Here is a 56,151-nt window from a genome sequence, read left to right on the forward strand (position 1 = left end):
GCCGACGACGACCGCGCTGACCGTCTCTTCCCTCAGGGTGCCCATAGAGGGCGAGTACCTGTAAAAGCCCAGCTCAAACGCATACCAGCTCAAATAGGTTAGTCCGAAACCGAAGTTATGGGCCATCCCTGCCGGGTAGCCCGGCCGCTATGTACGGCCCTTCGGACACCGGGCTGCCGCCCAGGCGGGCCTGCCGCCTGGAGCTGCCGACCACTGTCGCGGACAGGAGCGCGGAATGCTACGACTACATGCCGGGGACCCCATGACGGCCCGGCCGGGCCTGGTCGAGGGCGTGCGGAGCATCGCCGTCCTACGGGCCAACGCGATCGGCGACTACCTGGTCGCGTTGCCGGCCATAGAGGCGATCAAGCTGGCCTACCCCGACGCCCGGCTCACCCTGCTCGGCACGCCGTGGCACGCCGAGTTCCTGTCCGGGCGGCCGGGACCGGTGGACGACGTGGTGGCGCTGCCGCCGATCACGGGGGTCTCGACGTCGGAGACCGGCTACCCGGTGCCCGGCGGGGCCCGCGCCGAGCTGCGGGAACGGGCGTTCGACCTGGCGGTGCAGATTCACGGCGGCGGGCGCTTCTCCAACCCGTTCGTGCGCTCGCTCGGGGCGCGGGTGACCGCCGGGCTGCGCTCCCCGGACGCCGAGGAGCTGGACCGGTGGGTGCCCTACACGTACTTCCAGCACGAGACGCTGCGTTTCCTCCAGGTCGCCGAGCTGGTCGGCGGGGTCGCCGAGCGGCTCGAACCGCTGGTGGCCGTCACCGCCCGCGACCGGGCGGAGCTGGCCGAGTCGTTCGGCGAGCCGCCGTCCGGGCTGGTCGCGCTGCATCCGGGGGCGACGGACCCGCGGCGGCGCTGGCCCCCCGAACGTTTCGCCGAGGTGGCCGACCGGCTGGCCCGGCCCGTCGCGGTGACCGGGAGCTGGGCCGAGAAGGACCTGGTGGAGGCGACGGTCGCGGCGATGCGCGGGCGGGCGCACCCGGTGCTCCCCGTCGTCGGGACGCTCACCCTCGGCGGCCTGGCCGCCCTGTACGAGCGCTGCGCCCTGGTGGTCGCCAACGACACCGGCCCGCGCCACCTCGCCGCGGCCGTCGGCACGCCCACGGTCGCCGTCTACTCGTGCGTCAACGTCATCAACGCCGGGCCGCTCAGCAGGACCGCGCACCGGCCGCTGATCTCCTGGACCACCCGGTGCCCGACCTGCGGCGCGAGCGGCGTGGACGCGGAGGCCGAACGCTGCGAGCACGACGGGACGTGGGTCACCGACGTCTCGGTGGACGACGTGACAGAACAGGCCGAAGACCTACTGAAGGGATATCGCGATGACTGACCAGGCCGTACTGGACGAACTGCAGGAAGCCCTGGACGAGGCGTTCCAGGGACGGGACCGGGTGGCGATGCGCGAGGTGTACGCGCGGGTCTCCGCGCACGTGCACATCCCCGCCGACATGCTGGCCCATCTCAACGAGGTGCCCGAGGGCAGCTACTCCAGGGAGGAGATGGCCGAGGCGATCAACGACGTCATCAGGCGGCGCGGCGAGCAGGACAGTCTGGGCCTGCTGAGCATCCCGCGGCAGCGGCCGGTGGAGGAGACCGCCGCCGCCGAGCGGGCCGTCGCCGACGACACGCCGCTCGAATACCTCAACCCGCCCCAGAACCCGCCGGACGACGGCCAGGCCCCGGAGTTCCGCGAACCGTAGAGGCTCTTCGAACTAGACCGTTCGTTCTTGAATGTGGTAGCTTCGCCGCGTGGCACGCAGCAAGGAGTTCGATCCCGAGGTCGCGCTCGACCGGGCGCTCGACCTGTTCTGGGAGCGCGGTTACGAGGCGACCTCGATGGCCGACCTGGTGGAGCGGCTGGGGCTGGCGCGGGCCAGCATCTACGGCACCTTCGGCGGCAAGCGGGAGCTCTACGTCAAGGCGCTGGAGCGCTACCTGGCCCGGCGCAACGTGGTCGAGCCGCTGGCCCAGCCGGGGCCCGCGGTGCCGGCCGTGCGCGCCTTCCTCGACGCCTACGTGGCCGAGATCCTCGCCGACGAGCTGCGGCGCGGCTGCATGGTCGTCAACACGGCCGTGGAGTTCGCCTCGCGCGACGCCGAGCTGGCCCGCCGGGTGACGGCGAGCTGGGCCGAGCTGGAGACCGCGCTCGCCGCCGCGCTGGTGCGCGCCCGCGCCCAGGGGGAGATCCCCGAGTCGAAGGACCCCTACGCGCTGGCCCGGTTCCTGCTCGTGCTGCTCCAGGGCCTGCGCGTGCTCGGGCGGGCCGACCCGGACCCGCGCCGCCTGCGCGACGCGGTCGAACAGGCCATGATTGCCGTGCAAATTTGAGACCGATCGTTCTAGGAGCTTGTCGTGTTCGAAGGAAAAGTCGTGCTTGTCACCGGGGCCACCGGGGTCGTGGGCCGGGCCGCCGCGCTGGCGTACGCCAGGAAGGGCGCGTCCGTGCTGGCCGCCGGGCGGGACACCGCGCGGCTCGGCGCGGTGGTCAAGGAGATCGAGGCGGCGGGCGGCCGGGCCACCGGCTTCACCGCGGACGTCACCGACTCGGCCTCCGTCGCCGCCATGGTGGAGGCCGCCGTCACCCGTTACGGCGGGCTCGACGTGGCGCTGAACGCCGCCGGCGTCTTCGGCATGCTGGCCCCGGTGGCCGACTACGACGAGGACACCTGGGACACCGTGCTCGCGGTGAACCTCAAGGGCGTGTTCCTGTCGATGAAGCACGAGATCGCCTACATGCGCGAGCACGGCGGCGGCGTGATCGTCAACGTGGCCAGCAACCTCGGCGCCCACTGGCGGCTGCCCGGGGCCGCCGCCTACGCCGCCTCGAAGGCCGCGGTGAGCCACCTGACCCGCACCGCCGCCCGCGACCACATCGCCGACGGCGTCCGCGTCAACGCCGTCAGCCCCGGCCCCATCGACTCGCCCATGTCCACGCGTCCCGGCGAGACGCCGGCCGAGCGCGACGAGCGCATGCGGCACGCCCTGCCCATCGGCCGCGTCGCCACCCCGGAGGAGATCGCCGCCGCCGCGCTGTGGCTGTCCTCGCCGGAGTCCAGCTTCGTCGTCGGCCAGGACCACGTGATCGACGGCGGCGCCACGGCCTGACTCAGCCGACGGTCACGGGCGGCCGGGTCTCCTTCATGGCCAGCACCGCCACCAGGCTGATCAGCCCGACCCCCGCCATGTACGCCGACACCGACAACGACGTGCCGGTCGCCTCGTGCAGGGCGGTCGCGACCAGCGGGGCGAACCCGCCGCCGAGCAGCGCGCCGACCGCGTACGAGAAGGAGACCCCGCTGTAGCGGTAGCGGGGCTCGAACATCTCGGCGAACAGCGCCGACTGCGGCCCGTACGTCGCGGCGAGCCCCACGTTGAGCACCACCACGGCGACCACCATCAGCGCCGCCACCCTGGTGTCCACCAGCAGGAAGAACGGCACGGCCCAGACCACGAGGAGCACCGAGCCGGCCAGGTAGACCGGCTTGCGGCCGATCCGGTCGGACCAGATCGCCGTGGCCACGATCCCGGCCAGCCAGGTCAGGCTGCCGACGATCACCACCACGAGCATGAGGTTCCTGCTGACCTTCAGCACCTGGGTGCCGTAGGACAGCAGGTAGGCGAGGAACACGTAGCCGATCGCGGTGTTGGCGACGAAGCTGGCCGAGGCGAGCAGCAGCGCCCGCGGCCGCTCGCGGAAGACGTCGAGGACGGGCCGCCTGCTGCGGGCCTGCTCGGCGGACAGCGCCCGGAACACCGGCGTCTCGGTCACCCGCAGCCTGATGAACAGCCCGACCGCGACCAGCACGATGCTGAACAGGAACGGCAGCCGCCAGCCCCAGCTCGCGAACTGCGCCTCCGACAGCCCGGCCGTCACCGCGACGTACACCAGTTGCGCCAGGATCAGCCCGGCGGGCACGCCCACCTGGGAGTACAGCCCGTAGCGGCCGCGCTTGCCGGGCGGGGCGTGCTCGACGGCGAGCAGCGCCGCGCCGCCCCACTCGCCGCCGGCGCTGAGCCCCTGGAGCAGCCGCAGGACCAGCAGCAGGATCGGGGCCGCCACCCCGATCCGGTCGTAGGTGGGCAGCAGCCCGACGCCGACCGTGGCCGCGCCCATCAGCAAAAGGGACGCGACCAGCATCGCCTTGCGCCCGAGCCGGTCGCCGAAGTGCCCCCACACCAGGCCGCCCACGGGCCGGGCCAGGAACCCGACGCCGAGCGTGGCGAACGCGGCCAGGGTGCCCGACGCGGGCGAGAGCGGGGAGAAGAACTGGGAGCCGAAGACCAGCGCGGCGGCCGTGGAGTAGATGAAGTAGTCGTACCACTCGATCGTGGTGCCGACCGCGCTCGCCATGGCGACGCGACGGAGTTGGGCGGGGTCCGGCTCTGCTGCCTCGTGGGTCATGGCGCCTCCCTCGACGCCAGAGTAGATCTTCCTCCGCCCGCTTCCCAGTGGGCCGGGGCAGGCGTCCCTAGAACGCCACCCCGCACCGCAGGATCACGTTCGCGTACGGCGTGGCCTCTCCGGTGCGGACGGCCAGCCGCACCCCCGCCGACAGCCGCTTCAGCTCCTCGTGCGGCACGTACGCCAGCCCCGGCAGCCGGGCGGCGAGCAGCTCGGCGCAGCCGGGGTTGCCCGCGCGCACCTCCTCGGCCGCCGTGGCCCCCTCGACGACGAGCTCGGCGAGCAGCCCGTCGAGCACGTCGGCGAAGGCCGGGATGCCCGGCAGGAAGGCCAGGTCGACCACCCGCACGCCGGGCGGCACGGGCATCCCGCTGTCACAGACCAGCACCTGGTCGGTGTGGCCGAGCCGGGCCATGGCCCCCGCCAGCTCGGCGTTCAGAATCCCCGCGCGTTTCACTGGAAGTCCGCGACGTTCTCCTTGGTCGCCACCTTGACGGGCACGGCCACCGTCTTGTCGATGGTCTCGCCCTTGGCGGCCTTGACCGCGGCCTGCACCGCCTGCTGGCCGAGCAGCGACGGCTGCTGGGCGACGCTGGCGGCCAGCGTGCCCGCCTGCACCGCCTTCAGGCCGTCGGGGGTGCCGTCGAAGCCGACGACCTTGACCTGCTGGCCCGCCTTGGCGCCCAGGGCCTTGATCGCGCCCAGCGCCATCTCGTCGTTCTCGGCGAAGACGCCGGTGATGCCGGGGTTCGACTGGAGCATGTTGGTCATGACGTCCAGGCCCTTGGTGCGGTCGAAGTCGGCCGGCTGCTTGGCCACGACCTTGATGTTCGGGTACGCGGCGATGCCCTCGGCGAAGCCCTGGCCCCGGTCGCGCGAGGCGGACGTGCCCGCCGTGCCCTGCAGCACGACCACGCTGCCCTTCTCGCCGAGCTGCTTGGCCAGCTCCTGGGCGGCCAGCTTGCCGCCGGCCACGTTGTCGGAGGCCACGGTCTGGGCCACCTCCGCGCCGTTGACGCCGCGGTCGGCCGCGATCACCGGGATCTTGACCCGGTCCGCCGCCTTGACCGCCGGGGCCGCCGCGTCGGAGTCCACCGGGTTGACGATGATCGCCTTCATGTTCTGGCTGGTGAAGTTCTGGACCTGGTTCACCTGCTGGGAGGCGTCGTTCTGGGCGTCGGTGACGGTCAGCGTGACGCCCTCCTTCTTGGCCTCCGCCTCCGCGCCGCTGCGCAGCTGCACGAAGTAGGGGTTGTTCAGGGTCGACACCGACATGCCGATCTTGATGTCCCCGCCCCCCGAGGACGTGCCACCGGAGCCCCCGTCGCCGGAGGAGCCGCAGGCGGCCAGGCCGAGCGTGAGCGCGGCGCCGGCCATGACAATCGCGGGAATCCGCATGATCTTTACTTCCTTTTCCTAGTTCGTTCCCCTGCGCCGCAGGGTGTCGACGAGGACCGCGAGCGCGATCACCACGCCGATCACGACCTGCTGCCAGAACGCCGAGACGGACAGCAGGTTCAGCCCGTTGCGCAGCACGGCGAGGATGAGCGCGCCGACGAAGGTGCCGAGCGCCCTGCCCTTGCCGCCGGACAGGCTCGCGCCGCCGATGACGACGGCCGCGATCGCGTCCAGTTCGTAGCCCGCCGCGGCCTGCGGCTGCGCCGAGGCCAGCCGGCTGGCCAGGACGATGCCGGCCACCGCCGCGAAGACGCCGGACAGCGCGTACGTGATGAGCTTCTGCCGGTTGACCTTGATGCCGGACAGCCGGGCGGCCTCCTCGTTGCCGCCGATGGCGTACATGGCCCGGCCCGGGTACGTGCGGTTGAGCACCACGGCCGCGATCACGCCCATGACCAGCATCACCAGCACCGGGATCGGCAGGTAGTCGCCGAGCGTGTCGCCCAGGTGCGAGACCGAGTCGGGCATCGCGATCGGGCTGCCCTGCGAGATGACCAGCGCCAGACCGCGGGCGATGCCCAGCATGGCCAGCGTGGCGATGAACGGCGGCAGCTTGCCGTACGCGATCAGGGCGGCGTTGACCAGGCCGCACACGACGCCGACGGCCAGCGAGACCACGACGGCGACCGGCCACGGCAGCCCGGCGCTGGTGGCCGTCCAGGCCAGCACGATCGCCGACAGCGCGGCGACCGAGCCGACGGACAGGTCGATGCCGCCGGTGACGATCACGAACGTGGCACCGAAGGCCAGGATCGCGGTGACGGCCGCCTGGACGCCGACGTTGAGCAGGTTCGTCACGCTGAGGAAGTCGGAGGACAACAACGACAGCGCCACGACCAGCACGACGAGCGCGGCGAGCGCGCCGTTCTCGGCGAACCAGGCCGCGGCGGGCGACCGGCGGCCGGTGAGCTTGTTCGGAACGGTGCTACTTGGCACGGGGACCCTCCACATCCGTGACCGCGAGGGCCATGACGTCGTCTTGCGTGGCCCCGGCCGCGGGCAGCTCGCCGACGAGCCTGCCGCGGGCCATGACCAGAATGCGGTCGCTCATGCCGAGCACCTCCGGCAGATCGCTGGAGATCATGAGCACGGCGTGCCCGGAGGCGGTGAGCGCATTGATGAGCTGGTAGATCTCGACCTTGGCCCCGACGTCGATGCCGCGGGTCGGCTCGTCGAGGATGAGCACGCCCGCGTCGGCGACCAGCCACTTGCCGATGACGACCTTCTGCTGGTTGCCGCCGGACAGCGTGCGGACCTCCTGGTCCAGGCCGGTCATCCGGATGCCGAGCTGCTCGGCCACCTTCCCGGCGGCCCTGCGCTGGCCGGCGCGGTCGACGAAGCCGGCGCGGGTGGCGGCGCGCATGGTGACCAGGCCCAGGTTCTCGGCGACGTCCGCGCCGAGCACCAGGCCCTGGCCCTTGCGGTCCTCGGGGACCAGGCCGAGCCCGGCCTCCATGGCGGCGTGCACGTCGCCGGGCGCCAGGCGGGTGCCACGGACGACCACCTCGCCGGTGTCGTAGCGGTCGGCGCCGAAGACGGCCCGCGCGACCTCGGTGCGGCCCGCGCCGACCAGTCCGGCGACCCCGACCACCTCGCCCGCGCGCACCTCGAACGAGACGTCGTCGAAGACGCCCCTGCGGCCGAGGCCGGAGACCTTGAGCAGGGCCTCGCCGCGTTCGGCGGCCTGCCGCGGGAACTGCTGGTCGATCGGGCGGCCCACCATGAGCCTGACCAGCTCGTCCTGGGCGGTGTCGGCGGGGATCTCGGTGACGGACCTGCCGTCGCGCAGCACGGTCACCCGGTCGCCGATCTCGGCGATCTCCTCCAGGTGGTGGGTGATGAACACGATCGAGACGCCCTCGTCGCGGAGCTGGCGGACGATCGTGAACAACTTGGCGACCTCGCCGGAGGTGAGCACGGCGGTGGGCTCGTCCATGATGAGCACGCGGGCGTCGAGCGCGAGCGCCTTGGCGATCTCCACCATCTGCATGCGGGCGATGCCGAGCCGGGAGATCGGCGTCGCCGGGTCGACGTCCACGCCGACGCGGTCGAGCAGTGCCTTGGCCTGCCGTTCCATGCGCTTCTTGTCCACCAGCCCGAAGCGGCGCGGCGGGCGGCCGAGCGCCAGGTTCTCCGCGACGGTGAGCTGGGGGACCAGGTTGAACTCCTGGTAGATGGTGGCGATGCCGAGCCGCTGGGCGTCGCCCGCCGACCGGATGTCCACCGGCTGCCCGTCGACGGTGACGTGCCCGCCGTCCGGCCGGTACGCGCCCGACAGGATCTTGATCAGCGTGCTCTTGCCCGCGCCGTTCTCGCCGAGCAGGACGTGCACCTCACCGGCGCGCAGGCTCAGATCGACGCCGTCGAGTGCCACGACGCCGGGGAAGACCTTGCGCAGGCCCTCGGCCTTGAGTATCTCCGCGGTCACTCCATGATCCCTTTCCGCTCGCATGATCGGCGAATCACCAGGCGCGCCGGCAGGACGTGCGAGTCGGCCGCCTGCCCGCTCTGGATCCGGCCGATCACGAGCCGCACGGCCAGGCGCCCCATCTCGGCCGTCGGCTGGGCGATGGCGGTGATCGGCGGGGCGGTGTGCTTGAACCAGGTCACGTCGTCGAAGGAGGCGACGGCCACGTCGGCGGGGATGCGCAGGCCCCTGGCCTGGATCTCCTCCAGACCGCCGAGCGTCATCAGGTTGTCGCCGAAGAAGATCGCCTCGGGCGGCTCGGGCAGGTCGAGCAGCTCGGCGGTGATGCGCCGGCCGCTGCCCTCGCGGAAGTCGCCGGGGCGCACGTACTCGGGGCGCACCTCCAGGCCCTCGGCGGCCATCGCGGCGGCGAAGGCGGCCGTGCGCTCGCGGCCGGTGGACAGGGTGGCCGGGCCGGAGGCCAGGGCGATCCGCCGGTGGCCCTGCTCGCGCAGGTGGCGGACCAGCTCGGCGATGGCGGCGGCGCCGTCGGAACGCACGGAGGGCACGTCGAGGCCGGAGATCGTGCGGTCGAGGAACACCACCGGGCGGCCGGCCTCGGCCAGCTGCTGCACCAGCGGGGTGACCTCGGCGGTCGGGCAGATCAGCAGCCCGTCGACGCGCTGCTCCAGCAGCGTGCGGACGTAGTGGTCCTGCTGGTCGGCGCGCTCGTCGGCGTTGCCCATGACGACCGTGAAGCCCTCGCGCCTGGCCTCGTCCTCGACGCTCCTGGCCAGCTCGGTGAAGAACGGGTTCAGGACGTCGCCGATGATCAGGCCGATCGTCCTGGTCGCGGTGGTGCGCAGGGAGCGGGCGACGGCGTTCGGCACGTAGTTGAGCGCGCTCATCGCGTCGTAAACTCGGCGCCGGGTCTCCTCGTTGACCGAGGGGTTGTCGTTGAGCACGCGGGAGACCGTGGCGACGGAGACACCGGCCTGCGCGGCGACGTCCTTGATCCTTGCCATCGTTCCTCCGTGTAATCGATTACACGCCAGCTTATGAAATCGATTACATGATTGGCAAAGTGAAATGGCTCACACCCCTGGGGGAGAGGGTGTGAGCCGGCTTTCGATGGCTCGGGCCTTTCCGGACCTGCCCGGACCGCGCCCGGACCGCCGGGTCCGGGCCCGGGCCCGTCAGACCTTGCTGATGCGGACCGCGTCGGCGATGACGAGGCCCGTGCCGGCCGTCCACCGGCTGACGCCGACGACGTTGTAGGTGCCGGCGTTCAGCGAGAAGGTGCCGATGCTGCGCCAGCCTCCGCCGCCGGAGCGCTGGTCCACGTAGACGGTCTGGTTGCCGCCCGAGGCCGCCACGATGTACGGCGCCGAGCTGTTGTAACCGGGATCGGACGGGTACCAGACCTCCACCTTGTACGTGCCCGCGCTGGGGATCGCGGCCTGGTACCAGGCGGGGTCGCTGGCGGCGACCGGGTCGGAGAAGCGGTAGTCGGCGCCGTACCGCTGGCTGGAGTAGGCGGAGGTGCCCCAGTTGCCGCTGGCGGTGAACTGGCCGGAGGTGGCGTTGTCCACCGTGGTGGACCACGAGGGCGTGCCGCCGCCGGTCACGTAGTTCATGTACGTGGTCCAGTTCCAGTACGGCCCCGGATCGGTGTGGTCGGCCCCGGGGACCTCGTTGTGCCCGATGATGTGGGCGCGGTCCTTCGGGATGCCGTACTTGTCGCAGATGGCCTTGGTCAGGGCCGCCGACGCGCGGTACATGGCGTCGGTGAACCACGAGGACTCGCTGACGTAGCCCTCGTGCTCGATGCCGATCGACCTGGTGTTGTACGTCCAGTTGCCGGCGTGCCAGGCGATGTCCTTCTCGCGCACCATCTGGGTGATGGCGCCGTTGGACGACTTCACGACGTAGTGCGCCGAGACCTGCGCGGCCGAGTTCTGGAACCAGGAGATCGTCCCGGCGTACGAGCCCTGCGTCACGTGGATGACCACGCGGTCGATCGCGTAGCTCGACGGCCGGCTGGAGGCGGTGTAGTTGCTGGAGCTGGCCGGGACCCAGGCGGCCGGGCCGTAGTCGGTGCTGAGCACGCCGACGTCGCCTTGGGCGCTCAGGTCGCGGGCCTTGGCGTAGTCGCCGCGGTCGGCGGTGACCTCCTGGGGCTTGACCGTCACGCCCCGGGCCGTGATGCCGAGGCCGAGCTGCTCGTAGACCGAGTCGGCGTACAGCCGGGCGATCTCCGGAGAGGAGGCGTTGCCGTACTTGGCGACGGCCTGGTACCAGCGGCCGGCGTCCTTGCGGCCGGCGTCGTCGAGGCCGAGCTCGTCGGCGTAGGAGCGGAGCAGGGCGGCGCCGCCGAGGATGTTGGCGGCGTTGTCGGAGCGCAGTTTCTCGACCGGCAGGCCGGCGAGCTGGGCGGCCTTCTCCAGCGCGTGGGTCGTGGGGTTGCTGACCAGGTGCATCAGGCCGTAGCCGCCGCTGGCGCTGGGCTTGCCCTGGTGGTCGTCGAGGTGGGTCTCGGCGTAGGCGAGCGCGACCAGCAGATCGCGGGGTACGTCGCTGGCCGAGGCGGCCTTGGCGAACGCGGCCGGCAGCGCGGGCTCCCGGGCGGCCTGGGCGGCGGGCTGGCCCGCGGTGATCAGGGCGACGGTCAGGGCAGACGTGGCGAGGGCAGCTAATCGCGTGCGGGCGAGAATCATGGGGATGCTCCTCGTTGGGGGGTGACGGGTGGAACGCGGGCGCGGGTCCGCGGCCCGCGTTTGGCCGCCGAATGCGGCCCAACGTATGTCACCTCTGACACAATGTCGATAATTGACATTACAGACGTGTTAGGTGAAACTTTCCGCCCGCCGACCGGAGGGCAGCCGGAAAGTTGGGCCCCTGAAAACTATTGCGCTCCGCGATCAGGGGACTGAAACTTCCTTTCGTGACCGCGCTCCTGCGTACCGTCCTGGCGGCGCTCACCGCCGCCGTCGTCACCGCTGTCGTCGCCGCCGTGGCTCCCGTCCCCGCCTCCGCAGCCCCCACCTCCTCTTCCGCAGCGGCCGCCTGCGCGACCGATCCCGCGACGCCCAAGCGGCAGCTCCGGGCGATGTGGATCTCCTCGGTCGCCAACATCGACTGGCCGAGCCGTACCGGGCTCAGCGTCTCCGCCCAGCAGGCCGAGTTCCGGGCCTGGCTCGACCTGGCCGTCGCCAAGCGCATGAACGCCGTGATCGTGCAGGTCAGGCCGACGGCGGACGCGTTCTGGCCGTCGCCGTACGAGCCGTGGTCGCAATGGCTGACCGGCGCCCAGGGGACGAACCCCGGCTACGACCCGCTGGCGTTCATGGTCGGCGAGGCCCACGCGCGGAACCTGGAGTTCCACGCCTGGTTCAACCCGTACCGGGTGGCCAACAACGACGACCCGACCAAGCTGATCTCCACGCACCCCGCGCGGCAGCACCCCGACTGGCGCTTCGCCTACGGCGGGAAGCTCTACTACAACCCGGGCATCCCGGCGGTCCGCGACTTCATCGAGGACGCGATCATGGACGCCGTCACCCGCTACGACGTGGACGGCGTGCACCTCGACGACTACTTCTACCCCTATCCCGTCAGCGGCCAGGCCATCCCGGACTCGGCCGCCTACGCCCAGTACGGCGGCGCGTTCCCGAACATCGCCGACTGGCGGCGGGACAACGTCAACCTGCTCGTCCGCGAGCTCGGCCAGCGCATCCACACCGCCAAGTCGTGGGTGTCGTTCGGGATCAGCCCGTTCGGGATCTGGCGCAACTCCTCGACCGACCCGCTCGGCTCGCGCACCTCCGGCCTCCAGTCCTACGACGCGATCTACGCCGACAGCCGGCAGTGGGTCAAGCAGGGCTGGATCGACTACCTGGCGCCGCAGATCTACTGGCACATCGGGTTCTCGACGGCCGCCTACGAGGTGCTCACCGCGTGGTGGTCGGACGTCGTGCGCGGCACCGGCGTGCAACTCGTCGTGGGGCAGGCCGCGTACCGGGCCGGCGCCTCGGGCCAGGAGGCCGCCTGGCAGGACCCGGCCGAGCTGAGCGACCACCTGTACGACAACAGGAAACATCCCGAGATCGCCGGTGACGTGTACTTCAGCGCCAAGGACGTCAAGGCCGACCGGATCGGGGCGATCACCAAGCTGGTCGCCGACCACTACGCCAAGCCCGCCCTGCTGCCCGCCCGGGGCTCGGGGGCCGCGCCCGCCGCGCCCGCGATCACCGCGGCCACCGCCGGCTCGAACGGCGTCCAGCTCACCTGGACCGGCTCCGGCACGGCGTACGCGGTCTACCGCGTGGCCGGCACCCCGCCCTCGGCCGATCCGTGCTTCTTCGCCGACGCCCGCAACCTGATCGGCACGACCCGGCAGAAGTCCTACACCGACCCGGGCGGCGGGGCGTCCACCTACTACGTGACCGCGCTGAGCAGGACCCACCAGGAGAGCGCGCCGAGCGAGGGCCGGTCGGCGGGCGGCACGGGCGGCTTCAGCGTCGTGATCGACAACGCCGACGCCGGTTTCACGGCCTCCTCCTCCTGGGGCACCTCCAGCTACTCCACCCAGGCCAACGGTGCCGACTACCGCTTCGCCGACCCGGTCGCGGCCAGCGACCCGGCCTGGTTCCGGGCGGCGATCCCGAGCGCGGGCAGCTATCGGGTGGAGGTCTGGTACCCGGCCAACGCGGGCTACAACGGCTCCGCGCCGCACATCGTGGCGGCCTCGGGCGGCAACCAGACGGTCAACGTCGACCAGCGCGCCGGCGGCGGGGCGTGGCGGGTGCTGGGGACGTACACGCTGGCGGCCGGGACGTACAACGTGGTCGGGGTGAGCCGGTGGACCTCGGCGACCGGCTACGTGATCGCCGACGCCGTGCGCATCACCAAGGTCTGACCCTTCAGGAGCGGGCCTTCGCCCAGGCGGGGCTGTCGATGAAGTGGTTGTCGAAGCGGTCCTGCGAGGCCAGCAGCTCTTCGAGCGTGGCCTCGCCGGTCTTGAGCCGGGCCAGCAGGCGGAAGTACTCGAACCGCTCGACGCCCGGCGTGATGACGATCAGCAGGTCGGCCTCGGCGCCCGGGGCCGCGGCGAAGGCGTGGGCCACGTGGGGCGGGACGACGGCGACGTCGCCCTGCTCCAGGGTGATCACCTCATCGCCGGCCAGCACCTGCGCCCGGCCGTCGAGGACGTAGAACATCTCGGAGGCGGTGGTGTGGGTGTGCGGCACGGCGCCGTCGGCGCCCGCGCCGAGCGTGATGCGCACGGTGCTCAGGGCGCCGCCGGTGGCGCTGGAGTCGAGCAGCATGCGGCCGGTGCTGGGCGGGCCGCCGATGGCCTCGGCGTCGACGGAGCGGATGACGGCGGTGCTGCGGGGGTCGATGAGCGACATGGTGTTATCCGTTCTCGGAGAGGGCGCCGCGGAGTGCTGTCTCCACGAGGCGTTCGGCGTAGGCGCGGCCGACGGGCAGGCCGGTGATCAGGACGCGGTAGTACAGGGCCCCGGCAAGCTGGTCGAACAGGGCCTCCACGTCGAGGTCGGCGCGTAGCTGGCCGCGGTCCCTGGCCCGTTCGAGCAGGGCGCGGGCCAGGGTGTTGCGGCGGGCGTACATCTGCCGCTCCAGCTCGCCGACGTCGGCGTGGCGGGCGGCGGCGGCCACGAGCTCGGCCACCGTGCCCGCCGACCCGTCGTCGTCGCCGGGCGCGCGGCCGGCCGCGCGCATCCGGTTGAGCCCGGCCGCGATCTTCTCCAGGTACGCGGGCAGGTCGCGGCGGATGTCGCCGGTGTCGGTGATCTCGTCGTGGTCCTGGAGCCGGTTGACGACGGCCAGGGCCAGGTGGTCCTTGGTCGGCCAGCGGCGGTAGAGCGTGGTCTTGGCGATGCCGGCCCGCTCGGCGACCTCGTCGGGGGACAGGCCGGCGTAGCCGCGCGCGAGCAGCAGCTCGGTGGCGGCCCTGAGCACACCCTCGTCGACGTCACTCCTGCGCGGCCGTCCCACCATGCCCTGCCTCCTTTTCGCTACCTGGGTAGCGTAATCCCGGAGGACGGCATTTCGCAACCCAAGTATCGAAACTCCGCTACCGGCGCAGCAACGCCCACACGACCCGCTCCCCGGCCCTGTCCTGGTAGGTCCCCCACAGTCCGGTGGTCAGCTCGTGCACCAGCCGGAGTCCGCGTCCCGACTCGTCCGCGTCCGCCGGCACGCGGGGACGCGGAACCAGGCCGTTCCGGCCCGGATCGGTCACGGCCAGCCGCCAGAACCCCGCCTCCGGGGCGAGGGACAGCCGGACCCACTGCGCCGCCGCGTGCTGCACCGCGTTCGTGACCAGCTCCGAGGCGATCAGCCGCAGGTCGTCCAGGGCTTGGTGGTCCGCCCCCAGCCATGCCGCCAGTTCGGTGCGCGCCAGCCGGGGCAGCATCGCCGGGTCGTCGAGCTCGCCGACCGTCCACACCTTGACGCCCGCGTGCAGGGAACTGGGGCGTGGGCCGAGTACGCCAGACGCCTGCGTGCCTTCCGTACGGACCAGGGCTTGAGCCAGGAGCGTCTGGCGGACCGGCTGGCCTACAGCGAGAGCGCGGTCGGGCACGTGGAACGTCTCCTGCGCAAGCCGAGCGAGGACTTCACCCGCGAAGTGGAGAAGGCCCTCGGCCTCAAGGGCCAGTTGACGGAGCTGCTGCCGCAGATCCACGGCGCGCTGGGCCCGCGCTGGTTCCGCGAATGGCCCAAGGTGGAGGCGGCGGCCCACACCATCAGGACGTCCGAGCCCCTGCTGATCCCCGGCCTGCTCCAGACGGAGAGCTACGCCAGACATGTCTTCCTGGGAGAGCCGGGGGCCGTGCAGCGGGAGGCCGAGGAGGCCGTGCGGTTCCGGCTGCACCGGCAATCCGTGTTCGGTCGCGAAACCCCGCCGATCTACTCCGCTCTCGTGGACGAGAGCGTCCTCCACCGGCCTGTCGGCGGACCGGAGGTGATGAGAGAACAGCTCGCCAAGCTGCTCGGCGTGCTCAACCCGCCCTACGTCACGCTGCGGGTCGTCCCGTTGAAGGCGGGGCTCACCGTCGGATGCCTCGGCGCCTTCGAGGTGGCCACACTCCTGGACGGTGGGCCTGATCACGCCTATCTGGAGAGTGCCGAGGAAGGCCGGGTGGCCAATCGCGCCAGCACCGTGCAAGCGCTTATCGTGCGATGGGAGGCCCTGTCCGGCATGGCGTATCCCGTGGACAGGAGCCGCGAGATCATCCGTGAGGCGATGGAGAGCTATGAGTGAGGCGAGTGGTCTCCGTGCGGGCGTTTGGGTCAAGGCGACGGCGTCGGGGGGAAACGGCGGGAGCTGTGTCGAGGTGATGCGGCGGGCGGATGACGGCGTGCTCGTCCGGGACACCAAGGACCGGGGTGAAGGCCCGATCCTGGCCTTCACCCGGGACGAATGGCTGGCCTTTCTCGACGGGGCCGCCAAGGGGGAGTTCGACCTGCCCTGTCAGGAGGCGTAGATCACCGAGAGGAAGCGGAGGAGCAGGGCTTCCCGGGTCTCGGCGGGCAGGGCGTCCAGGACGGCGTTGACCGTGGCCATCCCCGGCTGGCCCGCGCCCGGACGCAGGTCCACGCCCACCGAGGCGGCCAGTTCGGCGAAGGTCGCGTCGTCCAGGGCGTCCAGGTCCAGGTCGGCGATCAGTTCGACCAGGCCGTCCGGCACCACGGCCGGGCCGCGCAGCCGGGCCGCCTCCGCCGCGTCGGCGATCACCCCGAGCATCGCCTCCACGCCGTTCAGCGTCACGCCGGTGACCGTGACGTGCAGGTTCGCGGGGATCCCTGCGTAGGAGAGCTGTGGTTGCAGGAACCAGCCGCGCTCGCGGGCCGCGTCGGCCAGCACGAACACGTCGAGGTCGTCCCCGGCGAAGGCCACCAGCGACGACTCGGGCGCGCCCAGGACCCGCAGGCCGGGGATCGCGGCGATGCCCTCCCTGAGCCGGGCCGCCGCCTTGAGGGTGGCGCGGCCGAGCTCCACGTACCCCTCCCGGCCGAGCGCCTGGAGCGTGGCCCACGCGCCGCCGAGCGGCCCGGCCGACCTGGAGCTCTGCACGGTGGCGTTGATGATCGTGTAGCCGGGCCAGGCGGCCGAGGCGAAGTACGCCTTGCGCCGCGTCGCCGGGTCGGCGAACAGCACCACCGAGGCGCCCTTCGGCGCGTAGCCGAACTTGTGCAGGTCGCAGGAGAGCGAGGTGACCCCCGGCACCGACAGGTCGAACGGCGGCACGTCGGCCCCCGCCTCCCGCAGCCAGGGCAGCAGCCAGCCGCCCACGCACGCGTCCACGTGGCAGGCCACGCCCGCCTCGGCGGCCACGGCGGCGACCTCCGCGACCGGGTCGATCACGCCCTGCGGGTACGACGGCGCCGAGACCACCACCAGGACCGTGTCCTCGTCGATCGCCGCCGCGACGTCCGCCACCCGCACCTTGTACGTCTCCAGGTCCACCGGCACGGCCTTGACCCGCAGGCCCAGGTAGTGGGCCGCCTTGTGGAAGGCCGGATGGGCGGTCACCGGCAGCACGAGGTTGGCGCCGGGACGCCCGGCCGCGTCCCGCGCCGCCTTGACCGCCAGCATGATCGACTCGGTGCCGCCGCTGGTGAAGACGCCGTGGCCGCCGCCGAGCAGGTCGGCGACCGCGCCCACGACCTGCTTCTCCATCTCGACGATGCTCGGGAACGCCGTCGGGTCCAGGCAGTTGACCTCCAGCATCTCGGCGTACGCGCGGGCCGCCGCCTCGTGCACCTCGGGCCGGCCGGTGTCGTAGACGTACGCGGTCACCTGCCCGCCCCGCACCGGCAGGTCGTGCTGCTTCATCCTGGCCACCTCGGACAGCAGGTCCTCGGCGGTTCTTCCGGACAGGGGGAGGGTCACACGTTCTCCTTGGCGGGGACGACGGCGGGGTCGAGGGCGAGCCGGCCGTAGCGGACGACGAACGGCAGGCTGATCAGCATGAGCAGGGCGGGCAGCGCGGTGAAGCCGAGCAGCAGCCCGGTCAGCGCGCCGGCCGGCTGGGCGACGGGCGACTCCACGGGCGCGGAGACGAACCCCGACAGCGCCAGGACCAGCGCGAACAGGCCGGGGCCGAGCGCGAGCCCGGCGGTCTCGCCGGCCGTCCACAGGCCGGTGAACGCGCCGGCCTGGGCGTGGCCGGTACGGGCGGCGTCGGCGTGCACGGTGTCGGGCAGCAGCGACAGCGGCAGCAGTTGCAGCGCGGCGTAGCAGACCCCGGCCAGCGCGGTCAGCGCCAGCGTGGCGGCCAGGCTGCCCGCCGCGATGGCGGGGACCAGGGCGAGCGCCACGACGGCGAACCCGGCCGAGGCGGCCAGGTAGCAGCGCACGGTCCCGTACGCGCGGGCCAGCCGGGCCCACGCCGGCACGGCGAGCATGCTCGGGCCGACCAGGCACACGAACATCACCGAGGTCAGCCCGTAGTCGCCCAGCCGGTACGAGGCCACGTACGGGGCGCCCGCCAGCATCACCGCCACCCCGAGCGCCTGCGTGACGAACGCCGCCAGCAGCGCGAAGAACGGCCGGTTGCCCCGGGCCAGCCGGAAGGCCGCCGCCGGGCCGAGCTGCCGGGGCCCCGGACGCGACGACACCCACCGCGTGGCCAGCGTGGCGGCCACCAGGGCGGCGGCCATGACCAGCCCGATCGCGACGCCCATGACCGCGTACCCCGGCCGGCCGCCGCCCGCCAGGTCGACCACGGCGGGGGCCAGGCCGCCCGCGACCAGGATGCCGACGGTCAGGCAGACCACCCGCCACGACATGATCCTGGTCCGCTCGGCCGGGCTCGCCGACATCTCGGCCGGCAGCGCCACGTACGGCACCTGGAAACTCGCGAAGGCGGTCGCGGCCAGCAGGAACGCCACCCCGGACCACGCGGCCCCGCCGACGCCGCCCGTGACGCCGCCGGGCACGGCGAACATCAGCGCGAACGCCACCGGCAGCGTGGCCGCGCCCACCGCCAGCAGCCGCGTCCGGCGGCCGGTGCGCACGGCCTCGCGGTCGCTGGCGGCGCCGACGAGCGGGTTGAGCAGCACGTCCCAGATCTTCGGCGCGACCAGGACGGCGCCCGCGACGGCGGCGGGCACGCCGAGCATGTCGGTCAGGTAGTAGAGCAGCAGCAGGCCGGGGACGGCGGAGAACACGCCGGTGCCGACCGAGCCGACGCCGTAGCCGAGCAGCCGTCCGTGACCGAGCCGGCCGATGTCCGCCGCGGTCATCGCGGGTCGCCGGGCAGGGGGTTTCCGGAGGCGCCAGGCAGAGGGCTTTCGGGGGTGTCGGGCAGGAGGGTTCGGGGGTCGCCGGGGAGGGCGAGGGTGCGGTGGAGGGTGAGGTGGAGGTGGGCGCGGAAGCGGCGCAGCGCGGCCCGGTCGCCCGCGCCCCTGCGGCGGCCGTCGGCGTCGAGCACGCCGCCCTTGGCGAAGCCGTGGATCGACCAGATGACCGTCCACATGGCGTACTCCAGGTCGACCGTGCCGTCGATCACGCCGGCCTCGACCGCCGGGCGCAGCGCGCCGGTGACGGCGGAGACCAGGGGCTGGACGTACTGGCGTTCCAGCTCGGTGATGTCGCTGGCGTCGGAGAGCCAGCGGTGCATCCACAGCGCGGGGATCTCCGGGTTGTCGGCGCAGAAGTCGAGGTAGTCGTCCACCAGGCGGTGGATGGAGGCGACCGGGTCGTCACCGGGCAGATGGGCGAGCGCCTTGTCCAGCGCCGCCTTCTCCGCCCGGTGCGCACGTTCCATGACGGCCAGGTACAGCTCCCGCTTGCCGCCCACGTGGTAGTTGACGGTGGCGATGTTCATCCCCGCGGCGTCGGCGATCTGGCGCGTCGAGGTGCCGTCGTAGCCGAGCGCGGCGAAGAGCTGGGTGGCCGCCTTGAGGATCACGGCCGGCTGTCCGCTGTCGGCAGGTCTCATACGACCGACCGTAGTTCCGTCCCGCCCCCTTGGTCAATCGCTTGATGGAGAGGGTTACGGTCAGTCCGGAGCCCAGTACTTGACGAGGACCTTGTCCAGGTGCGCCACCACCGGCTTCCACGTGCGGGGCAGCGTGTACCGCGTGGCGTGGTGGCCCTTGTGGGTCAGCGTGTACTTGAGGAAGTCCGCGCCCTGCGGCGGGCGTTCGGACCGGCCGATCCGCAGCTCCTTCAGATAGCCGCGCAGCTGACGGTGTTCCCTGGCCGTGAGGCACTTGGTCACCACCGGGCCGGTGCGGCGGCTGAGCCGGAAGCAGCCGTCGGTGTAGACCGTCACGCGGTTCAGCAGCCCCGCGAAGCCGCCCTCCTCGCGCAGGTCGACCAGCACCTTCCGCTGCGTGGTCACCGCCTCGGCGGGCAGCGCGGAGGCCGTGACGGCCAGCGCGAGCGCCGGCAGAAGCACGATTCGCCAGATCTTCATACCTCTATGACGTACGGGAGCCCCGAACGGCTCACTTCCCGAGCCCCGCGTCGCGGGCGCGGACGATGGCCTCGGCGCGGTCGGCGACGTGCAGCTTGGCGAAGATGTTGGAGACGTTGTTGCGCACGGTCTTCGGCGACAGGAACAGGGCCGAGGCGATCTGCGCGTTCGAGCGGCCGGCCGCCACCAGCGACAGGATCTCCCGCTCGCGCGGCGTGAGCTGCGGGAAGACCGGGTCGCCGGAGGCCGCGGCGGCCCCCTGGAAGAACTCGGCGACGCGCAGCGCCACCGCCGGGCCGAAGATCGCCTCGCCGTGCGCGACCGCGGTGATCGCCCGGACGATCTCGCCCTGGCCCGCGCCCTTGAGCAGGTAGCCGCGGGCCCCCGCGCGCATCGCGGCGAACAGCGTGGCGTCCTCCTCCGACATGGTCAGCACGACGACGGCGACGTGCGGGCTGTCGGCCACGATCCGCCTGGTGGCCTCGATGCCGTCGAGCCCCGGCATGCGGACGTCCATCACCACGACGTCCGGCTGGAGGTCGGCGGCGCGCTCGACCGCCTCGGGGCCGTCGGCGGCGGTGCCGGCCACCTCGATGCCCGGGATCGAGCCGAGCAGCAGCGCGAGCCCGTCGCGGTAGACGGGATGGTCGTCGGCCAGCAGAACCCTGATCGGCTCCTGGTCAGACATCGGCGGCCTCCACCCGCATCGGCTCCCGGCTAGACATCGGCGGCCTCCACCCGCATCGGCAGCCGGGCCAGGACCAGGGTGCCGCCGCCGGGCGGGCAGCTCACCCGGCAGTCGCCGCCCAGCTCGGCGGCGCGCTCGCGCAGCGAGAGCATGCCCACGCCCGCCGCCACGTCGGGGCCGATGCCCGAGCCGTCGTCGCGTACCGCCACCTCAAGCGCCCCCTCCCGCGCGGTGAGCGTGATGTCGCAGCGGGCCGCGCCCGCGTGCCTGGCCACGTTGGCCAGCGCTTCGGACACGATACGGTAGGCCGCCACCTCCACCGCCGCGGGCAGCGCGCCCTGCGCTCCCAGCGGGCCGTCGCCGGTGACGCGGACGTCCAGGGCCGCGGTGCGGAACCGGCCGGCCTGCTGCTCGATCGCGCGCAGCAGGCCCAGCTCGTCGAGCGCGGGCGGGCGCAGGTCGTGGACCAGCCTGCGCACGTCCGCCAGCACCCCGCCGACCTCGGCGGCCGTCTGCTCCAGGATGCGGTCGGCCTGCTCGGGCGCGCCGGCGGCCAGGTTGCGGGCCGCCTCGATGCGCAGCGCCACCGCGCCCAGGCTCGGGCCGAGCCCGTCGTGCAGGTCGCGCCGGAGCCTGCGGCGCTCCTCCTCGCGGGCCAGCACCAGCCGGGCGCGGATGCGCTGCAGGTCGGTGCTCAGCTCGACGGCCCGCGCCGCGGCGGCGGCCTGGCGGACCAGGTCGCCGAGCAGCCGCTGGTCCCGCTCGGTCAGATCGGTGCGGCACAGCACCAGCCGCCCCACGGTCTCGCCCCGGTAGGCAACGGGCAGCGACACCGACGGCCCGCGCGGCGACCCGTGCTCCACCACGGACCGTTCGCCGCCCGGCCGCTCGATCTCCACCCGCACGTAGGCCAGCCGGAACGCCTCCGCCAGCGTCGTGGCCACCGCGAGCAGCTGCTCGTCCGGGTCCGTGGCCAGCTCCAGCCGCTCGGCCAGCGTCGAGACCGCGGCGTACGGGTCGTCCCTGGAGCCGCGCACCAGCCGGCGCACCGCCCGCCAGAGCCAGGTGCGCAGCGGGGCGTACAGGACGGCGACGATCGCGATGGCGGCCAGGGCCGAGTCCCGTTCCCCGAGGACGCTGCCCACCAGCGTGAACACCACCACGTCCATGAGCACCACGAGCGCGGCGAGCAGGCCGTAGGCCACGGTGGCCGACAGCAGCCGGTCGATGTCGTACAGGCGGTACTTGGTCACCGCCACCACCACGGCCGCGGCGGTGAACGCGATGGCCAGCGTCAGCAGCGCCGCCGGGATCTGCGGGGACAACGACAGCGGCAGCAGGAGCACGATCATGTCCACCAGCGCGGCCCACATCAGCCAGCGGATCTGGGCCCGCCGCTCGGCGTCGGCGACCACGTACCTGCGCACCATCGACGCGAACGGCACCACCAGGCTCACCAGGACGGACGCGTACGCCAGCGCCAGCGCCGGCTCCCAGAACCCGTACGGCAGGTCCACGGACAGGAAGTCGAGGCCCAGCCGCGCGATCTCCGGCGGCATCGCCCGGTCGTGGTAGCGCTCCATCACCGCCGTCGGCGCGGTCACCAGCAGGGCCGTGAGCAGCCCGGTCAGCACGAGGCTCGTCACCGACAACGCCCGCCACACCCGCCCCGGCGGCAGCCGGCCGTCCGGGAACAGCAGGATCAGCAGCGGCAGCCCGAGCAGCAGCGACGCCCCGAACCGCGAGTAGGACCAGTACGCCGCCGCGGCCCCCGGCAGGCCGGGCGAGACGTAGGCGGCGTACGTCGCCCAGCTTCCCGTGAGCCCGTCCAGCAACCACAGCAGCCCGAACACCGCCAGGACCCAGGCCACCGGATGCCGCGGCAGCCGGCGCAGCAGCAGCGCGCCCGGGACGAGCTGCGCGAGCCCGGTCAGCGCGGCCGGCCACCCGGGCTCCAGCTCCGACGTCGGCGGCAACCGCACGTCCCCGGCGGCGACGTCCAGCGCCACGGTGGCGACCGCGATCCCGGCCCCGGCCACGGCCACCCCGACGGCCCACCAGCCGCGCGCCGCGGCGGAGGACGTCGCTGCCGCCGGAAGGACGGAAGGTCCGGTTTGTGTCACGGGACGTATTACACCCGACGCCGTGTCCTCATGTCCCGGGACAGGAGTCCCGTCGGAGGCGGGACCGGCGGCTCTGCCGGCCCGGGGCGGCCCGCCGGAAGCCTGGAGGCACGACATCCCCGCAAGATCACCGCAAGGAGAAAGGACCTCCCGTGGACGGCAAGATCACCACCACCCCGGCCAGGGCCCGCACCGACGTGCCCGCCACCCCGCCCCCATCCGCAGGCCCCGCCATCGCCCCGGCCGCCGTCCGCAGGCTCGGCCTCGCCCTCAGCGCCGGCACGCTCGCCTGGACCGCCAGCATCTTCGTCTACGGCACGCAGGCCCAGGGGTTCGGCGAGCGGGTCGGCGACCTGACCGGGCTGCTCTTCCAGCTCGGCCTCTTCGCCCTGCTCGCCGTGCAGATCCGGACCCGCGCGACGGGCACGTCCGGCTTCGCCAGGATGATGCTCAAGGTCGAGCTGGTGCTGCTCGGGGTGGCGAGTGTCTGGTCCCTGCTGCACGGCGTCCTGCCCGACGACCTCCAGGACGGGCCGGTGATGCAGGTGCTCGACGTGTTCTGGCCGGTGTCCATGCTGGGCATGATGGCCATCGGCATCAAGATCGCCTTCGCCGGGCGCTGGCGCGGGGCGCTGCGGTGGTGGCCGCTCGTCGCCGAGAGCTGGGCCGTGGTGACGGTGCCGGCGTACGTGGTGTTCGGCGAGTCGATCTCGAACTGGATCGGCGGCTTCCACCTGATCGTCGGGTACGCCACCCTCGGCGCGCTGCTCGCGCTGCGTCCGAGCCTGACCTCCTAGGCCGGCGGCGTGAGCGGCAGGACGGCGGTCACCTCGGTGCCGCCGCCCGCCCGGGGGCCGATCGCGCAGGTGCCGCCGATCTCGGCCGCCCGCTCGCGCATCGACGTCAGGCCCACGCCCGGCGACGGCTCGTCGGGCAGGCCGGTGCCGTCGTCGGCGACCGACACCCGCAGCTCCCCGGCCTCCCGCCGTAACGTGACCAGCACCGACGTGGCCTGGGCGTGGCGGCGCACGTTCGTCAGCGCCTCCTGGGCGATCCGGTACGCGGCCGTCTCCACCGCCGCCGGCAACCCGTCGAGCAGCCCTTCGGAACCGTCGGCGGCCGGAGGCACCGTGACCTCGACCCGGGGGCCCGGGGCCTGGCCGAAGGCGCGCAGGGCGCCGGCCAGGCCCAGCTCGTCCAGCACCGGCGGGCGCAGGCCGTCCACCAGCTCGCGCACCGACATCAGCGTGCCGGTCATCTCCTCGCGCACCCGGACCAGCAGCTCCTCCACCGACTCGGGGTCGCGCTCCAGCCGCCGCCGCGCCTCGTCCAGGGTCATCGTCACGCTGGTCAGCGTGGGGCCGAGCCCGTCGTGCAGCTCCCTGCCCAGCCGGCGCCGCTCCTCGTCGCGGGTGGCGCTGATCCGCTCGTGGGAGTCCCGCAGGTCGGTGCTCAGCCGTACGGCGTGCGCCAGCTCGGCCAGGTGCTTGGCCATGACGTCCAGCGGCTCGCGGCCCGGCCGCGCCCCGGCGATCCGCAGCCGCCCGACCGGCTCGCCGTGCCAGGTCAGCTCGACGGACCGCGATCGGGCGCCCAGCTCGCCGTCCACGAACGACAGCGCGGGCTCGCCCGGCACCTCCACGCCCACCCCCCGGGCGACCAGCGACGTGCGCACGACGGAGATCGCCTCGGCCAGCGCCCCCGCCGGGTCCCCGGCCCGCTGCACGGTACGGCTGAGCAGGTCGGCCGCCCGGTACGGGTCGCGTTCCACGTTGAACAGCCGGTCCACCGAGCGCTGGAGGCGCAGGCGCACGGGATGGAAGGCCGCGCCGGTGACCATCGCGGAGGCGAGCCCCGCCGCCGCGCCGTAGCCGTCCGCCAGGCTGTTGGACGCCCAGATGAGCGCCGAGTACGTGAGGCCGGCCCCGACCGCGAGCGTGCCGTACACCAGCGTGCGGTTGAGGATGAGCCGGATGCCGTAGAGCTGGTGGCGCAGCACGGCGGCGATGATCGCGATGGGGATGCCCGCGGCCAGGAAGACCCGTACGGCGATGATGAAGGTGTCCTGGTTGCCCGCGCTGGCGATCCAGTAGACGACGAAGATCACCATGGCGTGGAAGTACCAGGTGATCTGGCGGCGCACCTCGGGCGTCGCCGCCCGGTACCTGAAGCCCAGCGAGACCACGCCGAGCAGGCACAGCAGGATCATCGGGGGCCCGATCCACGACTCCACGACCTCGGGGACCCTGCCCAGCGCCGCCACCCCGAACGGGTTGCCCACCGGCACCCCGAGCTCGAACGACGGGTCGGGGGACAGGCCGAGCAGCAGCGAGTGCCCGGCCATGAGCACCAGGTTGCCGTAGAGCACCGGCCGCCAGCGCCTCGACGGCAGCCGTCCGTCCGGGAAGAGCAGCGGCATGATGCCCGTGAACGTGGGCACCGGCAGCAGCCACAGCCAGATGGCCGGCCAGGCGACGTAGGGCAGGAGCGGGCCGGGCGCGTGGAAGTACATCCAGCCGGTCAGCGCGAACAGCAGCGAGTACGCCGACCAGACGACGCCCGTCGCCCACATGAGCCAGGGGACCAGCAGCCGGGGCCGCCGGCTGATCAGGAACGCGCCGGCGAGCGGGAACATCAGCCCGATCGGGTCGAGCCCCTGCGTCTCGGCCAGCCCGCCGAGCTGCGCCGCCAGCACCGCCGCCGTCACCACGGCCGCGAGCGAGGCCCCGGCAGCCGTCCACACCACCGCCAGCACGAGCCGCCGCCGCACCCGCGTGCGGCCGGGCCCGTCCGCGCCGGGACCGGGATCGTCGTGGTCGTCAGGGGTCATCGTGGCTCCTTGACCGGCAGTTCCGCGACGACCTCGGTGCCGCCGCCGGGGCGGACGTCCAGCCGGCAGACGCCGCCCACCTCCTCGGCCCGCCCGCGCATCAGGGCGGCCCCCTGGCGGCGCTGCTCGGGCAGCCCGATCCCGTCGTCGGACACCGTCAGCCGGAGCCCGTCGCGCCGCTCCACCCTGATCAGGGCGGTGGTGGCGCGGGCGTGCCGGCGCACGTTCGCCACCGCCTCATGCGCGATCTTGTACGCCGCCACCTCCACCGCGGCCGGCAGGTCGGCCAGCGAGCCCGAGACCACCACGTCCACCCTCGGGCCGGGCGCGTCGGCGAGCAGCCGTAAGGCGCCCTCCAGGCCGAGCTCGTCCAGCCCGGCGCCGTCGAGCGCGGGCGGGCGCAGGCCGTACACCAGGTCGCGGACGTCCACGATGGCCTCGGTCATCTGCCTGCGTGCCGTGCTGAGCAGGGGCTCGACCGAGCCGGGGTCGCTGGCCAGGCTGAGCCGGGCCTGGTCGACGCTCATCGCCAGGTTCGTCAGCGCCGGTCCGAGGCCGTCGTGCAGGTTGCGGCGGAGTTCGCGGCGTTCCTCCTCGCGGGTGACCATCATGCGCTCGCGCGAGCGTTGCAGGTCGGCGCTGAGCCGTACGGCGTGGGCCACCTCGGCGAGCTGCCTGGCCAGCATGTCCAGCAGCGCCCGGTCGCGCGGCTCGCCGCTGACCGACAGCCAGCCCATCGACTTGCCGTGCCAGACCAGGCGTTCGACCGAAGGGGCCGGGCCCATCTCGCCCGCGACGACGCTGCGCACCCGTCCGCCGGGCAGGACGACCTCCACCGCGACGCCGGGCGCACCCAGGGCCAGCCGGACGGCGTGGGCCGCCGACGCCAGGGCCTCGGCCGGCCCCCTGGCCTCCTGCACGCTCCGGCTCACCCGGTCGGCCAGCCGGTACGGGTCGCGCTCCCACCGGAACAGCCGGTCCGCCGCGCTCTGCAGGCGCACCCGTACGGGCTGGAACAGCGCGCCCGCGGCCAGCGCGGCGATCAGGTCGGACCATGAGCCGAGCAGGGCGTCGAGCGCGCCGACCCCGAAGTAGACGGCGCCGACCACGGCGGTCAGCGCGAGGTAGACCAGGGCGCGGTTGAGCAGGAGGAGGGTCCGCTCGCGTCCGCGCAGCCCGGACAGGACCGCTGCCTTGACGAGCAGCGGTCTGACCGCTCTGAGCAGCACCCGCCGGGCTTTTTTCGCCATATGTCGGGCACATCATAAGTGGCGGAACCGCTATCGCAGAGAGTCCACCGGCTGCATCTTCGCCGCCCGCAGCGCCGGATAGAGCCCGGCCAGCAACCCCACCACCGCCCCGGCCACCGGCGCGGCCAGCGCGAGCCGCGCGTCGAGGAGCGGCGTCCACTCCCTGGCGGCCGAGACGGCGACCACGGCGACCACGCCGAGGCTCGTGCCGATCACGCCGCCGGCCAGCCCGACCAGCGTCGACTCCAGCAGGAACTGCGCGGCCACGTGCCGCCGCGCCGCGCCGAGCGCCCGGCGCAGCCCGATCTCGGGCACCCGTTCCAGCACCGTGACGAGCGTGACGTTGGCGATGCCGACCGCGCCCACGACGAGCGAGACCAGGCCGAGGATCAGGAACAGCGCGTTGACGTCGTCCTGGGCGGCGTCGCGGGCCCGGGTGGGGCCGGGCGGCGCGACCACCTGGAGCAGGTCCTCGTTGCCGGGGCTGAGCGCGACCGGCGTCTGGCCCGCGACCAGCGCGGTGGCGCCCAGGCCGGTGTTGACCAGCACCCTGGTGACCGTCCGCAGCCCGAACCGGGCCCCGGCGGTCGGCGGCACGAACACGGCCGCGCCCAGGTCGCGCTCCCGGCGCAGCCCGCCGAGCACGCCGATCACCGTGTACGCGTGGCTGCCGATGAAGACCGCGGGCGCCCCGTCGAGCCGGGTGATCCCGAGCAGCCTGGCCGCCTGGTCGCCGAGCACCGCCACCCGGTCGCCGCGCCGGACGTGCCCGGCGTCGTAGAACCTGCCGCGCAGCATCGTGCCGCGCAGGGCTCCGGGAAGGCCGGTGGTCGCGGCGACCACGGGCAGCGACTGCGTGGTGATGCGCGCCGGATCGACGATGTCGTTGGAGCGCACGGACAGGTTCGCGGTGTCCTCGCTCTCCGACAGCGCGGCGGCCGACTCCACGCCGCGCAGCCTGGTCAGCCGGTCGACCGCGTCCCAGGTCACCAGGGGGGCGCCCGGCGTGCCGGGCACCTCGACGGTGATGGCCGTGGCCACCAGCGCGTCGAAGTGGCCCACGACCTGGTTGCCCGCGGTGGCGGCCACGCCGAGCGTCACGACGAGGGTGGTGATGCCGAGCACGGTGCCGAGCGTGGTGAGCGCCGTGCGCAGCGGCCGGGCCAGCAGGCCGGCGACGGCCTCGCCGGCCAGGTCGCGCAGGTCCATCACTCCTCCACCAGGACGCCGTCGGTGATCCGCACCCGCCGCTCGGCGCGCGCGCCGACCTCCTGCTCGTGCGTGATGACCACGATGGTCAGGCCCTGCCGCCGCAGCTCGTCGAACAGGTCGAGCACCGCCTCGGTGTTGCGGCTGTCGAGGTTGCCCGTCGGCTCGTCGCACAGCAGCAGCGACGGGGAGCCCATGAGGGCCCTGGCGATGGCCGTGCGCTGACGTTCGCCCCCGGACAGCCGGCCGGGCGCGAACGCCGTGCGGTGTCCGAGGCCGACGCGGTCGAGCGCCGCCAGGGCCCGCTCCCGCCTGCCCTTGCGCGGCCGCCGGGTGTAGAGCTCGGCGAGCATCACGTTCTCCACCACAGTGCGGTGGGCGAGCAGGTGGAAGGACTGGAAGACGAAGCCGATCCGGTCGCCGCGCAACCTGGTCCTGACGCCGTCGGGGAGCGTGGTGGTCTCGACGCCGTCGAGGCGGTAGCTGCCGGAGTCCGGCCGGTCGAGCAGGCCGAGCACGTTGAGCAGCGTGGACTTCCCGGACCCGGACGGGCCCATGACGGCCACGTGGTCGCCGCGGCCCACCCGCAGCGAGACGCCGTCGAGCGCGCGGACCGGCGGCTGCGCGGCGTACAGCCGGCACACGCCCGTCAGCTCGATGACCGGCTCGGCCCGCCGCTCAGGCATCGCCGACCACCACCCGGTCCCCTTCCTTGAGATCGCCGGTGACCTCGACGTTCCCGTCGGCCGACAGGCCGGTGCGGACCTCGACGTCCCTCGTCCGGTCGGTGGTGTACTCGACCCGGACCCGGGCCCTGCCGTCGGCCGAGGTGATCACGGCCGCCACGGGCACCACCAGCACCGGGTCCTTCGTCGCCCCCACGGTGATCCGCGCCGTCACCGCGGTCCCGGCCTTGAGCCTCTTGGCCGGGCCCGGCGTGATCAGGACGGGCTGCGCCCCGCCTTCGGCCGTCGCGGAGCCCGGCACCCTCGCCTTGTCGCCCACGGCGGTCAGCCGGGCCGGGTACGACCGGCCGGTGTCCAGCTCGACGGTCGCGGGCATGCCCGCCCGCAGCAGCTCCGACTCCGCCGCCTCGACCGACGCCGTGACCGCGAACGACGAACTCGTCACGGTGGCGACCTCGCCCTCGACGCGCTGCCCCGCCTTCACCGACACCTTGCGCACGCGGGCCGGCAGCTTCGGCAGGAACACCACCTCGCCGGGCGGGATCGAGACCCCGTACGTGCGGGAGTACTCGGTGAGCATCTCCTCGGCCGCCGCCACGTCCGCGCGGGCGCCGGTCACCTTGAGCCGGGCGGGGGAGAGCTGCCTGGCCTGGCGCAGCGCCTGCTCGGCGGTCGCCAGCGTCTCCTGGGCGGTGCGCACGGCCGCGCGCAGCTGCTCGACCCGGGCCGCGCGGGCCTGCTCGGCCTCCTTGACGATCAGGTCGCGGGCCTCCTGGGCGGCCGACAGGTCGGCGCGGGCGTTGGCCACCCGCAGCTCCAGCAGCCGCGTGTCGGCGGGCGAGGCCGTGGGCTGGGGAGCGGGCGTGCCGGTGGGGGCCGCAGTGGGGGCAGCGGTGGCGGCATCGGTGGCGGCATCGGTGGCGGCATCGGTGGCGGCCGCCGTGGGCGCGCTCGTGGGGCGGGTGCGGGCGGCGGCGAGGGCCTGCTCGGCCTCCAGCAGCCGCTCCTCGGCCGCCCGCACCGCCGAGTCGGCGGCCGACAGCCGGGCCTCGTCGGCCGGCGGCAGCTCCTGGGACCGGGCCTCGGCCAGGGCGCGGCGGGCCGCCGTGAGCCCGGTCCTGGCGTTCTTCAGCCTGAGCTTGAGCGGCAGCACGTCACGTCCCCGGTCGAGCGCCTGCTGCTCGGCCGCCAGGGTCTCCTTGGCGGTCCGTACGGCCTTGCGCAGGGTCTCGTAGGTCTGCCGGTCGGCGAGGGCGGGCCGCTGGGCCTGGTACCCCTTGGCCGCGTAGAGCCGGGTGAGCGCGGCGACCGTGGCCCGGTCGAAGACGCCGGTGGACGGCGCGCGGTGCCCCAGCCTGCGCAGCGCCCGCTGCAACTGGGTGACGTCGTCGCCCTCGCTGCCCGGCGTGATCGTGCGGTGCATCGGCACCGAGCCGCGCAGGACGAACACCGGCCGGCCGTTGACCTCCATCAGCACCCCGCCCTCGGCGATCCGGCCGGGACGCGGCGCCCTGGTGGCCCGCTGCAGCTCGGACGCGCCGCCGACGGCCCCGGCCAGGCCGACCGGCAGCGGCGAGCCGTATTCGAGGGTGCCGTTGACCACCACGGTGCTGACCAGCCTGCGCCGCTCGACGGCGGCGGTGACCAGGGACGGTGTGGGCGCGGCGCGCCTGCTCGCCTCGTCGGCCGGCGAGCGCAGCCGGGTGCTCACCGCCCACCCGGCCAGGGCGACGAGCACGACCCCGGCGAGCACGACGGCCGCAAGCCTGCGTGGGGATCTCATGAGGACGTCAGAACGCGAACCGGTCGTTGATCTTCCGCTGGACGGCGGTCTCCTTCGGCGTGTAGGCCGCGTAGAAGTCCTTGCCGCACTCCAGGTCGTCCAGCGCCGCCTTGACCTCCTGGACGAGGTACGGCTTGGCGGCGTCGGGGGTCAGGTCCGGCATGTGGAACTGCTCGGTGTCCTTGGTCATCTTCGGCGGGTCGGGCATGCTCTTCTGCTGCTGACGGCCCAGCTTGTCCTGCCGGCGCATGAACTCCCGCTCCCCGCGCTGGTTGAGCGCCGACGGCTTGGCGTCGGTCACCGAGTAGCCCTTGCCCTTGAGGCAGGTGGCCATGGGGCCGGCCAGCTCGACCAGCTCGGGGTCACCGTCCAGTTCGGTGGCCTTCGCGCGCCTGTGGGCGATGGCCATCTGGGAGAAGTAGTCGATGTTCGACTTCAGGGTGAGGCCGAGGACCTGCTTGGCGGCCGTGACGACGCAGGCGTCCTTGGCCTTGTGGTAGGCGGTGAGCTGGGCGGTGGAGAGGTCTGCCTGGATCTTCATGTTGGGGTCCGGGTCGTTCTTGCCGCCGGGGCCTTCCAGCTCCCCGGGGTAGGCCTGTAGGGCGAAAACGCCGAATCCGTATTTGGCGCGATATTTCTTCATCGCCTGGTAGTCGCCGGAGGCGCGCTTGCGCTCGTCCTCGCTCTTGGCCTCGGGCTTCACGTACGGCATGTACGTGAAGCCCTTCTGCTTCATGCAGTCGGCCTTGGCCGCCTCGAACTGGTGCTTCTTGTCCTTGGCGGCGGCGGCCTGCGACGGCTGGGCGGTCTCGGCGCCGCCGGTCGGCTCGGCGGCGCCCCCGCAGCCGCAGAGCACGGCCGCCGAGAGCGACATGGCGATGGCCAGGCGGGATCTCTTGAGCATGGCGGAGACCATACTCCGTTCAACGGAGTATGGTCAATCCAGGCAATGCCGCCGCTGGCGGAAGGGCGCGAAGGCGGCCCCCACGACCAGCAGCGCGAGCACCCCCCAATACGCCAGGTGCTGCCGGGTCAGGGCGTCGGAGTGCAGCACCGGCTCGCCCGACGCCGTCGCCAGGTAGATCGCCGCCGCCAGCGTCCACCGGTGGTCGCGGGCCAGGTAGGCGCTCCCCGCCGCCAGCCCGAACGCCGCCGCCTCCACGACCAGCCTGCTCAGGCTGAGCGGGAACCTCGTGGAGTCCTCCATCCACTCGGGGCCCGCCCAGCTCGCCGCGACGACCGCCGCCCACCACCACCACGACCTCGTGCGCGGCGCCCGCCGCAGCACGAGCAGGCCGGCCAGCGCCACCGCGTAGGCGCCCGCCACCAGGTAGGGGTCGCTGTCCATGAACAACGGCCGGACCTGGAGGAACGTCGGATAGACCGGCAACAGCGTCGTGTCGAACAGTTGCCACCCGCCGGCCAGCGCCACCGCCTTGGCCCCGGTGAGCAGCGTCAGCGCCGCCGCCGTGCGCAGCCGTCCGCGAGCGGTCGCCAGCAGCGTGAGCGCCGACAGCAGCGTCCAGAGCGGCAGCGTGCCGGCGTAGGGCAGCAGGGCGGCCAGGTTCGCCGCCGCGATGGCGGTGACGGCGAGGTGCACGCCGTCCTGCCAGGGGCTGCCGCTCGCCAGGTGGACGATCCGGCTGCGCACCCCGCCCCTGAGCAGCCCCCACGCCTCGCGCGGCACCGGGACGCGCCGCCCCGGCGCGGCCGATTCGAGCAGCACGTCGAGCAGCTCGTCACCGTGGGCCGCGCGGTACGTCCTGGGATAGGCGAGCAGGAGCCTGCGGTAACGCCGTTCGAGCGCGGACGCGGCTCGCGCGGACCCGACGGCCGTCATCCGGCCGACGGCCGCAGGACGAGCGAGGCGGCCGCCTGCATGCGTCTCGCCTCCGCCTCCACCAGCGCCTGGCCCTCGTCGGTGATCCGGAAGTAGCGCCGGTTGCGCCCGTTGACCGTCTCCTCACGGTCGACGGTGATGACGCCCCGCTCGTTGAGGCGTTCCAGGATGCCGTAGAGCGTGCCGACGGAGGGCTGGACCCGGCCGCCGGACAGCTCCTTGACCGACTTGCTGATCGCGTGGCCGTGCAGCGGGCCGGCGCGCAGCGCGGCGAGCACGAAGTACATCGGCTCGCTGACTTCTGAGGTTCCCCTGGGCATGGGGGAGACAGTATTCCGTTCAACGGAGTGTGGGCAACGCGGGCGGACCCCGGAAGGGCCGCCCGCGTCGCGCGTCATCGGCAGCGGTCACCGTCGAGGCGGAAGACCTCCGGAGCCGGGTTGGGGCCCGAGTCGTGCGTGCCGACGAAACCGAACGTCACGGATTCGCCGGGCCTGATCCGGCCGTTGTAGCCGAGGCTCCGCGCCGTCACCGCCGCTCCGGACTGGGCGAGCTCGGCCCCCCAGCCCTCCTTGATCCGCTGGCCGCCGGGGAACGACCAGCTCAGGGTCCAGCCGTTCACGCTCTCCCGGCCGGTGTTCTCGATCACGATCTGGCTGGTGAAGCCGCCGGGCCATGAGCCGTGCGCCGAGTAGCGCACCCGGCAGGCGGACCGCCCGCCCTTGTCCGCCAGGAACGCCGAGACCCACGCCAGCGGCGAGTTCCAGTTGATGGTCAGCTCGTTGGTGGACCAGGACTCGATGTCGTCGACGTAGCAGAACTGCGGCTTGCAGCCGCGCAGCAGCCGCTGGGCGACCGGGTCCTGGATGGCGGAGTTGGGGCCGCCGGCCAGCGAGCCGCGCGGCGGGTGGGGCAGCGCGTGGTCGAGCTGGTGGGCGTACCAGCGGCTGTGCTGGTTCTGGGCGGAGACCTCGCCGTAGCCGGTGACGTAGGAGATGTTGAGCGCGTTGCGGCCGAGCAGGTAGTCCATGCCCTCCCGTACGGCGGCCCGGTACTTCTCCTCGCCGGTCAGGTCGTAGGCGGTGGCCAGGACGACCAGGTTGTTGAGGACCAGGTTGTTGGAGCCCCAGTCGAAGTCCGCCGGCGCGTACGGCAGCCCGTACGGGTGCGCCCGCTGCACCGCCAGGTACTTGTCGGCCCCCTCGACGACCGACTGCCGCACCTTGTCCCGGCCCGGCAGCGCGTTGGGCACGGTCGCCAGGCCCAGCCGGCCGAGCTGGGCGGTGTTGCCCCAGTCGAAGCCGCGCTCGCGCCAGATGTCGCCGGTGTGGTGCGGCGAGGCCAGCACGAAGTCCGCGAACTCCTTCTCGCCCGTCGTGAGGTAGAGCTCGGCCGCCGCCCAGTAGAACTCGTCGGTCACGTCGGCGTCGTCGTAGGCGCCGCCGCCCACGCCGTCGGCGGGGCTGGCGTACCGGGCCGGGTTCGCCTTCGCGGCCGTCCACGCCTTGCGCGCCGCCTTGAGGTTCCGCGCCGCGAACGCCGCGTCGTAGGGCGCGAACAGCCGGGCCGCCTGCGCCGCCGTCGCGGCCAGGTTGAGCGTCGCGGCCGTGGACGGCGGGTGCAGCTCGCGCTTCTGCGGGTCGAGGTGCGGCAGCAGCGGCAGGCCGGTCCAGTTCTGGTCGTGCACCTTGTGGTGGGCCATTCCCGCGTCCGGCTGGCCGTCCGGCACCTGCATGCTCAGGATGAACTCCTGCTCCCAGCGGGCCTCGTCCAGCACGTCGGGCACGCCGTTGCCGCTCTCGGGGATCTTGAGCTGGCCGTCGGTGAAGGCGGCCCGGTCGCGCTCGTAGGCCGCCATCAGCTGGTGGACCGCGATGCCGCCGTTGACGACGTACTTGCCGTGGTCGCCGGCGTCGTACCAGCCGCCCTTGACGTTCAGGGTGTAGTCGCAGCCGCCCGCCTGGCAGGGCACGTCCGTGTCGCCCTGGTTGGGGGACGTGCCCGCGTGGCCGGCCGGGCGTCCGTAGCCGGGGCGCAGGCTGTCGAGGATCTCGATGCCGCTGCGCTGGGTGTAGTAGAACTTCAGCGCGTCCGTGGGGAGGGAGTCGTACACGTCCGCGCCGATGTCGAACGGCCTGCTGGTCTCGCCGTCGGCGGTCAGCGTGTAGCCCTGGCCGGGCTTGGCGTAGGAGCCGAAGTCGATGGTGTGCACGTTCTGGCCGGAGCTGGCGTCCATGCCCTTGGGGACGGTACGTCCGTTCGCGACCCTTTCCTGCGCGGCGTTCCGCAGCTCCCAGTCCAGGGGCGTGGTGGCCTCGGTGACCAGGGTGGCCTTCTTCGGGCCCGAGGGCAGGTAGCCGACCATGTTCACGCGGACGCGCGGGCCCGTGTCCGGCTCGTAGACCTCGGGTTCGGCGCCGCCCTTCAGCGACACGTCGTCCATGCAGAACCTCCAGGGCTCGGCGCTGCCGCCCAGCTGGAACGCCACCTGGGCGTTCGGCAGCGAGACCGGGGCGGTGAAGGTGTAGGAGTAGTCGTTGCCCGAGACGCTCAGCTCCGGGGCGGCCGACAGGTACTGCGTCCACGGGTCCACGGGGAGCTGGATCAGGGCCTTGCCGACCTTGGCGGGGGTGGCGGAGGCCGAGAACCTGTAGGCGTAGGTGTCGCCGGCGACCAGGGGGACGCCGTCCTGGCCGATGATGACGTCCCAGGGGTTGGCGGTGCCGCCGGGGACGTCGGCGCACAGCCTGCCGCCGTCGATGGTCAGGGTGGTGTTGCCGGTGCTCCACCAGGGGGCGGTGCCGGCGTCGAAGGTGCCGTTCACGATCTGCTCGGGTCCCTCGTCGGCGGCGCGGGCGGACGCGGCGGGGGACAGGGCGACCATGGTGAGGAGGGCCAGCAGCGCGGCCCGGCATCGGGTCATGGAGGTCCTTCGGGAAGGTTGGGAGCGCTCCCAATGGAGCGAACCCGATCCTCCTTGCCCACCGCTGCCCCGTCAACGGCTGCACCCGATCGGCCCCGAAGACCCTGAAACTTTCACGGCCGGGGCCGCTGCACCTGCCGGGGGATCGGGGCAGCTCTGCCAGCTACGGGCCGGGGGATCGTGGCGGCCTCGCCTGTCACGGGGCGGGGATCGTGACAGCCCTGCCTCACGGGCCGGGATCGTGACAACCCCGCCTGTCACGAGCCGGGGGAGCGTGACAGGCCGGATGTCAGGTGGTGGAGGAGGTCGGTGGCCCTGCGGTGGTCGTAGGCGGCGGCCAGGCGGTCGGCGGCGGCCACTGCCTGTTCGGCGGCCCGGACGGCGGCCCGTCTCCTGCCCGCGGCGGCCAGCGCCAGGGCGCGCGCCCACCCGATCCTGGCCGCCGCGCCGGGGTTGCGGGCCAGGTAGCGGGTCAGGTGGGCGTGGAGGCGGCGGGCGGTCGCGCGGTCCACGTGGTCGCGTACGTGCCACAGCAGCTCCGCCAGCCCCGACCAGCACTCCAGCATGCCGGGCTGCGCCGACGGCAACCCGTCCGCCAGCGCGAGCGCCCGACCCAGCGCCTCCCGCACCTCAGCGACGGCAACCGCCACCATAACCTCCGGGGTCGCCGCCCCCTCCGGGACGTGCGCTGTCGCCGCCCCTTCCGGGACCTTCGGGGCCGTCGCACCTTCCGGGGGCGTCGCGCTCACCGGGGCCGCTGCGCTCGGCGCGGCCGGGGACGCGAGGGTGGCGGGGGTGGCGGGGGTGGCGGGGGTGGCACAAGTCGTCGCAGGCCGGTGGGGAGGGGTGGTCAGGCGGGTGGTGGCGGTCAGGAGGCGTAGGGACTGGATGGTGTGCAGGGACGGGCTGTCATGGAGGCCGAGCCGGGCGGCGAGGGCGCGCCGCCGTTCCACGGACGCGCGGGCCGCCGCCAGCACCTCGCCGATCCGCTCGGCGGGCACGTCGTCGAGCCGCAGCAGCGCCTCCGCGCGGCCCGCCAGGCACCAGTGGCGGCCGATGTCGTCCCCGCCGACGCGTCCGACCGACAGCTCCTCGGTCTCGGCGAACAGCTCCGCCGCCTCGGCGAACTTCCCCTCCCACAGGGCGGTCTCGGCCAGCATGCCCGCGCAGTTCTCCGCCATCCGGGGGTCCAGCGTCCGGGCCCGTCCCTCGGCGAACGACCGGCGGGCCGCCCCGAAGGCGCCCGAGTGGAGCTGGTCCAGCCCGCGCGCCAGCCGTGCCCGGCTGGCCGCCTCCGTCGGGTGGGGGACGCCGTGCAGCGCCCGGTCGGCGAGTCGGCCGTAGCGGGCGGCGAGTCCATGGCGGCCCGCGATCCGGGCGATCGTCGCGAAGTTCGCGTACGCCTCGGCCCGCAGAGCGGGGTCCGGCGCGCGTTCGGCGGCGTTGAGCTGGCGAAGCGAGGCCACCAGCATCGTCGGCAGGTCCTGCTGGTGGTAGGCGAGCCGGGCCAGCAACGTGAGCGCCTGGGCGGCCTCCGCGCCGGCTGCGTCCGTCCGCCGCGGCGGCACCAGGCGATGGACGACCTGCCGCACAGCGGCGCCCAGCACACCCACGACAGGCCCGGCCCGCCGGACGGCGGCCGGCGTGCTCACGACGGTCCAGGTCGGGCCGGTGGGGAGTGGGTCGCCGAGGGTGGTCAGTGCGGCTCTGGCCAGGTGGGCCGCCTCCCCCTCCCGGGCCAGCTGGTACGCGCTGACCCCCGCCATCCGCAACCACCGCGCCCGCAGGCACGGCACGTCCACGCCGCTCTCCAGCCGCCGCCCCACGACGGCCGCCGACTCCTCGTACAGGCGTAACCGCAGGCACAACGTCCAGTAGTGGTCGAGGAAGGCGGGGGCGCCCGAGGCGGCCCAGGCTGTCCTGATGTTGTCCAGGTCGGCGCCGAGCACCCGGACGGCCTCGGTGTCCGACGCGTCCTGGAGCGCCGCGGCGTGCCGGTCGAGCAGGCGGGCGAAGCAGACGGCGTGCCGCCTCCGCACCGCGTCGCGGGTGGCCGGGTCCTCGGCCAGGCGGGCGGCGGCGAACTGCTGGACGAGCGGGTGGACCGCGTACCGTCCGGCCGGGGTGAGGTGCAGCATGCTCTGGTCGACCAGGCGGACCAGCACCCGCGCGGTCGTGTCGGCGACCTCCAGCGCGTGCGGCAGCGTGCAGCCGCCGCCGAACACCGACAGCGCCGCCAGCGCCGCCCGCTCCGGCGGCCCGAGCAGGCTCCAGGACGTCTCGAAGACCGTCCTCATGCACGCGTGCCGCGGACGGACGGCGGGACCGCCGGCCGTGAGGAGCTCCAGGTCCACGCCGAGCCGCCGGGCCAGCTCCGCGCACGGGACGGCGCGCAGCAGCCCGGCCGCCAGCTCGATGGCCAGAGGGAAGCCGCAGGTGGCGGCGCAGATCGCGGCCACCATGGCGGCTTCGGCGTCGGGGTCGAAGGACGGCTGCGCCTGCACCGCCCTGGCCGCGAACAGCGCCTCGGCGGCCGGCCCCGGCAGCCCCGCCACCTCGACGGCCACCTGGCCGGGCAGGTCGGGACGCCGCCGGCTGGTCGCCAGGACCCGTACGCCGGGCGCGGCGCGCAGGATCTCGCCCACGACCGCGTCGAAGCCGGGAAGGTGCTCCAGGTTGTCCAGGACGAGGAGGAGCCGGCGTCCGGCGAGGGCGGACAGCAGGAGGTCGAGGGCGGGACGCGGCGGCGAGAGGTCCACGCCGAGGCGGCGGGCCAGCGTGGTGACGGCGGCCTCGGGACGTACGCCCACGAACGAGACGAACGCCACCTCCCGGCCGTCGCGAACGGCGGCGGCCGCGACGGCCAACCGGGTCTTGCCGACCCCTCCGGGCCCGACCAGCGTCACCAGCCGCCGCCCCGCCACCAGCGCGCGCACCCGCCGGACCTCCTCCGCGCGCCCGACCAGCGCGGAACCGGGAACGGGCAGGGCCGCCCGCCCCGCCCCGGCCGTCGCGGCGGTGGTGCGGGGCAGGGCCGCCCGCCCGGCCCCGGCCGTCGCGGCGGCGGTGCGGCGGGGGAGCAGGTCGCGGCGCAGGGCCTGGGTCTCCGGGGCGGGGGCGACGCCCAGTTCGGCGGCCAGGCGGTGGCGCAGGTCGTCGTAGCAGGCCAGCGCCGCCGCCCGGTTCCCCGCCCCGGCCAGGGACGCCATCAGCAGCCGATGCGCCTCCTCGTCGAACGGGTCCAGCGCCGCCACGATCCGCGCCAGCCGCACCACCTGCGCGGAACCGTCGGCCCCGGCCTGGGTGAGCAGGCCGCGCAGCAGCGTGCGCACCCGGCCGCGCTCCTCCGCGAGCCAGCCCGCGAAGGCGGGGGCGTCGACGCAGACGCCGTCCAGGAACTCCCCGCGCCACAGGCGCAGCGCCTGCTGGACCGTCGAGGCCGCCATGAGCTGCCGGTGGTCCACGAAGCAGCCGTCCTGGTCGCCGAGGAAGCGCACGTGGTCGCGGGTGATGTCGAGCCAGCCGCCCACCTCCCTGCGCAGCTCCGACAGGGCCAGCCGCAGGCTGCCGCGCGCGTTGGCGTCCGGGCGCTCGCCCCACAGCAGCGCGGCCAGCTCCGGCCGCGACCGCGGCCCGGTCGTGGTGGCGAGGTAGCACAGCAGCGCCCTGGACTTGGCCGCACGCAGGGCCACCGGCGCGCCCCCGACGGCCAGGTCGGGCGGCCCGAGCAGCAGCAGGGTCAGCGACTCTCCCATGGCGGACGACAGTAGGCGCGCCCGCCCGGACAGACCGCGCCAAAAGCCACAGACAGCGCGTGTTCCGCGCCACTGACCTGTGCTCTCACGATGTGCTCACGACGCCGTCCGCACTCTGGGACCGGCTTCGCGAGAGCCGCGAGGCACGGACCGAAGGACACGACAGCATGCACGCTCACCGACTGATCGCCACGCTCGCCCTGGCCGCCGGCGTCGCCGCCCCCACGGCCCTGACCGCGGTCCCGGCCGCCGCCACGACCGCCGCCACGACCGCCGCCACGACCGCCGCCACGACCGCTTCCTGCGTCATCACCCTGTACGACATCGACGCCAACAACGTGGCCGAACGCGACGGCAAGGACGAGCTCCGCTTCAAGGTCGACGGGAACCTGTTCCCCAAGTTCAGCGCGAACTACTTCTCGATGAAGACCGGCGGCGACGGCGACCCGGCCGACTTCGAGTACCCGTCCACGCTCCTGGTGGGCAGCGAGGACGTCAAGTTCGACCTGCGCGAGGTCACCCCGCCGATCGTGGGCGAGGGCGACAGCCTGGGCAAGGCCACCGCGCACGGCTCGGTCTGCGCGGGCCTGGCCGTCGGCGCGGACACGACCGAGACGACCATCGTCGAGGGCACCGACGAGACGGACTACACCTACACCGTCCGGCTCAAGCTGACCAGGCAGTGACCCAGGTGGCCTGACCTGCGCAGGGCCCCGCCGCACGCCGGCGGGGCCTTCACTGACGACGGATGTTCTGGGAGGGTTTCGAACGTGGTCCCTGCCCTCACCCTGGCCGGGTGCGTCGCGCACGAGTTGCTCGAACGCCAGACCGCCAAGCTGGCCAGGCAGCTCGTCCGCGGCTTCGCCGAGGAGATCCCGCTCTACCGGCGGCTGCCGAGGGAGGAGCTCGACGGCGAGATCACCGTCATCACCGAGCACAACCTGCGGCTGATCGCCCGCATGTTCCGCGACCGCCGCCCGCCCACCAGGGCCGAGCTGGCCCCGCTGCGCTCGTCGGCGGCCCGCCGGGCCCAGGAGGGCGTGCCGCTGGAGGCCCTGCTGGCCGCCTACCACCTGGGCGCGCGCAAGGTGTGGGAGCACCTGTTCGCCGCGGCCACGCCCGCCGACTTCGAGGACGTGCTGGCGGCCAACCGCCTGATCCTGCTCTACACGGAGTCGGTGACGGCCGCCGTGTGCACCGCGTACCTGGAGGAGCGCGAGGGGATGCTCAGCCACGAGCAGCACGCGCTGCACGCCGCCGTGTCCGCGCTGCTCGGCGGCGACCGGGCGGCCCTGGCCGGGGTCCGGCTGGCCCCGCGCTACCTGGTGCTGGCGCTCGCCGTGGGCCGGCATCCCGACGAGGAGAGCGACGAGCCGGGCGGGTCGATCGCGGGCCGCCGCAAGCTCCACCGGATCAGGACGGCGCTCCAGCGGGGCGCGGCCGAGCCGGTGCTGTCGGTGCTGGACACGACGGGCGGCCTGGTGTTCGTGCCGATCATCGGCGAGGACCCCGACTGGTACGAGGTCGGCGAGACGGCCGCCGCGATGGCCAAGGCGGCCGGGGTGCCGGTGTGGGCGGCGGCCGAGATCGCCGCGCCGCCCGGGGTGCCGGAGGCGGTCAAGCTGGCCGAGGAGGTCCTGGAGGTGGTGCGGGTCTTCGAGCAGCCGCCGGGCGCCTACCGGCTGGCCGACGTGCTGCTGGAGTACCAGCTCACCCGGCCGAGCCAGGCCACCGCCGTGCTCGCCGGGCTGCTCGACCCGCTGCTCGACAACCCCGACCTGCTCAGGACGCTCACGGTCTACCTGGACACCGGCCTCGACCGCCGCCGTACGGCCGAGCTGCTGCACGTGCACCCCAACACGGTCGACTACCGCCTGCGCAGGGCCGTCAGCCTGACCGGCCTCGACCCCGTGGACCCGGCCCACCTGCAACGCATCGGCGCCGCGCTGGCCGCCAGGCGCCAGCACCGCAAGTGAACGGGAGCCGCCCCCGGGCGGGGACGGCTCCCGTCGCGCGATTCGGAGCGTTCAGACCCCGGACACCGCGGCGGTCACCACGGTGGCGAAGTTTCGCATCCCGAGACCGTTGGGGTGGAACGGGGCGGCGGGCGAGGCCGGCACGTACGGCTCGATCCAGCGCACGCCGGGAGCCTTGCACGGGTCGTGGCCCACGCTCGGCGTCTGCAGGTCGACGAACGACACGCCAGCGGCGGCGGCCTGCTCGGCCAGCATCTGGTTGAAGTACTGGAGCGTGGCGCGGATGTAGTTGGCGTCGGCCTTGATGATCGGGACGGTCGGGTAGCAGCCGTTCGGCGGGGCGTAGGTGGCGTAGCCGACCATGAAGATCCGGGCACGCGGGGCGCGGGCGCGGATGTCGGTCACCAGTGTGGTCAGCTTGGGCCGCAGCGCGTCGGTCTTGACCCGCCAGGAGTCCTGGCCGTTGACGACGTAGTCGTCGTTGCAGGCGTCGCCGATGGGCGGCGGCAGCAGGTTGAGGCAGTCCTCGATGAAGCCGGTCAGGCCGACGTCGTTGGCGCCGATCTGCACCGTGACCAGGGTGGTGTCCGAGCTGAGCGCGTCGAGCTGGGGCGCGACGCTGCCGAGGTCGGTGCCCTGGGAGTTGTACATGTCGCGGGTCTTGGCGCCGGAGCAGGTGACGTCCCTGAAGGTGGCGGCGCCGATTGCCTGGGCGGTCAGATGGGCGTAGTTGTGGTCGGAACGCCAGCACCCGAGGTCGGGCACGACCTGGTTGGGCACCAGGGGACCCGACGCGGCGGAGTCGCCGAGCGCCACGTACACCTCGCCCTGGGCGGCGTGTGCGGGCGGCACGACGCCGAGCGCCAGGGCGGTCGCGGAGAGCAGGACGAGCAACCGTCGGACCATGGAGGACTCCTTCGGCGGAGGTGGGGGGTGCGATGGCCGTGCCGGTCAGCGACTCCGGTGACGGAGGCCGGGCCGGTCAGCGGCCCCGGTGGGGTGAAGCCGTGCTGGTCAGCGGCGGAAGGGCCCGGTCACCTCGTACGTGATCCCCCCGGTCCCGGCGGTCTCGCCGCTGGTGCCGCGCTGGGAGGAGAAGTAGAGCCGGGTGCCGTCGGGGGAGAACGCGGGGCCGGTGATCTCCGACTTGGCCTGGCCGTCCAGGCGCATGACGGGGGCGACCACGCCGTCGGGGGTGATGATGTTGATCTCCATGTTGCCGCCGTCCTCGGCCACGTACAGGTCGCCGGACGGGCGGCCGGTGATGTTGTCGACGCCGTCGAGGGTGCCGCCGCCCTCGTAGACGGCGGTGACCGTCTGCCGGGCGGTGTCGTAGGCCCAGACCTTGCGGTCGCCCTTGGCGGTGAAGTAGCAGATCCCGGCGGCGTAGTGGCAGCCCTCGCCGCCGCTGAAGTGCCGGGCCGCGGAGACCTGGTGCCTGGTCTGGGTGTCGAAGACGCCGGGCGTCGCGTCGGGCACGGGCCGCCACTCGACGCTGTCGCCGCCGATCCCGCAGAGCACGTCGAGCCGGCCGCTGGACAGGTCGCCCCAGGTGGTGGGGGTGAAGCGGTAGAAGCAGCCGTCGCCCTCGTCCTCGGTCAGGTAGACGACCTTGTGGTCGGGGTCGCAGGCCGCGGCCTCGTGCTTGAACTTGCCCATCGCGGGGCGCTGCTGGGCGGAGCGGTTGCCGTACGGGTCGGTCTCGTAGACCTTGCCGCGGAAGATCTCCTCGCAGGACAGCCAGGTGCCCCACGGGGTCGCGCCGCCCGCGCAGTTGAGGTTCGTGCCGCTCAGGATCCGGTACGCCCGGTCGATCGAGCCGTCGGCCCTGAACCTGATCGCCGAGGTCCCGCCCACGAGCGGCACCTCGGAGTTGGACACGTAGATCCAGCCGGAGCCGTCGGCGAAGCACGCGCCGCCGTCAGGAGCGGGGTGCCACAGCGTGCCGCCGACGACCCGGCCCGACCTGGCCACCACCCGGCCGGTGAAACCGGCGGGCAGCGCCATGCCGTTGGCGTCCGGGGCGCCGAGCGGCCCGTACGGGCTCACGCCCGCGCCCGCCGCGGAGGCGACGGCGTCGTGCCACATCGCCCCGGAGAACGCGACCGCCGCGGAGACGGTCCTGATGAACGTACGACGGCGCATCATCACTCCACGTGGCTCGCGTCGTTCGAGGTCGTTTGAATTCGCAGACATGACGATGAGCCCTGCTCGTCCTTCTGTGAACTGGACAGGGCGGTAAATCCGGACGGTCAAATCTGTGACGCCTCACAAATCTGGGCGGCATTCCGCGAAGCCGATTGACGGCGGCCCCGGCGCGATCCACCATGGCCCGGACCCCCGGCCTCGATCAGCCCCCGAGGTGCCCGTGCGCGTGCTTCCCCGTCTCCTCACCGTCCTCGCCCTGGCCTGCGCGTCGCTCGCGGCCCCGACGGCGTCACCGGCCTCGGCGGTCCCCGAACCGTCCGGCTGCGACCCGATCGATCCGGCGGCCTGCCTGCTGCCGTTCCCGAACGACTGGTTCACCGTCGCCGACCGGGGCACCGACACGGGCAGCCGGGTGGCCTTCGCGGCCGGGTCCATGCCGGTCTCGGTCGCCGGCGTGCCGATCGCGCCCGCCGAGTGGAACAGGAACGACGGCTTCTCGCCGGGCTCGATGCTGCTGGCCAGGGTGCCGGGGCTCGACCTGGCCAGGACGGGCGCCGCGCCCATCACCGACATCGGCAGGTCGCTGGACCGGGACGCGCCCGTCGTGCTGCTGGACACCGTGACGGGGGAGCGGTGGCCGTACTGGGCCGAGCTCGACGCGAACGCGCCGGCCGACCGCCAGGCCCTGATCGTGCGCCCGGCCCGCAACCTGAGCGAGGGCCACCGGTACGCCGTCGCCCTGCGCGACCTCCGCGACGCCGCCGGCGCCCCGATCCCGCCGAGCCCCGCCTTCACCGCGGTCGCCGGGCGGCCCCTGCCGCCGGACCACGAGCTGCACGACCGTCAGCGCCGCCTCCAGCCCGCGCTGTCCGCGCTGCGCCGCGCCGGTATCGGCACCCGCGGCCTCTACCTGGCCTGGGACTTCACCGTCGCCAGTGCGCGCGGCCTGGCCGGTCCCGCGCTGGCCATGCGCGACGACGCCCTGCGCACGCTGCGCGGCCGCGCGCCCGCCTTCGAGGTCACCTCGGTCACCGACCTCACCCCCGAACAGGACGCCCAGATCGCCCGCCGGGTCGAGGGCACCTTCCGTGTGCCGAGCTACCTCGACCGGCCCGGCGGCCCGCCCGGGTCGGCGCTCAACCGCGGCCCGGACGGCCTGCCGGCCCGCCTGCCCGGCAACGAGCAGGTGGCGCCCTTCCGCTGCGAGATCCCCCGCGTCGCCTTCGACCGCCCCGCCCGGCCCTCCCTGTACGGCCACGGCCTGCTCGGCAGGCACTCCGAGGTGGGCGCGTCGAACGTGAAGACCATGGCGCAGGAGCACGGCTTCCTCTTCTGCGCCACCAAGTGGATCGGCATGGCCGACGAGGACATCCCGAACGTCGTCTCCGTCTTCACCGACATCTCCCGGTTCGGCACGATCCCCGACCGCACGTTGCAGGGCTTCCTCGACTTCATGTTCCTGGGCCGCGCCATGACCGCCCCGGACGGCTTCGCCGCCCACCCCGCCTTCCGCACCGCCGCCGGCCGCCCGCTGATCGACCCGCGCCACGGCCTGGTGTACGACGGCAACAGCCAGGGCGGCATCCTGGGCGGCGCGCTGGTCGCGCTGTCGAAGGACATCGAGCGCGGCGTGCTCGGCGTGACCGGCATGAACTACAGCACCCTGTTCAACCGCAGCGCCGACGCCGCCCCCTTCCAGGCCGCCTTCGACCGGGCCTACCCCGACAAGCTGGACCAGCAGCTCATCCTGGCGCTCATGCAGATGTTGTGGGACCGCGGCGAGGCCGACGGCTACGCCGCCCACCTGACCGACCGCCCCTACCCGGGGACGCCGCGGCACCGGGTGCTCATGCACGTGGCCTTCGGCGACCACCAGGTGGCCACGGTCACCGCCGAGGTCGAGGCCCGCACCGTCGGCGCCCGGCTGCTGACCCCGGCCCTCGCCCCGGGACGCAGCCCGGACGTCGTGCCGTTCTGGGGCATCCCCGGCATCCGCGGCCGGGCCCACCCCGGCTCGGCCCTGGTGATGTGGGACAGCGGCGCCCCCGCGCCGCCGCTCACCAACACCCCGCCCACGCAGGGCGAGGACCCGCACGAGAAGCCGCGCAGGACCGCGGCCGCCCAGCTGCAGAAGTCGGTGTTCCTCAAGACCGGCGTGGTCGCCGACGTCTGCGAGGGGCCCTGCGTCACGCGGTGACGCCGGGCCGCCACTGCGTCATCCGGTGACGCCGGGCCGCCGCTGCGTCATCCGGTGGCGCCGGGCCGCCGCTGCGTCATCCGGTGGCGCCCGGCCGCCACATCGGCCAGAACAGGGCGCCGTCGGGCAGCGCGAACGGCTCCTCGGCCTGGTAGCCGTGCCTGGCGTACAGGTCGCGGCTGCGGGCGCTGCTGGCCTCCAGGTAGGCGGGCGCGCCGTCCAGCAGGGCGTGGTGGCGGCGCAGCAGCGCCGATCCGAGCCCCCGGCCCTGGTGGTCCGGGTGCACGGCCAGGAACGCCAGGTGGTGGTACGGCGGCTCCGGGTGGTGCCGTTCGAACAGCTCGTCCAGCACCCGGAAGCGGTCGGCCCACCTGCCGGTGGCGGCGGCCAGGCGGCGGTCGTAGTCGGGCGGCTCGGGCAGCGGCGCGTCGGCGGTGTGCGTCAGCCAGACCGCGACCGCGCGGCCCTCGTCGAGCAGGTCCACCTCGCCGTGCTCGATGGCGTGCGAGACCAGGATCAGGAAGTCGGCCACCATGATCTCGTGCCGCCCGGCCGGCTCGGGCACCAGGTACGACACCGCGGGCAGCCGCGCGAAGGCGGTCGCGATCAGCTCGGCGACCGCGCCGGCGTCCTCGGCCGTCGCCAGGCGGACGTCGTGCGCCGCCACGTCCTGCGCGCGCCTCAACGGACGGCCTCCGGCGTGGCGGCGGCCTTGGCGCCCATGCCCACCAGCGAGTACACGCTCGGCTGTCCCGTGCGCAGGACCAGCGCCCAGCCCACGCCGACCAGGGCGGCCACCGCGTACACGACCGGCAGGATCCAGGCGAGCGGATCGCCCTCGGGCACCCCGAGCAGCGTCGCGAAGTTGTCCAGCGCGAGCCACACCATCACCGCCAGCGCCAGCGCGGCGGGCACGGGGGCCAGGAACCGCCGCGCGAGGCTCTCGCCGCTCGGCTGCCGGGCGAAGAAGGCGACGATCGCGACCGAGGTCACGAACACCAGCAGCAGCACCCCGAACCCGCCGAACGAGCCGCCGTAGAAGAAGAGCTGCACCAGCGGGTCGAGCCCCAGGACCGCGTAGACCACGATGACGATCAGCCCGAGCACGGTCTGCGCGATCGAGCCCGACCGGGGCGCGCCGCTGCGCGGCCGGGTGCGGCCGAAGAAGGCGGGCAGCACCCGCTCGCGGCCGAGCGCGAAGAAGTACCGGGCGGTGGTGTTGTGGAAGGAGATCATGGCGGCGAACACGCTGGTGACGAAGAGCACCCGGGCGATGTCCACGACCGCGCCGCCGAGGTGCTGGTTCGCGATGACGAAGATCGTCTCGGCCTGGTCGCGGCGCGCGGCGGCGACGATGTCCGCCGGTCCCGTGGCGACCGTCATCGCCCACGACGACAGCGCGTACAGACCCGCGATGATCGCCACCGACGCGTACGTGGCCAGCGGCACGGTACGCCGCGGATCCCGGCTCTCCTCCGAGAACACCACCGACGACTCGAACCCGACGAACCCGAGCGTCGCGATGACCAGCAGCGCCCCCACCCCCGGCACGAACAGCGCCGCGGGCGACAGCGTCTCGGCCGAGAACCCCGACCGCGCCGGGTTGACCAGGTCCGCCAGGTCGAACAGCAGGATGACCGCCACCTCGGCGGTGAGCAGGACGGCCAGCAGCCGCCCGTTGACGTCCACCCGCATCAGCCCGAGTACGCCCACCAGCGCCCAGGCGACCAGCGAGATGGCCCACCAGGGCGGCGCGCCGCCGAACCAGCGTTCGAGCAGCGGGGTGGCCGCCGCGCCGAAGGCGCCGTACAGGCCGACCTGGAGGGCGTTGTAGGCGATCAGCGCCACCCAGGCCGCCGCGATGCCCGCCGGACGGCCGAGGCCCCGGCTGATGTAGGTGTAGAACGCGCCGGCGTTGGCCATGTGGCGGGCCATGGCCACGTACCCGACCGCGAACACCGCCAGCACCGCGCCCACGACCAGGAACGCGATCGGCAGCCCGGTGATGCCGGTGACGGCGTAGCCGGTGGTGATCACACCGGCGACGACGGTGAGCGGCGCGGCGGCCGACAGGACGAAGTAGACGACCGAGGGCGCGCCGAGCCGGTCGGCGGCCAGGGCGCCGGCGATCGGGTCGGGCGCGGCGCCGGATCTCGCGGAGGGCATCGCGTTCCTTTCTGGGGGGTTCAGGGGCGGTGTGGTCGGGTCGGCGGTCCGGGGCTCACGTCCGATAGGTCAGGACGGCGTCGCCGACGGCCGCGCTCACCTGGCGGCCGAGGTCGCTGAGCGGCTGGGGCATCGCGGCCAGCACCGTGGTCAGGTACTGGTGGGCGCCGCGCCGGTCGGCCGGGTCCTCGACGACGACGTCGGTCAGGTCGCAGGCCTCGGCCAGCGCCGCCAGCGCCATGTCGTGCGGGGTCAGCGGCTGCCACTTCACCAGCGCGAGCCGTAGCCGGGCGGAGGGCCACATGGCCCGGTTGAAGTCCGTGGAGAAATAGCGGAATTGTTTACGCTTGAGCAGCCGTGGGGATTCGCGGTCGAGCAGACCATTACCCATCAACCGGCTGGTTACTTCGGTGACCGAGCGTTGCGCGAGGTAGGCCAGCCAGGTCCGCACATCGGTGTGCTGCGGGGAATTACCTATTTCGGTCAGCACCTTTCCGGTCAGCTCGTCCGGGACCCGGCGCCGGTCGACCACCCGCAGCCGGACCCCCTCGACGGTGATCCGCTGCTCCAGCACCAGCTCCGCGAGCAGCGCCCCGGCCAGGCCGAGCGCCACGCCCGGGACGTGCAGCCGAGGCTTGCCCGAGCCCGTCGCGTCCCAGCAGACGAAGAAGAAATCATCGGCAAGCAAAAATCGGCCCGCTCACTATAGGAATTGGTGGATGACCGGTTCAGGAAGCAGCGTGTAGCCGCCAGCGGCAATTTGTACCAAAAACCCGCATCTCCGGGCTAGACCCTATTTATCGGGAAATAAAAAACACCGGCTTCATGGAGAAGCCGGTGCCGCCCGATCGGGCCCGTCAACCGATGGTCGCCGGGGTTTCGGATCGTCAGTTCGCGCAGTCCTGCTTGTCGAGGGCCAGGCCCATCTCGTAGATCTTGCCGCCGCGGAGCAGGAAGTAGTAGTGCGCCTTGGCGTTGCCCGGCACGGCGACGTACGGGAAGCCGCTCGCGGCCGTCCGCAGCTTGTTCGCGTACGCGCGCTTGAGCTGGGCGTTGGTCGAGCCGATGCCGATGCCCTGCGGCGTCTTGGCGCCCTTCGGGGCGAAGATGATCGCCACGCCCTGCTTCTTGGAGATGAAGAGGCCGACCGCGTCGCGGCCGGTCCGCTGGGCCTTGAGGTCCCAGCCGGAGCAGGTGGGGGAGTCGAGGCCGGGCTTGTGGACGATCTTCCCGGTGGCCTGGGCGGCCTTGGCGCTCATGCCCAGCGTGACCCCGCCGTATCCCTGGGGGCCGAAGACGGGGGCGGCGAGCGCGGGGGAGGCGATCCCGGCCAGCGCGACGCCCGCCGCGAGGGTCGCCGCCGCGATGATGTGCTTCGTCGTCATGCAGGGTTTGACTGCGCGCCCGGCGCACAAGTTCGCCCGGTTCGCGGGCGGCTGCGGGCTGACGTGTCCGTTACGCGGTTGAGGGATGGTCTTGTCCCGGGCCCGGGTACTGGTGCCGGTGATCACAGCCCAGGAGGCACCAGAGATGACGGATGTTCCTATCGTTGTCGGCATAAATCGTACTCAGGATGGTTCTGTTGCTGTCGCTGTGGGCGAGTCGGGCATGTACAGCCTGCAGAAGGAGCGCATCACCCGGCGCAGGCACCACTGGGGTCGTCTGGGCGACCTGCCGGACCTGTACCTGCCCGAGATGCCGCTGCTCAAGGAGTCCGTGGACCTCGTGGTCGAGGGATACGCCGCCGACACCGAGATCGAGCACAAAGACGCCTACGAGGAGGAGCTGCGCGAGACGCTGAGCCTCAAGGAGGACGCCCGGGTCGTCCTGGTCTCCCACCATCTCAGCCACCTCTACAGCGCGTTCCCGCCCTCGCCGTTCGACCGGGCGGCGGGCCTGGTGATCGGCGCGCAGGGCAGCCGGGTCAGGGACTTCACCGAGCCGGTCCGGCTGCCGAAGGGCACCCGCGACGACATGCTGGAGGTCGCCTCGTTCTACCGCTGCGAGCGCGGCGGCCCGGTCGAGTGCCTGGCCAAGCAGCTCTGGGACGGCGACTGGGCCCGGCCGACCGGCCTCGGCTGCTTCTACACCCTGCTGACCAGGCTGCTGTGGCCCGAGGGCGAGGGCAACGAGGCCAAGGTCATGGGCCTTGCCCCGTTCGGCGACGCGTACGTGTACGGCCTGCCCGACCTCGACGTACGCGGCCACGAGGTGTTCATCCCCGAGGAGTGGATCGAGACGTTCGCCCAGCGGGACGCCTACGTCTACGAGCCCGGCGGCGAACGCTTCTCCCGCGCGGCGGACCTGGCCGCGGCCGGCCAGCGGGTCTTCGAGAACGCCCTGGCCCAGGTGGTCGCCTGGCTGCACGGGCAGACCGGCCTGGACCAACTGGTCTACGCCGGCGGCACCGCGCTCAACGCCACGGCCAACGGCCGGATCGTCCGCGAGTCGCCGTTCCGCGAGGTGTTCATCCCGCCGAGCCCGCACGACGGCGGCACCGCCGTGGGCTGCGCCCTGTACGGGCTCATCGAATGCCTCGGCGTCGAGAGCAGCTTCCGCTGGACCGACGACTTCCTCGGCCCCGACCCGGACGAGACCGAGATCGCCGCCGCGGTGCGGAGCCTGCCGGACGGCCTGGTGGCCGAGCAGCCGGCGGACCTCGTCGGCGCGACCGTGTCGCTGCTGGAGAGCGGCCGGGTCGTGGGCCTGCACCAGGGCCGCAGCGAGTCGGGCCCGAGCGCGCTCGGCAACCGCAGCGTGCTCGCCGACCCGGCCAGGCCGGACGTGCAGGACTACGTCAACTTCGAGGTCAAGGGCCGCGAGTGGTTCCGCCCGCTCGCCGCGCTGGTGCTGGCCGAGCACGCCGAGCGCCTCTTCGGCGTCGACCGCCCGGCCCCGTTCCTGCAGTGCGTCGTGGACGTGCGCCCCGAGCACCGCGCGAGCCTGCCGGGCGTGACCCACGTGGACGGCACGGCGCGGATCCAGACCGTGGAGGAGCAGGCCACGCCGTTCCTGCACGCCCTGCTGACCGGGTGGCACGCGGCCACGGGCTCCCCGGTGCTGGTCAACGCCTCGCTCAACGGCCCCGGCGAGCCGCTGACCGAGACGCCCGAGCAGTCGATCGGCACCCTGCTCTCGACGAACCTGCACGCCCTGGTCATGCCGCCGTACCTGATCCGCAAGCGCGAGGAGCCGCCGGTGCCCGGCCTGAACTGGGACCGCGACTAGCATGCGCGTTCACCCAGCCGTCCCCGTGCTGCTGACCGCCCTGGCCGCGCTGTCGGCGGCCTGCGGCGGCGGCCCCGTGCGCACCACCCAGGGGGTGGTCGTGACCTCCGGCTCGCCGTCGCAGAGCACGCGGAACGCGCTGGCCGGGAAGGTCGTCGTGCTCGACCCCGGGCACAACGGCGGCAACGCCTCCCATCCCAAGGAGATCAGCCGCCCGGTCGACATCATCACCGGACGCAAACCCTGCAACACCACCGGCACCCAGACCGCCGCCGGCTACACCGAGCACGCCTTCACCTGGGACGTCGCGAACCGCCTGAAGCCGCTGCTCGAAGACATGGGCGCCAAGGTGGTGCTGACCAGGCCGGACGACACCGGCGTCGGCCCCTGCATCAACGAGCGGGCGGCCATCGGCAACAAGGCGCGGGCGGACGCCGTCCTGTCCATCCACGCCGACGGCGCGCCGCCGGCGGGCCACGGCTTCCACGTGATCCTGCCGGGCCTGGTGGCCGGGCACAACGACGCGATCATCCAGCCGTCCAGGAGGCTCGGCGTGGCCGTCCGGAACGCCTTCCGCGACGGCACCGGCCTGCCGTACGCCACCTACACCGGCGAGCAGGGCCTGCAGACGCGCACCGACCTGGGCGGGCTCAACCTGTCCACCCGCCCGGCGGTGTTCATCGAGTGCGGCAACATGGCCAACCCGGGCGACGCCGCCAAGATGTCCGACGGGGAGTTCCGCGGGGAGATGGCCGGCTCGCTGGCCGCCGGGCTCAAGCAGTTCCTGACCGGTTAGGCCCCGTAGGCGCGCAGGAAGACCTCGACGGCGGCGTCGGCGAGCCGGTCGAGCTCGGCCTCGGTGTGGTGCTCGCCGCCGCCCGCGAACATGACCCTGTTCACCGGGACCCACAGCAGCAGGCCGACGAAGTGGTCGGCGGCCAGCCGCGGGTCGTCCATGGGACGCAGGCCGTGCCCGGCCAGGCGGCCGAAGGCCGTGGACATGCTCTCCAGCGAACGCTCGAAGCCCTGCTCGTACCAGGTGCGGCCGAGGTCGGGGAAGCGGTCGGCCTCGGCGATGATCAGCCGTCGCAGCCGCAGCACGTCGGGCTGCATGATCGAGGCCAGGAACTCGTGGGCCAGCTTGCGCAGCCCCTTCTCCAGGTCGTCGTTGCCCTCCAGCGACTCGGTGATCAGCTTGGCCAGGCCCTCGATCTGCGCCGTGGTGTCGAGGATGATCGTGGTGAAGAGCTGTTCCTTGTCGCTGAAGTGCTTGTACACGGTCTGTTTCGAGACCGCGGCGATCGAGGCGACCTCGTCCATGCTCGCGCCCACGTAGCCGTTGCGCAGGAACACCGCGCGCGCCGCGTCCAGGATCTGCCTGCGCTTGCGGGCCGTCCGGCCGTCCTCGTCGGTCACCGTCGCGCCACCTTTTCGATCATGAGTTCGCATAGTACTGGACAGTTCCGTACTCATTTGAGTACTGTACCGTCCAGTTCCCGAAACGAACAGGAGTGACGACCTCATGAGCGACCTTCAGCAGCAGGTGCAGCAGACCGCCGACAAGCTGGTCGAGTCAGGCACCGAGCGCGGGTTGCAGGTGGCCGTCTACCGCGACGGCGTGCAGATCGTGGACGTGGTGGCGGGCGTGGCCGACCCGGAGACCGGCCGGCCGGTCACCTCCGACACCCCGTTCTACAACTTCTCCATCGGCAAGGGCGCGACCTCCACGGTCGCCCACATGCTGGCCGAGCGCGGCCTGTACGACTACGACACCCCGGTCGCCGACCTGTGGCCGGAGTTCGCCAGGAACGGCAAGGGCGGCGTGACCGTCCGCCACGTGCTGACCCACACGGCCGGCGTGCCCGGCGTGCCGCTCGACACGACGCCCGAGGACGTCTGCGACTGGGACAAGATGGTCGCCGCCCTGGAGAACGCCGAGCTGTGGTGGGAGCCGGGCACGAAGATGGGCTACCACGCCTACACCTTCGGCTTCCTCGTCGGCGAGATCGTCCGCAGGGCCACCGGCAAGCGCATCTCGCAGGTGCTGCTGGAGGAGGTCTCCGGCCCGCTGGGCGTGGCCCGCGAGCTCTACTTCGGCATGCCGCCGGCGGAGCAGCACCGCCTGGCCCGCCTGGAGGACGAGCCGATGGACCCGTCGGCGTTCGGGGACATGCCGGCCGACCTGCCGATGTTCAGGGCCGGGCCGATGGAGCTGATGCCCAATGCCGCCCTCGGCAGCAGGCCCGACTACCTGACCGCCGACATCCCGGCCGGCGGCAAGACCTCGGCCAGGGCGATCGCGCGCATGTACGCCGCCCTGCTCGGCGAGGTGGACGGCGTGCGGCTGATCTCGCCGGATCGGCTGCGTGAGGCGACCACGGTGGCCTACAGCGGCCCGGACGAGGTCTTCGGCATGCCCTCGACGTGGGGTCTCGGCTTCACCATCGGGCTTCCCGGCGGCTCGCCGCAGGAGAGCGCGACGGCGTTCGGCATCGGCGGGGCGGGCGGCAGCTACGCGTGGGCCGACACCGCGACCGGCACCGCCGTCGCCCTCACCAAGAACCGCCTCACCAACGACTTCGCCGCCGTCGGCGAACTGGCCGCCCTGGTCGCCCGGTCCTGACCGCCGGGCGCGGGGGCGTCGCCGCCTCCGCCGGGGCTCAGCCGTCGCGGCACAGGGGGCGGCCGCCGACCACGCAGGCGATGCCGTCGAGGTCGCAGCTCAGCAGGGTGCCGTCCATGCCGAGCACGAGCACGAGATCGCTCCTCGACCGGTGGGCCAGCATGATCCGGCCGACGACACCGTTGTCCAAGACCACGGTCGGGCGGCTCGCAGCGCTGTCCATGTCCTGGCGACTCCTCTCGGGTTCCCAACAGGCCACGCGCGCCGGACCCGTCCCCACCAGGATGCACAGCCGCCGCCTCCGGCGCATCGGTCATCCGGCTCTACTTTCGTACGGATCCTGCGTTGTCGCCCTCCCGCCATGCTCGCAGAGGGCAGGGTGCGAGACTGACAACGGCAGGCGACGTGCAAGGAGGCCGGCGTGCGGACGTGGTTGACCGAGCGGTTCGGGCTGACGGTGCCCCTGGTGGGCGCGCCCATGGCCGGAGTGGGCGCGGGCCGGCTGGCCGCCGCCGTCTCCGCGGCCGGCGCGCTCGGCGTGATCGGGGTGTCCGCCGCCGCCCCCGCCTCCTGGATCGAGGCCGAGGCCGCCGTCGCCGCCGGGAGCGGGCGGCCGTACGGGATCGGGCTCATGGCCTGGGCGCTGCCCGGCAACCCGGCCCAGTTCGAGGCCGTGCTCGCGGCCCGGCCGCGGCTCGTCTCGGTGAGCTTCGGGCCGTACCAGTGGTACGTGGCGGAGCTGCGGCAGGCCGGCATCACGGTCGTCACGCAGGCGGGCACCACCGACGAGGCCCGCGCCGCCGAGCAGGCCGGCGTCGACGCGGTCGTGGCGCGCGGGGCCGAGGCGGGCGGCCACGGCCGGGCCGACGTCGGCACGCTGCCGCTGCTCCAGAGCGTGCTCGACGCCGTCCGCGTCCCGGTGCTGGCGGCGGGCGGCATCGCCACCGCGCGCGGGCTGGCCGCCGTGCTGGCGGCGGGGGCCGAGGGCGCGTGGGCCGGTACGGCGTTCATGGGCTGCGCGGAGACGGCCCTGCCGGAGACGGCGGCGGCCCGCGTGCTGGCCGCGGCCGAGACCGACACCGCCTACGGCCGCGTCTTCGACGTGGCCCAGCGCCTCGACTGGCCGGCCGAGTACGGCGGCCGGGCCCTGCGCAACACGTTCTTCGACCGCTGGGCCGGTCACGAGGAGGAGCTGGCGGCCGACGAGGAGGCCCCGGCGCGGATCGCCGCCGCCCGCCGCGACGGCGACTTCGACACCGCCTGCATCTACGCGGGCCAGGCCGTCGGGATGGTGCGCGAACGGCGCACGGCCGCCGACGTGGTGGCCGGTTTCGCCGAGGCGGACGCCCTGCTGCGCCGCTTCGCCCGGCCCGGCGGATGACGCCGCTTCTGGCCTGATGCATCCTCTTGTGCCATGACACATCAGACGCTCCCCCCAGCGCCCCCGGCACCCGCCGCGCCCTCCGTCGCCACGGCGCCGGAGACCGCGTCCGCCAGGGGCAGTGTGCTGGAGGTGATGGAGAAGATCGGCACGGTCGTCGTGCCGATCGCCGTCGCCGTGTACGCCCTGCTCTACCTGGGCTTCGAGAGCGTCTACGACACCTTCGGCATCACCCCTGAGCAGGCCGGGCTCACCCAGGCGAGCATCTTCGGCCACCTGGTGGCGACGCTCGTGCTGCTCTTCCTGACCCTGCTGCCGCTGCTCGGCCTGGTCGTGGGCGCCTGGTGGCTGCTCGACCGGATCACCCGCGGCGCCGCCGGACGCGTCCTCGACCGGGGGCGGGAACAGCCGTGGCTGGCCGCCGCGGTGGGCGCGGCGCTGTCGGGCGTCGCGTACTGGGGGCTGCTCGGCATCCTCGACGTCACCGGCACGCCGGTGCTGATCACGGTCGCGGTGGTCGGGCTGTTCTGCCTGCTGGTGCCGTACCGGTTGCTGCGGGCGCGGCCCACCGGACGGGCCGCGATGCGCGTGCTGACCGGCGCGCTGGTGGGGGTGGGCCTGGGGTTCGTGCTCGTCGGCTGGATGACGCAGGGGGCCGAGGCGGTGCACGACCGCGGCGAGGCCAACCTCGTGCTCCAGCTCACCGGGTTCTCCAACCAGTGGGCCGAGGTGCGCGACGACTCCGGCAAGCTCCTGTCGAAGGGGCAGCGCTGGCTGGTGCTCGGCCAGGACTCCGGCGCGTACGTGTTCTACGACTGCGCCACGGCCGGCACGATCCGCCGTCCGATCGACGCGACGGTGCTGAGCAGGATCGAGCTCGACCCCGAGTTCGACGACCCCCGCTCCTGCGGTTACGCGGCCAAATAGAACACGTTCCGGTAAGTTACCGATTAGTATGGCCACCGAACAGTGGCAGGCGAGGAAATGGGTCACCATGTCTGAGCTAGAACGTGTTCCGCCCGGCGTGGATCCGAACGTGCCGAGCTCCGCCCGGGTGTACGACTACCTGCTCGGCGGCAAGGACAACGTCGCCGTCGACCGCGCGGTCGCCGAGCGGCTGCTGGCCGTCGCGCCCGACGCCCGAGCCGTCGCCAGGGCCAACCGCCGCTTCCAGATCGAGGCCGTGCGCCACGTCGCCCGCCAGGGCGTGCGCCAGTTCATCGATCTCGGCACCGGCATCCCGACCTCGCCCAGCATCCACGAGACCGTCCGCGAGGTGAGCCCCGCCTGCCGGGTGGTCTACGTGGACCACGACCCGATGGTCCGCCTGCACGCCCAGGTGCTGCTCGCCGACCAGCCCGGCGTCGCCGGCATCCAGGGCGACCTGCGCCGGCCCGCCGACATACTCGCCGACCCGCACGTCACCGGCCTCATCGACTTCGACCAGCCGGTCTGCGTGCTGATGGTCGGCGTGCTGCACTTCGTCATGGACGCCGAGGACCCGCCCGGCATCGTCGCCGCCTTCAGGAAGCCCATGGCGCCCGGCAGCCATCTGGTGCTCTCCCACGCGATGGCCGAGAGCTCTCCCGAGGCCATCGCCCAGCTCCGCCTGGCCA

52 protein-coding genes (2 of these 52 running past the window's edge) are annotated in these 56,151 nt (G+C 73.3%); 17 read left to right on the plus strand and 35 right to left on the minus strand.

Annotation, left to right across the window (positions count from 1 at the left end):
- Nucleotides 1-45: the beginning of a D-glycero-beta-D-manno-heptose 1-phosphate adenylyltransferase gene (gene rfaE2, locus AB0C33_RS24665; protein WP_358291724.1), read on the minus strand. Its footprint begins 1,443 nt before the window's first position; the window shows 45 of its 1,488 coding nt (coding positions 1-45); its start codon is at nucleotides 43-45; the stop codon falls past the left edge of the window.
- A 190-nt stretch (nucleotides 46-235) separates the two neighbouring features.
- On the opposite strand from rfaE2, the gene AB0C33_RS24670 reads away from it, so the two are divergent.
- The 4 genes from AB0C33_RS24670 to AB0C33_RS24685 are packed head-to-tail and all read left to right on the plus strand — an operon-like array spanning nucleotide 236 to nucleotide 3,114.
- A complete protein-coding gene (locus tag AB0C33_RS24670; RefSeq protein ID WP_358291726.1) occupies nucleotides 236-1,339 on the plus strand; it encodes a glycosyltransferase family 9 protein in 1,104 nt (367 codons plus the stop codon).
- Entirely contained in the window at nucleotides 1,332-1,709 is a 378-nt protein-coding gene (locus tag AB0C33_RS24675; RefSeq protein WP_358291728.1) for a hypothetical protein, read from the plus strand. Before AB0C33_RS24670 ends, AB0C33_RS24675 begins: the two co-directional genes overlap by 8 nt.
- Nucleotides 1,710-1,758: 49 nt before the next feature.
- A complete protein-coding gene (locus AB0C33_RS24680; RefSeq protein WP_358291730.1) occupies nucleotides 1,759-2,337 on the plus strand; it encodes a helix-turn-helix domain-containing protein in 579 nt (192 codons plus the stop codon).
- 24 nt (nucleotides 2,338-2,361) lie between these two features.
- Nucleotides 2,362-3,114, plus strand: coding sequence for an SDR family oxidoreductase (locus AB0C33_RS24685; protein ID WP_358291732.1), 753 nt, complete (start codon nucleotides 2,362-2,364; stop codon nucleotides 3,112-3,114).
- 1 nt (nucleotide 3,115) lies between these two features.
- On the opposite strand, the gene AB0C33_RS24690 is transcribed toward AB0C33_RS24685, so the two are convergent.
- The 7 genes from AB0C33_RS24690 to AB0C33_RS24720 form a co-directional block, all read right to left on the minus strand.
- Nucleotides 3,116-4,411 (minus strand): MFS transporter, encoded by a 1,296-nt coding sequence (locus tag AB0C33_RS24690; protein ID WP_358291734.1) that lies wholly within the window; start codon nucleotides 4,409-4,411, stop codon nucleotides 3,116-3,118.
- 67 nt (nucleotides 4,412-4,478) lie between these two features.
- Nucleotides 4,479-4,868, minus strand: coding sequence for a D-ribose pyranase (gene rbsD / locus AB0C33_RS24695; RefSeq protein ID WP_358291736.1), 390 nt, complete (start codon nucleotides 4,866-4,868; stop codon nucleotides 4,479-4,481).
- Nucleotides 4,865-5,809, minus strand: coding sequence for a substrate-binding domain-containing protein (locus tag AB0C33_RS24700; protein ID WP_358291739.1), 945 nt, complete (start codon nucleotides 5,807-5,809; stop codon nucleotides 4,865-4,867). Before AB0C33_RS24700 ends, rbsD begins: the two co-directional genes overlap by 4 nt.
- Nucleotides 5,810-5,827: 18 nt before the next feature.
- Nucleotides 5,828-6,805 (minus strand): ABC transporter permease, encoded by a 978-nt coding sequence (locus AB0C33_RS24705; RefSeq protein WP_352358766.1) that lies wholly within the window; start codon nucleotides 6,803-6,805, stop codon nucleotides 5,828-5,830.
- Entirely contained in the window at nucleotides 6,795-8,297 is a 1,503-nt protein-coding gene (locus tag AB0C33_RS24710) for a sugar ABC transporter ATP-binding protein (RefSeq protein ID WP_358291741.1), read from the minus strand. Before AB0C33_RS24710 ends, AB0C33_RS24705 begins: the two co-directional genes overlap by 11 nt.
- Nucleotides 8,294-9,301 carry a LacI family DNA-binding transcriptional regulator gene (locus AB0C33_RS24715; protein ID WP_352358770.1) on the minus strand — a complete coding sequence of 336 codons (1,008 nt, stop codon included), beginning with the start codon at nucleotides 9,299-9,301 and terminating at the stop codon, nucleotides 8,294-8,296. Before AB0C33_RS24715 ends, AB0C33_RS24710 begins: the two co-directional genes overlap by 4 nt.
- Nucleotides 9,302-9,472: 171 nt before the next feature.
- Complete coding sequence (locus AB0C33_RS24720; protein ID WP_358291743.1) at nucleotides 9,473-10,993, minus strand: N-acetylmuramoyl-L-alanine amidase; 1,521 nt, start codon at nucleotides 10,991-10,993, stop codon at nucleotides 9,473-9,475.
- A 227-nt stretch (nucleotides 10,994-11,220) separates the two neighbouring features.
- On the opposite strand from AB0C33_RS24720, the gene AB0C33_RS24725 reads away from it, so the two are divergent.
- Nucleotides 11,221-13,194, plus strand: a complete 1,974-nt coding sequence (locus AB0C33_RS24725; RefSeq protein WP_358291745.1) for a family 10 glycosylhydrolase — start codon at nucleotides 11,221-11,223, stop codon at nucleotides 13,192-13,194.
- A gap of 4 nt (nucleotides 13,195-13,198) precedes the next feature.
- Here AB0C33_RS24725 and AB0C33_RS24730 read toward each other — a convergent pair whose 3' ends face one another.
- The 3 genes from AB0C33_RS24730 to AB0C33_RS24740 form a co-directional block, all read right to left on the minus strand.
- Entirely contained in the window at nucleotides 13,199-13,687 is a 489-nt protein-coding gene (locus AB0C33_RS24730) for a cupin domain-containing protein (protein ID WP_358291747.1), read from the minus strand.
- A 4-nt stretch (nucleotides 13,688-13,691) separates the two neighbouring features.
- The gene (locus tag AB0C33_RS24735) at nucleotides 13,692-14,297 is read right to left on the minus strand and encodes a TetR/AcrR family transcriptional regulator (RefSeq protein ID WP_358291749.1); all 606 of its coding nucleotides are present in this window, start codon (nucleotides 14,295-14,297) and stop codon (nucleotides 13,692-13,694) included.
- A gap of 76 nt (nucleotides 14,298-14,373) precedes the next feature.
- Nucleotides 14,374-14,748, minus strand: a complete 375-nt coding sequence (locus AB0C33_RS24740; protein WP_358291751.1) for an ATP-binding protein — start codon at nucleotides 14,746-14,748, stop codon at nucleotides 14,374-14,376.
- Between the two features lie 12 nt (nucleotides 14,749-14,760).
- Here AB0C33_RS24740 and AB0C33_RS24745 point away from each other — a divergent pair, with 12 nt between their 5' ends.
- Both AB0C33_RS24745 and AB0C33_RS24750 read left to right on the plus strand, forming a co-directional pair.
- Complete coding sequence (locus AB0C33_RS24745) at nucleotides 14,761-15,564, plus strand: helix-turn-helix transcriptional regulator (protein WP_358291753.1); 804 nt, start codon at nucleotides 14,761-14,763, stop codon at nucleotides 15,562-15,564.
- Nucleotides 15,557-15,787, plus strand: a complete 231-nt coding sequence (locus tag AB0C33_RS24750) for a DUF397 domain-containing protein (RefSeq protein ID WP_358291755.1) — start codon at nucleotides 15,557-15,559, stop codon at nucleotides 15,785-15,787. The genes AB0C33_RS24745 and AB0C33_RS24750 overlap by 8 nt, the downstream gene beginning before the upstream one ends.
- On the opposite strand, the gene AB0C33_RS24755 is transcribed toward AB0C33_RS24750, so the two are convergent.
- The 6 genes from AB0C33_RS24755 to AB0C33_RS24780 are packed head-to-tail and all read right to left on the minus strand — an operon-like array spanning nucleotide 15,775 to nucleotide 22,540.
- Nucleotides 15,775-17,196: an aspartate aminotransferase family protein gene (locus tag AB0C33_RS24755; protein WP_358291757.1), complete on the minus strand. Its 1,422-nt coding sequence runs from the start codon at nucleotides 17,194-17,196 to the stop codon at nucleotides 15,775-15,777. The genes AB0C33_RS24750 and AB0C33_RS24755 overlap by 13 nt on opposite strands.
- Nucleotides 17,193-18,551, minus strand: a complete 1,359-nt coding sequence (locus AB0C33_RS24760; protein ID WP_358291759.1) for an MFS transporter — start codon at nucleotides 18,549-18,551, stop codon at nucleotides 17,193-17,195. The genes AB0C33_RS24755 and AB0C33_RS24760 overlap by 4 nt, the downstream gene beginning before the upstream one ends.
- Nucleotides 18,548-19,249, minus strand: coding sequence for a TetR/AcrR family transcriptional regulator (locus AB0C33_RS24765; protein WP_358291761.1), 702 nt, complete (start codon nucleotides 19,247-19,249; stop codon nucleotides 18,548-18,550). Before AB0C33_RS24765 ends, AB0C33_RS24760 begins: the two co-directional genes overlap by 4 nt.
- Nucleotides 19,250-19,309: 60 nt before the next feature.
- The gene (locus tag AB0C33_RS24770) at nucleotides 19,310-19,729 is read right to left on the minus strand and encodes a hypothetical protein (protein WP_358291763.1); all 420 of its coding nucleotides are present in this window, start codon (nucleotides 19,727-19,729) and stop codon (nucleotides 19,310-19,312) included.
- 31 nt (nucleotides 19,730-19,760) lie between these two features.
- On the minus strand, nucleotides 19,761-20,417 hold the full coding sequence (locus tag AB0C33_RS24775; RefSeq protein WP_352320660.1) for a response regulator transcription factor: 657 nt from the start codon (nucleotides 20,415-20,417) through the stop codon (nucleotides 19,761-19,763).
- A gap of 29 nt (nucleotides 20,418-20,446) precedes the next feature.
- Nucleotides 20,447-22,540 carry a sensor histidine kinase gene (locus AB0C33_RS24780; protein ID WP_358291765.1) on the minus strand — a complete coding sequence of 698 codons (2,094 nt, stop codon included), beginning with the start codon at nucleotides 22,538-22,540 and terminating at the stop codon, nucleotides 20,447-20,449.
- A gap of 152 nt (nucleotides 22,541-22,692) precedes the next feature.
- On the opposite strand from AB0C33_RS24780, the gene AB0C33_RS24785 reads away from it, so the two are divergent.
- Entirely contained in the window at nucleotides 22,693-23,337 is a 645-nt protein-coding gene (locus tag AB0C33_RS24785) for a hypothetical protein (protein ID WP_358291767.1), read from the plus strand.
- Here the strand turns inward: AB0C33_RS24785 and AB0C33_RS24790 are convergent.
- The 10 genes from AB0C33_RS24790 to AB0C33_RS24835 all read right to left on the minus strand — a co-directional run bounded on the left by AB0C33_RS24790 (nucleotide 23,334) and on the right by AB0C33_RS24835 (nucleotide 38,816).
- A complete protein-coding gene (locus AB0C33_RS24790) occupies nucleotides 23,334-25,370 on the minus strand; it encodes a sensor histidine kinase (RefSeq protein WP_358291769.1) in 2,037 nt (678 codons plus the stop codon). The two genes, AB0C33_RS24785 and AB0C33_RS24790, sit on opposite strands and share 4 nt — an antisense overlap.
- Nucleotides 25,367-26,620 (minus strand): histidine kinase, encoded by a 1,254-nt coding sequence (locus AB0C33_RS24795; protein WP_358291771.1) that lies wholly within the window; start codon nucleotides 26,618-26,620, stop codon nucleotides 25,367-25,369. Before AB0C33_RS24795 ends, AB0C33_RS24790 begins: the two co-directional genes overlap by 4 nt.
- Before the next feature lie 30 nt (nucleotides 26,621-26,650).
- Nucleotides 26,651-27,829 carry an ABC transporter permease gene (locus AB0C33_RS24800; protein ID WP_352358800.1) on the minus strand — a complete coding sequence of 393 codons (1,179 nt, stop codon included), beginning with the start codon at nucleotides 27,827-27,829 and terminating at the stop codon, nucleotides 26,651-26,653.
- Entirely contained in the window at nucleotides 27,829-28,515 is a 687-nt protein-coding gene (locus tag AB0C33_RS24805) for an ABC transporter ATP-binding protein (RefSeq protein ID WP_358291773.1), read from the minus strand. Before AB0C33_RS24805 ends, AB0C33_RS24800 begins: the two co-directional genes overlap by 1 nt.
- A complete protein-coding gene (locus tag AB0C33_RS24810) occupies nucleotides 28,508-30,298 on the minus strand; it encodes a peptidoglycan-binding protein (RefSeq protein ID WP_358291775.1) in 1,791 nt (596 codons plus the stop codon). The genes AB0C33_RS24805 and AB0C33_RS24810 overlap by 8 nt, the downstream gene beginning before the upstream one ends.
- A gap of 7 nt (nucleotides 30,299-30,305) precedes the next feature.
- Nucleotides 30,306-31,202, minus strand: a complete 897-nt coding sequence (locus AB0C33_RS24815) for a hypothetical protein (RefSeq protein ID WP_358291777.1) — start codon at nucleotides 31,200-31,202, stop codon at nucleotides 30,306-30,308.
- Between the two features lie 33 nt (nucleotides 31,203-31,235).
- The gene (locus AB0C33_RS24820; protein ID WP_358291779.1) at nucleotides 31,236-32,138 is read right to left on the minus strand and encodes a hypothetical protein; all 903 of its coding nucleotides are present in this window, start codon (nucleotides 32,136-32,138) and stop codon (nucleotides 31,236-31,238) included.
- Entirely contained in the window at nucleotides 32,135-32,458 is a 324-nt protein-coding gene (locus AB0C33_RS24825; RefSeq protein ID WP_189651648.1) for a PadR family transcriptional regulator, read from the minus strand. The genes AB0C33_RS24820 and AB0C33_RS24825 overlap by 4 nt, the downstream gene beginning before the upstream one ends.
- Nucleotides 32,459-32,532: 74 nt before the next feature.
- The gene (locus AB0C33_RS24830; protein WP_358291780.1) at nucleotides 32,533-35,061 is read right to left on the minus strand and encodes a glycoside hydrolase family 9 protein; all 2,529 of its coding nucleotides are present in this window, start codon (nucleotides 35,059-35,061) and stop codon (nucleotides 32,533-32,535) included.
- A gap of 257 nt (nucleotides 35,062-35,318) precedes the next feature.
- Nucleotides 35,319-38,816, minus strand: a complete 3,498-nt coding sequence (locus tag AB0C33_RS24835) for a BTAD domain-containing putative transcriptional regulator (RefSeq protein WP_358291782.1) — start codon at nucleotides 38,814-38,816, stop codon at nucleotides 35,319-35,321.
- 167 nt (nucleotides 38,817-38,983) lie between these two features.
- On the opposite strand from AB0C33_RS24835, the gene AB0C33_RS24840 reads away from it, so the two are divergent.
- Together AB0C33_RS24840 and AB0C33_RS24845 are read left to right on the plus strand one after the other, a co-directional pair.
- Nucleotides 38,984-39,502 (plus strand): hypothetical protein, encoded by a 519-nt coding sequence (locus AB0C33_RS24840; RefSeq protein ID WP_358291784.1) that lies wholly within the window; start codon nucleotides 38,984-38,986, stop codon nucleotides 39,500-39,502.
- Nucleotides 39,503-39,586: 84 nt separating this feature from the next.
- Complete coding sequence (locus tag AB0C33_RS24845) at nucleotides 39,587-40,792, plus strand: helix-turn-helix domain-containing protein (protein ID WP_358291786.1); 1,206 nt, start codon at nucleotides 39,587-39,589, stop codon at nucleotides 40,790-40,792.
- 51 nt (nucleotides 40,793-40,843) lie between these two features.
- Here AB0C33_RS24845 and AB0C33_RS24850 read toward each other — a convergent pair whose 3' ends face one another.
- On the minus strand, nucleotides 40,844-41,698 hold the full coding sequence (locus AB0C33_RS24850) for an SGNH/GDSL hydrolase family protein (RefSeq protein ID WP_358291787.1): 855 nt from the start codon (nucleotides 41,696-41,698) through the stop codon (nucleotides 40,844-40,846).
- Nucleotides 41,699-41,806: 108 nt separating this feature from the next.
- Entirely contained in the window at nucleotides 41,807-42,937 is a 1,131-nt protein-coding gene (locus AB0C33_RS24855) for an alkaline phosphatase PhoX (protein ID WP_358291832.1), read from the minus strand.
- 229 nt (nucleotides 42,938-43,166) lie between these two features.
- Here AB0C33_RS24855 and AB0C33_RS24860 point away from each other — a divergent pair, with 229 nt between their 5' ends.
- On the plus strand, nucleotides 43,167-45,137 hold the full coding sequence (locus tag AB0C33_RS24860; RefSeq protein WP_358291789.1) for a hypothetical protein: 1,971 nt from the start codon (nucleotides 43,167-43,169) through the stop codon (nucleotides 45,135-45,137).
- A gap of 76 nt (nucleotides 45,138-45,213) precedes the next feature.
- On the opposite strand, the gene AB0C33_RS24865 is transcribed toward AB0C33_RS24860, so the two are convergent.
- The 4 genes from AB0C33_RS24865 to AB0C33_RS24880 form a co-directional block, all read right to left on the minus strand.
- Nucleotides 45,214-45,822, minus strand: a complete 609-nt coding sequence (locus AB0C33_RS24865; protein WP_358291791.1) for a GNAT family N-acetyltransferase — start codon at nucleotides 45,820-45,822, stop codon at nucleotides 45,214-45,216.
- Nucleotides 45,819-47,303 (minus strand): APC family permease, encoded by a 1,485-nt coding sequence (locus AB0C33_RS24870; RefSeq protein WP_358291793.1) that lies wholly within the window; start codon nucleotides 47,301-47,303, stop codon nucleotides 45,819-45,821. Before AB0C33_RS24870 ends, AB0C33_RS24865 begins: the two co-directional genes overlap by 4 nt.
- Before the next feature lie 55 nt (nucleotides 47,304-47,358).
- A complete protein-coding gene (locus tag AB0C33_RS24875; protein WP_358291795.1) occupies nucleotides 47,359-47,991 on the minus strand; it encodes a GPP34 family phosphoprotein in 633 nt (210 codons plus the stop codon).
- A gap of 199 nt (nucleotides 47,992-48,190) precedes the next feature.
- Complete coding sequence (locus AB0C33_RS24880) at nucleotides 48,191-48,688, minus strand: hypothetical protein (protein WP_358291797.1); 498 nt, start codon at nucleotides 48,686-48,688, stop codon at nucleotides 48,191-48,193.
- A gap of 223 nt (nucleotides 48,689-48,911) precedes the next feature.
- On the opposite strand from AB0C33_RS24880, the gene AB0C33_RS24885 reads away from it, so the two are divergent.
- Together AB0C33_RS24885 and AB0C33_RS24890 are read left to right on the plus strand one after the other, a co-directional pair.
- Nucleotides 48,912-50,531 (plus strand): carbamoyltransferase C-terminal domain-containing protein, encoded by a 1,620-nt coding sequence (locus tag AB0C33_RS24885; protein ID WP_358291798.1) that lies wholly within the window; start codon nucleotides 48,912-48,914, stop codon nucleotides 50,529-50,531.
- A gap of 1 nt (nucleotide 50,532) precedes the next feature.
- Nucleotides 50,533-51,327 (plus strand): N-acetylmuramoyl-L-alanine amidase, encoded by a 795-nt coding sequence (locus AB0C33_RS24890; RefSeq protein WP_358291800.1) that lies wholly within the window; start codon nucleotides 50,533-50,535, stop codon nucleotides 51,325-51,327.
- Here AB0C33_RS24890 and AB0C33_RS24895 read toward each other — a convergent pair.
- Nucleotides 51,324-51,947 (minus strand): TetR/AcrR family transcriptional regulator, encoded by a 624-nt coding sequence (locus AB0C33_RS24895; RefSeq protein ID WP_358291802.1) that lies wholly within the window; start codon nucleotides 51,945-51,947, stop codon nucleotides 51,324-51,326. The genes AB0C33_RS24890 and AB0C33_RS24895 overlap by 4 nt on opposite strands.
- Nucleotides 51,948-52,053: 106 nt before the next feature.
- Between AB0C33_RS24895 and AB0C33_RS24900 the strand changes: the two genes are divergently transcribed.
- A complete protein-coding gene (locus tag AB0C33_RS24900) occupies nucleotides 52,054-53,154 on the plus strand; it encodes a serine hydrolase domain-containing protein (RefSeq protein ID WP_358291804.1) in 1,101 nt (366 codons plus the stop codon).
- Nucleotides 53,155-53,191: 37 nt separating this feature from the next.
- Here the strand turns inward: AB0C33_RS24900 and AB0C33_RS24905 are convergent, their stop codons facing one another.
- The gene (locus AB0C33_RS24905) at nucleotides 53,192-53,377 is read right to left on the minus strand and encodes a hypothetical protein (protein ID WP_352320620.1); all 186 of its coding nucleotides are present in this window, start codon (nucleotides 53,375-53,377) and stop codon (nucleotides 53,192-53,194) included.
- Nucleotides 53,378-53,575: 198 nt separating this feature from the next.
- Here AB0C33_RS24905 and AB0C33_RS24910 point away from each other — a divergent pair, with 198 nt between their 5' ends.
- The 3 genes from AB0C33_RS24910 to AB0C33_RS24920 form a co-directional block, all read left to right on the plus strand.
- Nucleotides 53,576-54,535, plus strand: a complete 960-nt coding sequence (locus tag AB0C33_RS24910; protein ID WP_358291806.1) for a nitronate monooxygenase — start codon at nucleotides 53,576-53,578, stop codon at nucleotides 54,533-54,535.
- Between the two features lie 33 nt (nucleotides 54,536-54,568).
- Nucleotides 54,569-55,462, plus strand: coding sequence for a hypothetical protein (locus AB0C33_RS24915; protein WP_358291808.1), 894 nt, complete (start codon nucleotides 54,569-54,571; stop codon nucleotides 55,460-55,462).
- Nucleotides 55,463-55,529: 67 nt separating this feature from the next.
- Nucleotides 55,530-56,151, plus strand: the 5' portion of a protein-coding gene (locus AB0C33_RS24920) for an SAM-dependent methyltransferase (protein WP_358291810.1). The gene runs 197 nt beyond the window's last position; only the first 622 of its 819 coding nucleotides appear in the window; its start codon is at nucleotides 55,530-55,532; its stop codon lies beyond the right edge, outside the window.

It is taken from the genome of Nonomuraea sp. NPDC048881 (assembly GCF_040649795.1).
In the GTDB taxonomy this organism is placed as follows: Bacteria; Actinomycetota; Actinomycetes; order Streptosporangiales; family Streptosporangiaceae; genus Nonomuraea.

Coding starts and splice junctions, on each gene's coding strand:
- AB0C33_RS24670 (WP_358291726.1), top strand. CDS start 236: ATGCTACGACTACATGCCGGGGACCCCATGACGGCCCGGCCGGGCCTG.
- AB0C33_RS24675 (WP_358291728.1), top strand. CDS start 1,332: ATGACTGACCAGGCCGTACTGGACGAACTGCAGGAAGCCCTGGACGAG.
- AB0C33_RS24690 (WP_358291734.1), bottom strand. CDS start 4,411: ATGACCCACGAGGCAGCAGAGCCGGACCCCGCCCAACTCCGTCGCGTC.
- AB0C33_RS24700 (WP_358291739.1), bottom strand. CDS start 5,809: ATGCGGATTCCCGCGATTGTCATGGCCGGCGCCGCGCTCACGCTCGGC.
- AB0C33_RS24715 (WP_352358770.1), bottom strand. CDS start 9,301: ATGGCAAGGATCAAGGACGTCGCCGCGCAGGCCGGTGTCTCCGTCGCC.
- AB0C33_RS24720 (WP_358291743.1), bottom strand. CDS start 10,993: ATGATTCTCGCCCGCACGCGATTAGCTGCCCTCGCCACGTCTGCCCTG.
- AB0C33_RS24730 (WP_358291747.1), bottom strand. CDS start 13,687: ATGTCGCTCATCGACCCCCGCAGCACCGCCGTCATCCGCTCCGTCGAC.
- AB0C33_RS24735 (WP_358291749.1), bottom strand. CDS start 14,297: ATGGTGGGACGGCCGCGCAGGAGTGACGTCGACGAGGGTGTGCTCAGG.
- AB0C33_RS24750 (WP_358291755.1), top strand. CDS start 15,557: ATGAGTGAGGCGAGTGGTCTCCGTGCGGGCGTTTGGGTCAAGGCGACG.
- AB0C33_RS24760 (WP_358291759.1), bottom strand. CDS start 18,551: ATGACCGCGGCGGACATCGGCCGGCTCGGTCACGGACGGCTGCTCGGC.
- AB0C33_RS24765 (WP_358291761.1), bottom strand. CDS start 19,249: ATGAGACCTGCCGACAGCGGACAGCCGGCCGTGATCCTCAAGGCGGCC.
- AB0C33_RS24770 (WP_358291763.1), bottom strand. CDS start 19,729: ATGAAGATCTGGCGAATCGTGCTTCTGCCGGCGCTCGCGCTGGCCGTC.
- AB0C33_RS24775 (WP_352320660.1), bottom strand. CDS start 20,417: ATGTCTGACCAGGAGCCGATCAGGGTTCTGCTGGCCGACGACCATCCC.
- AB0C33_RS24790 (WP_358291769.1), bottom strand. CDS start 25,370: ATGACCCCTGACGACCACGACGATCCCGGTCCCGGCGCGGACGGGCCC.
- AB0C33_RS24795 (WP_358291771.1), bottom strand. CDS start 26,620: ATGGCGAAAAAAGCCCGGCGGGTGCTGCTCAGAGCGGTCAGACCGCTG.
- AB0C33_RS24800 (WP_352358800.1), bottom strand. CDS start 27,829: ATGGACCTGCGCGACCTGGCCGGCGAGGCCGTCGCCGGCCTGCTGGCC.
- AB0C33_RS24805 (WP_358291773.1), bottom strand. CDS start 28,515: ATGCCTGAGCGGCGGGCCGAGCCGGTCATCGAGCTGACGGGCGTGTGC.
- AB0C33_RS24810 (WP_358291775.1), bottom strand. CDS start 30,298: ATGAGATCCCCACGCAGGCTTGCGGCCGTCGTGCTCGCCGGGGTCGTG.
- AB0C33_RS24815 (WP_358291777.1), bottom strand. CDS start 31,202: ATGCTCAAGAGATCCCGCCTGGCCATCGCCATGTCGCTCTCGGCGGCC.
- AB0C33_RS24820 (WP_358291779.1), bottom strand. CDS start 32,138: ATGACGGCCGTCGGGTCCGCGCGAGCCGCGTCCGCGCTCGAACGGCGT.
- AB0C33_RS24825 (WP_189651648.1), bottom strand. CDS start 32,458: ATGCCCAGGGGAACCTCAGAAGTCAGCGAGCCGATGTACTTCGTGCTC.
- AB0C33_RS24830 (WP_358291780.1), bottom strand. CDS start 35,061: ATGACCCGATGCCGGGCCGCGCTGCTGGCCCTCCTCACCATGGTCGCC.
- AB0C33_RS24835 (WP_358291782.1), bottom strand. CDS start 38,816: ATGGGAGAGTCGCTGACCCTGCTGCTGCTCGGGCCGCCCGACCTGGCC.
- AB0C33_RS24840 (WP_358291784.1), top strand. CDS start 38,984: ATGCACGCTCACCGACTGATCGCCACGCTCGCCCTGGCCGCCGGCGTC.
- AB0C33_RS24850 (WP_358291787.1), bottom strand. CDS start 41,698: ATGGTCCGACGGTTGCTCGTCCTGCTCTCCGCGACCGCCCTGGCGCTC.
- AB0C33_RS24855 (WP_358291832.1), bottom strand. CDS start 42,937: ATGCGCCGTCGTACGTTCATCAGGACCGTCTCCGCGGCGGTCGCGTTC.
- AB0C33_RS24870 (WP_358291793.1), bottom strand. CDS start 47,303: ATGCCCTCCGCGAGATCCGGCGCCGCGCCCGACCCGATCGCCGGCGCC.
- AB0C33_RS24880 (WP_358291797.1), bottom strand. CDS start 48,688: ATGACGACGAAGCACATCATCGCGGCGGCGACCCTCGCGGCGGGCGTC.
- AB0C33_RS24885 (WP_358291798.1), top strand. CDS start 48,912: ATGTACAGCCTGCAGAAGGAGCGCATCACCCGGCGCAGGCACCACTGG.
- AB0C33_RS24890 (WP_358291800.1), top strand. CDS start 50,533: ATGCGCGTTCACCCAGCCGTCCCCGTGCTGCTGACCGCCCTGGCCGCG.
- AB0C33_RS24900 (WP_358291804.1), top strand. CDS start 52,054: ATGAGCGACCTTCAGCAGCAGGTGCAGCAGACCGCCGACAAGCTGGTC.
- AB0C33_RS24905 (WP_352320620.1), bottom strand. CDS start 53,377: ATGGACAGCGCTGCGAGCCGCCCGACCGTGGTCTTGGACAACGGTGTC.
- AB0C33_RS24915 (WP_358291808.1), top strand. CDS start 54,569: ATGACACATCAGACGCTCCCCCCAGCGCCCCCGGCACCCGCCGCGCCC.